The 53,700-nt window shown below is 65.3% G+C and carries 57 protein-coding genes (2 of these 57 cut by a window edge); 27 read left to right on the top strand and 30 right to left on the bottom strand.

Going from position 1 to position 53,700, the window contains the following annotated elements; genetic code table 11:
• The 8 genes from ACNFH5_RS17495 to ACNFH5_RS17460 all read right to left on the bottom strand — a co-directional run.
• Positions 1 to 411 carry the 5' portion of a DMT family transporter gene (locus ACNFH5_RS17495; RefSeq protein ID WP_416748035.1) on the bottom strand. It extends 495 nt beyond the left edge of the window, so only the first 411 of its 906 coding nucleotides appear in the window; the start codon lies at positions 409 to 411; its stop codon lies off the left edge, out of view.
• Between the two features lie 512 nt (positions 412 to 923).
• Positions 924 to 1,247: a Na+/H+ antiporter subunit G gene (locus tag ACNFH5_RS17490; RefSeq protein WP_416748033.1), complete on the bottom strand. Its 324-nt coding sequence runs from the start codon at positions 1,245 to 1,247 to the stop codon at positions 924 to 926.
• Positions 1,244 to 1,513 (bottom strand): K+/H+ antiporter subunit F, encoded by a 270-nt coding sequence (locus ACNFH5_RS17485; protein ID WP_416748031.1) that lies wholly within the window; start codon positions 1,511 to 1,513, stop codon positions 1,244 to 1,246. The genes ACNFH5_RS17490 and ACNFH5_RS17485 overlap by 4 nt, the downstream gene beginning before the upstream one ends.
• A complete protein-coding gene (locus ACNFH5_RS17480; RefSeq protein WP_416748029.1) occupies positions 1,498 to 1,998 on the bottom strand; it encodes a Na+/H+ antiporter subunit E in 501 nt (166 codons plus the stop codon). The genes ACNFH5_RS17485 and ACNFH5_RS17480 overlap by 16 nt, the downstream gene beginning before the upstream one ends.
• Positions 1,995 to 3,491, bottom strand: coding sequence for a monovalent cation/H+ antiporter subunit D (locus ACNFH5_RS17475; RefSeq protein WP_416748027.1), 1,497 nt, complete (start codon positions 3,489 to 3,491; stop codon positions 1,995 to 1,997). Before ACNFH5_RS17475 ends, ACNFH5_RS17480 begins: the two co-directional genes overlap by 4 nt.
• On the bottom strand, positions 3,488 to 3,829 hold the full coding sequence (locus tag ACNFH5_RS17470; RefSeq protein WP_205339531.1) for a Na+/H+ antiporter subunit C: 342 nt from the start codon (positions 3,827 to 3,829) through the stop codon (positions 3,488 to 3,490). Before ACNFH5_RS17470 ends, ACNFH5_RS17475 begins: the two co-directional genes overlap by 4 nt.
• Positions 3,829 to 6,627, bottom strand: coding sequence for a monovalent cation/H+ antiporter subunit A (locus ACNFH5_RS17465; protein ID WP_416748025.1), 2,799 nt, complete (start codon positions 6,625 to 6,627; stop codon positions 3,829 to 3,831). The genes ACNFH5_RS17470 and ACNFH5_RS17465 overlap by 1 nt, the downstream gene beginning before the upstream one ends.
• A 255-nt stretch (positions 6,628 to 6,882) precedes the next feature.
• Entirely contained in the window at positions 6,883 to 7,347 is a 465-nt protein-coding gene (locus tag ACNFH5_RS17460) for a glycine zipper 2TM domain-containing protein (RefSeq protein WP_045209875.1), read from the bottom strand.
• 193 nt (positions 7,348 to 7,540) lie between these two features.
• On the opposite strand from ACNFH5_RS17460, the gene ACNFH5_RS17455 reads away from it, so the two are divergent.
• A complete protein-coding gene (locus ACNFH5_RS17455; protein WP_416748023.1) occupies positions 7,541 to 7,777 on the top strand; it encodes a hypothetical protein in 237 nt (78 codons plus the stop codon).
• Here the strand turns inward: ACNFH5_RS17455 and ACNFH5_RS17450 are convergent.
• The 6 genes from ACNFH5_RS17450 to dinG all read right to left on the bottom strand — a co-directional run bounded on the left by ACNFH5_RS17450 (position 7,762) and on the right by dinG (position 16,637).
• Positions 7,762 to 8,901: a glycerate kinase gene (locus ACNFH5_RS17450; RefSeq protein WP_416748021.1), complete on the bottom strand. Its 1,140-nt coding sequence runs from the start codon at positions 8,899 to 8,901 to the stop codon at positions 7,762 to 7,764. The two genes, ACNFH5_RS17455 and ACNFH5_RS17450, sit on opposite strands and share 16 nt — an antisense overlap.
• A gap of 161 nt (positions 8,902 to 9,062) precedes the next feature.
• Entirely contained in the window at positions 9,063 to 9,710 is a 648-nt protein-coding gene (gene pdxH / locus ACNFH5_RS17445) for a pyridoxamine 5'-phosphate oxidase (RefSeq protein WP_416748019.1), read from the bottom strand.
• Positions 9,711 to 9,818: 108 nt separating this feature from the next.
• On the bottom strand, positions 9,819 to 10,625 hold the full coding sequence (locus ACNFH5_RS17440; RefSeq protein ID WP_416748017.1) for an OmpA family protein: 807 nt from the start codon (positions 10,623 to 10,625) through the stop codon (positions 9,819 to 9,821).
• A 246-nt stretch (positions 10,626 to 10,871) separates the two neighbouring features.
• A complete protein-coding gene (locus ACNFH5_RS17435; protein ID WP_416748014.1) occupies positions 10,872 to 12,017 on the bottom strand; it encodes a serine hydrolase domain-containing protein in 1,146 nt (381 codons plus the stop codon).
• 116 nt (positions 12,018 to 12,133) lie between these two features.
• Positions 12,134 to 14,413: a beta-galactosidase gene (locus tag ACNFH5_RS17430; RefSeq protein WP_416748012.1), complete on the bottom strand. Its 2,280-nt coding sequence runs from the start codon at positions 14,411 to 14,413 to the stop codon at positions 12,134 to 12,136.
• Between the two features lie 79 nt (positions 14,414 to 14,492).
• Complete coding sequence (gene dinG, locus ACNFH5_RS17425) at positions 14,493 to 16,637, bottom strand: ATP-dependent DNA helicase DinG (protein WP_024765223.1); 2,145 nt, start codon at positions 16,635 to 16,637, stop codon at positions 14,493 to 14,495.
• 122 nt (positions 16,638 to 16,759) lie between these two features.
• Between dinG and ACNFH5_RS17420 the strand changes: the two genes are divergently transcribed.
• Complete coding sequence (locus tag ACNFH5_RS17420; RefSeq protein ID WP_416748010.1) at positions 16,760 to 17,224, top strand: CopD family protein; 465 nt, start codon at positions 16,760 to 16,762, stop codon at positions 17,222 to 17,224.
• A gap of 66 nt (positions 17,225 to 17,290) precedes the next feature.
• Here ACNFH5_RS17420 and ACNFH5_RS17415 read toward each other — a convergent pair whose 3' ends face one another.
• From ACNFH5_RS17415 to ACNFH5_RS17405, 3 genes are all read right to left on the bottom strand, one after another.
• Positions 17,291 to 18,055: a collagen-like protein gene (locus ACNFH5_RS17415; protein ID WP_416748008.1), complete on the bottom strand. Its 765-nt coding sequence runs from the start codon at positions 18,053 to 18,055 to the stop codon at positions 17,291 to 17,293.
• Positions 18,048 to 18,350, bottom strand: coding sequence for a DUF1145 domain-containing protein (locus ACNFH5_RS17410; RefSeq protein ID WP_416748006.1), 303 nt, complete (start codon positions 18,348 to 18,350; stop codon positions 18,048 to 18,050). Before ACNFH5_RS17410 ends, ACNFH5_RS17415 begins: the two co-directional genes overlap by 8 nt.
• A 120-nt stretch (positions 18,351 to 18,470) precedes the next feature.
• On the bottom strand, positions 18,471 to 19,103 hold the full coding sequence (locus tag ACNFH5_RS17405; RefSeq protein ID WP_081517735.1) for an OmpA family protein: 633 nt from the start codon (positions 19,101 to 19,103) through the stop codon (positions 18,471 to 18,473).
• 140 nt (positions 19,104 to 19,243) lie between these two features.
• On the opposite strand from ACNFH5_RS17405, the gene ACNFH5_RS17400 reads away from it, so the two are divergent.
• The 3 genes from ACNFH5_RS17400 (at position 19,244) to ACNFH5_RS17390 (ending at position 20,943) form a co-directional block, all read left to right on the top strand.
• On the top strand, positions 19,244 to 19,732 hold the full coding sequence (locus ACNFH5_RS17400) for a DUF6231 family protein (RefSeq protein WP_416748004.1): 489 nt from the start codon (positions 19,244 to 19,246) through the stop codon (positions 19,730 to 19,732).
• Between the two features lie 2 nt (positions 19,733 to 19,734).
• Positions 19,735 to 20,208, top strand: coding sequence for a YchJ family protein (locus ACNFH5_RS17395; protein WP_416748002.1), 474 nt, complete (start codon positions 19,735 to 19,737; stop codon positions 20,206 to 20,208).
• A 108-nt stretch (positions 20,209 to 20,316) separates the two neighbouring features.
• Positions 20,317 to 20,943, top strand: a complete 627-nt coding sequence (locus tag ACNFH5_RS17390; RefSeq protein WP_138212538.1) for a trimeric intracellular cation channel family protein — start codon at positions 20,317 to 20,319, stop codon at positions 20,941 to 20,943.
• Here the strand turns inward: ACNFH5_RS17390 and ACNFH5_RS17385 are convergent, their stop codons facing one another.
• A complete protein-coding gene (locus ACNFH5_RS17385) occupies positions 20,944 to 21,504 on the bottom strand; it encodes a hypothetical protein (RefSeq protein WP_416748000.1) in 561 nt (186 codons plus the stop codon).
• Between the two features lie 122 nt (positions 21,505 to 21,626).
• On the opposite strand from ACNFH5_RS17385, the gene ACNFH5_RS17380 reads away from it, so the two are divergent.
• The 4 genes from ACNFH5_RS17380 (at position 21,627) to ACNFH5_RS17365 (ending at position 25,786) form a co-directional block, all read left to right on the top strand.
• Positions 21,627 to 22,112, top strand: coding sequence for an LEA type 2 family protein (locus ACNFH5_RS17380; RefSeq protein WP_416747998.1), 486 nt, complete (start codon positions 21,627 to 21,629; stop codon positions 22,110 to 22,112).
• Between the two features lie 8 nt (positions 22,113 to 22,120).
• The gene (locus ACNFH5_RS17375; RefSeq protein WP_017521040.1) at positions 22,121 to 22,321 is read left to right on the top strand and encodes an SEC-C metal-binding domain-containing protein; all 201 of its coding nucleotides are present in this window, start codon (positions 22,121 to 22,123) and stop codon (positions 22,319 to 22,321) included.
• Positions 22,322 to 22,505: 184 nt separating this feature from the next.
• Positions 22,506 to 25,046, top strand: a complete 2,541-nt coding sequence (locus ACNFH5_RS17370; protein ID WP_416747995.1) for a penicillin acylase family protein — start codon at positions 22,506 to 22,508, stop codon at positions 25,044 to 25,046.
• 197 nt (positions 25,047 to 25,243) lie between these two features.
• The gene (locus ACNFH5_RS17365) at positions 25,244 to 25,786 is read left to right on the top strand and encodes an AAA family ATPase (RefSeq protein ID WP_416747993.1); all 543 of its coding nucleotides are present in this window, start codon (positions 25,244 to 25,246) and stop codon (positions 25,784 to 25,786) included.
• Between the two features lie 132 nt (positions 25,787 to 25,918).
• On the opposite strand, the gene dcd is transcribed toward ACNFH5_RS17365, so the two are convergent.
• On the bottom strand, positions 25,919 to 26,485 hold the full coding sequence (gene dcd, locus ACNFH5_RS17360) for a dCTP deaminase (RefSeq protein WP_017521037.1): 567 nt from the start codon (positions 26,483 to 26,485) through the stop codon (positions 25,919 to 25,921).
• Positions 26,486 to 26,614: 129 nt separating this feature from the next.
• On the opposite strand from dcd, the gene ACNFH5_RS17355 reads away from it, so the two are divergent.
• A complete protein-coding gene (locus tag ACNFH5_RS17355) occupies positions 26,615 to 27,124 on the top strand; it encodes a hypothetical protein (RefSeq protein ID WP_416747991.1) in 510 nt (169 codons plus the stop codon).
• A gap of 4 nt (positions 27,125 to 27,128) precedes the next feature.
• Here the strand turns inward: ACNFH5_RS17355 and ACNFH5_RS17350 are convergent, their stop codons facing one another.
• Positions 27,129 to 27,743, bottom strand: a complete 615-nt coding sequence (locus ACNFH5_RS17350; protein ID WP_416747989.1) for a hypothetical protein — start codon at positions 27,741 to 27,743, stop codon at positions 27,129 to 27,131.
• A 15-nt stretch (positions 27,744 to 27,758) separates the two neighbouring features.
• Entirely contained in the window at positions 27,759 to 28,853 is a 1,095-nt protein-coding gene (gene apbC, locus ACNFH5_RS17345) for an iron-sulfur cluster carrier protein ApbC (RefSeq protein WP_416747987.1), read from the bottom strand.
• 286 nt (positions 28,854 to 29,139) lie between these two features.
• On the opposite strand from apbC, the gene metG reads away from it, so the two are divergent.
• Genes metG through ACNFH5_RS17320 form a run of 5 tightly spaced genes read left to right on the top strand, consistent with a single transcriptional unit; the run spans position 29,140 to position 33,845 of the window.
• Positions 29,140 to 31,176, top strand: a complete 2,037-nt coding sequence (metG, locus tag ACNFH5_RS17340; RefSeq protein ID WP_416747985.1) for a methionine--tRNA ligase — start codon at positions 29,140 to 29,142, stop codon at positions 31,174 to 31,176.
• A gap of 25 nt (positions 31,177 to 31,201) precedes the next feature.
• The gene (locus ACNFH5_RS17335; RefSeq protein ID WP_416747983.1) at positions 31,202 to 32,005 is read left to right on the top strand and encodes a DUF4349 domain-containing protein; all 804 of its coding nucleotides are present in this window, start codon (positions 31,202 to 31,204) and stop codon (positions 32,003 to 32,005) included.
• Positions 32,002 to 32,322, top strand: coding sequence for a hypothetical protein (locus ACNFH5_RS17330; protein WP_416747981.1), 321 nt, complete (start codon positions 32,002 to 32,004; stop codon positions 32,320 to 32,322). The genes ACNFH5_RS17335 and ACNFH5_RS17330 overlap by 4 nt, the downstream gene beginning before the upstream one ends.
• Complete coding sequence (locus tag ACNFH5_RS17325; RefSeq protein ID WP_416747979.1) at positions 32,322 to 33,437, top strand: glutathionylspermidine synthase family protein; 1,116 nt, start codon at positions 32,322 to 32,324, stop codon at positions 33,435 to 33,437. The genes ACNFH5_RS17330 and ACNFH5_RS17325 overlap by 1 nt, the downstream gene beginning before the upstream one ends.
• A gap of 9 nt (positions 33,438 to 33,446) precedes the next feature.
• Positions 33,447 to 33,845 (top strand): DUF350 domain-containing protein, encoded by a 399-nt coding sequence (locus tag ACNFH5_RS17320; protein WP_416747977.1) that lies wholly within the window; start codon positions 33,447 to 33,449, stop codon positions 33,843 to 33,845.
• On the opposite strand, the gene ACNFH5_RS17315 is transcribed toward ACNFH5_RS17320, so the two are convergent.
• On the bottom strand, positions 33,839 to 34,369 hold the full coding sequence (locus ACNFH5_RS17315) for a hypothetical protein (RefSeq protein WP_416747975.1): 531 nt from the start codon (positions 34,367 to 34,369) through the stop codon (positions 33,839 to 33,841). The genes ACNFH5_RS17320 and ACNFH5_RS17315 overlap by 7 nt on opposite strands.
• A gap of 207 nt (positions 34,370 to 34,576) precedes the next feature.
• Between ACNFH5_RS17315 and rsxA the strand changes: the two genes are divergently transcribed.
• From rsxA to ACNFH5_RS17275, 8 genes are all read left to right on the top strand, one after another.
• Positions 34,577 to 35,161, top strand: a complete 585-nt coding sequence (gene rsxA / locus ACNFH5_RS17310) for an electron transport complex subunit RsxA (RefSeq protein ID WP_416747973.1) — start codon at positions 34,577 to 34,579, stop codon at positions 35,159 to 35,161.
• Positions 35,158 to 35,712, top strand: a complete 555-nt coding sequence (gene rsxB / locus ACNFH5_RS17305) for an electron transport complex subunit RsxB (RefSeq protein WP_416747971.1) — start codon at positions 35,158 to 35,160, stop codon at positions 35,710 to 35,712. The genes rsxA and rsxB overlap by 4 nt, the downstream gene beginning before the upstream one ends.
• Positions 35,709 to 38,042 (top strand): electron transport complex subunit RsxC, encoded by a 2,334-nt coding sequence (rsxC, locus tag ACNFH5_RS17300; RefSeq protein ID WP_416747969.1) that lies wholly within the window; start codon positions 35,709 to 35,711, stop codon positions 38,040 to 38,042. Before rsxB ends, rsxC begins: the two co-directional genes overlap by 4 nt.
• On the top strand, positions 38,042 to 39,082 hold the full coding sequence (locus ACNFH5_RS17295) for an RnfABCDGE type electron transport complex subunit D (protein ID WP_416747967.1): 1,041 nt from the start codon (positions 38,042 to 38,044) through the stop codon (positions 39,080 to 39,082). The genes rsxC and ACNFH5_RS17295 overlap by 1 nt, the downstream gene beginning before the upstream one ends.
• Positions 39,079 to 39,714 carry an electron transport complex subunit RsxG gene (gene rsxG / locus ACNFH5_RS17290; RefSeq protein WP_416747965.1) on the top strand — a complete coding sequence of 212 codons (636 nt, stop codon included), beginning with the start codon at positions 39,079 to 39,081 and terminating at the stop codon, positions 39,712 to 39,714. The genes ACNFH5_RS17295 and rsxG overlap by 4 nt, the downstream gene beginning before the upstream one ends.
• Positions 39,707 to 40,420, top strand: a complete 714-nt coding sequence (locus ACNFH5_RS17285; protein ID WP_416747963.1) for an electron transport complex subunit E — start codon at positions 39,707 to 39,709, stop codon at positions 40,418 to 40,420. Before rsxG ends, ACNFH5_RS17285 begins: the two co-directional genes overlap by 8 nt.
• Positions 40,417 to 41,055, top strand: a complete 639-nt coding sequence (gene nth / locus ACNFH5_RS17280) for an endonuclease III (RefSeq protein WP_416747961.1) — start codon at positions 40,417 to 40,419, stop codon at positions 41,053 to 41,055. Before ACNFH5_RS17285 ends, nth begins: the two co-directional genes overlap by 4 nt.
• A gap of 107 nt (positions 41,056 to 41,162) precedes the next feature.
• Positions 41,163 to 41,345, top strand: coding sequence for a PA3496 family putative envelope integrity protein (locus tag ACNFH5_RS17275; protein WP_017521020.1), 183 nt, complete (start codon positions 41,163 to 41,165; stop codon positions 41,343 to 41,345).
• A gap of 168 nt (positions 41,346 to 41,513) precedes the next feature.
• Here the strand turns inward: ACNFH5_RS17275 and ppnN are convergent, their stop codons facing one another.
• From ppnN to ACNFH5_RS17255, 4 genes are all read right to left on the bottom strand, one after another.
• Complete coding sequence (ppnN, locus tag ACNFH5_RS17270; protein ID WP_416747958.1) at positions 41,514 to 42,905, bottom strand: nucleotide 5'-monophosphate nucleosidase PpnN; 1,392 nt, start codon at positions 42,903 to 42,905, stop codon at positions 41,514 to 41,516.
• Positions 42,906 to 43,202: 297 nt separating this feature from the next.
• On the bottom strand, positions 43,203 to 43,595 hold the full coding sequence (gloA, locus tag ACNFH5_RS17265) for a lactoylglutathione lyase (protein ID WP_017521018.1): 393 nt from the start codon (positions 43,593 to 43,595) through the stop codon (positions 43,203 to 43,205).
• A gap of 156 nt (positions 43,596 to 43,751) precedes the next feature.
• Entirely contained in the window at positions 43,752 to 44,969 is a 1,218-nt protein-coding gene (locus tag ACNFH5_RS17260) for an argininosuccinate synthase (protein ID WP_045209837.1), read from the bottom strand.
• Between the two features lie 132 nt (positions 44,970 to 45,101).
• Positions 45,102 to 46,112 (bottom strand): flagellar protein MotY, encoded by a 1,011-nt coding sequence (locus ACNFH5_RS17255; RefSeq protein ID WP_416747955.1) that lies wholly within the window; start codon positions 46,110 to 46,112, stop codon positions 45,102 to 45,104.
• Positions 46,113 to 46,250: 138 nt separating this feature from the next.
• On the opposite strand from ACNFH5_RS17255, the gene pyrC reads away from it, so the two are divergent.
• Both pyrC and rnt read left to right on the top strand, forming a co-directional pair.
• Entirely contained in the window at positions 46,251 to 47,297 is a 1,047-nt protein-coding gene (gene pyrC / locus ACNFH5_RS17250; protein ID WP_416747953.1) for a dihydroorotase, read from the top strand.
• Positions 47,294 to 47,974 carry a ribonuclease T gene (gene rnt / locus ACNFH5_RS17245; RefSeq protein ID WP_416747951.1) on the top strand — a complete coding sequence of 227 codons (681 nt, stop codon included), beginning with the start codon at positions 47,294 to 47,296 and terminating at the stop codon, positions 47,972 to 47,974. Before pyrC ends, rnt begins: the two co-directional genes overlap by 4 nt.
• A 244-nt stretch (positions 47,975 to 48,218) precedes the next feature.
• Here the strand turns inward: rnt and ACNFH5_RS17240 are convergent, their stop codons facing one another.
• Positions 48,219 to 48,821 carry a peroxiredoxin gene (locus tag ACNFH5_RS17240; RefSeq protein ID WP_416747949.1) on the bottom strand — a complete coding sequence of 201 codons (603 nt, stop codon included), beginning with the start codon at positions 48,819 to 48,821 and terminating at the stop codon, positions 48,219 to 48,221.
• 261 nt (positions 48,822 to 49,082) lie between these two features.
• Here ACNFH5_RS17240 and ACNFH5_RS17235 point away from each other — a divergent pair, with 261 nt between their 5' ends.
• Together ACNFH5_RS17235 and bfrB are read left to right on the top strand one after the other, a co-directional pair.
• Positions 49,083 to 49,298 carry a bacterioferritin-associated ferredoxin gene (locus ACNFH5_RS17235; protein ID WP_081517708.1) on the top strand — a complete coding sequence of 72 codons (216 nt, stop codon included), beginning with the start codon at positions 49,083 to 49,085 and terminating at the stop codon, positions 49,296 to 49,298.
• Positions 49,299 to 49,517: 219 nt separating this feature from the next.
• The gene (bfrB, locus tag ACNFH5_RS17230; RefSeq protein WP_017521012.1) at positions 49,518 to 49,994 is read left to right on the top strand and encodes a bacterioferritin BfrB; all 477 of its coding nucleotides are present in this window, start codon (positions 49,518 to 49,520) and stop codon (positions 49,992 to 49,994) included.
• Between the two features lie 48 nt (positions 49,995 to 50,042).
• Here bfrB and ACNFH5_RS17225 read toward each other — a convergent pair whose 3' ends face one another.
• From ACNFH5_RS17225 to ACNFH5_RS17215, 3 genes are all read right to left on the bottom strand, one after another.
• A complete protein-coding gene (locus tag ACNFH5_RS17225) occupies positions 50,043 to 51,206 on the bottom strand; it encodes an MFS transporter (RefSeq protein ID WP_416747947.1) in 1,164 nt (387 codons plus the stop codon).
• A 64-nt stretch (positions 51,207 to 51,270) separates the two neighbouring features.
• Positions 51,271 to 51,597 carry a Grx4 family monothiol glutaredoxin gene (gene grxD, locus ACNFH5_RS17220; protein ID WP_017521010.1) on the bottom strand — a complete coding sequence of 109 codons (327 nt, stop codon included), beginning with the start codon at positions 51,595 to 51,597 and terminating at the stop codon, positions 51,271 to 51,273.
• 132 nt (positions 51,598 to 51,729) lie between these two features.
• A protein-coding gene (locus ACNFH5_RS17215; RefSeq protein WP_416747944.1) for a molybdopterin oxidoreductase family protein crosses the window boundary here: on the bottom strand, positions 51,730 to 53,700 show its 3' portion. Its footprint extends 123 nt past the window's final position; the window shows 1,971 of its 2,094 coding nt (coding positions 124-2,094); the start codon falls outside the window, past its right edge — the gene reads right to left on this strand; its stop codon occupies positions 51,730 to 51,732.

Below are 53,700 nucleotides of genomic sequence, written 5' to 3'. Positions count from 1 at the left end.
CCAGAGCGAGCCGAGCACCGCCAGGGCGAAACCCAGCCAGGTGTTGCGGGCGATTTTCTCATGCAGCAGGAAGAAGGCTCCGACCGCCACCAGCAGGGGCAGCAGCGCGGTGATCATTCCCGCCTGCGCCGCGCTGGTCTGCTGCAGCGCCAGCGACTCGAAGATGAAGTACAGGCAGGGCTCGCAGGCGGCCAGCGCCAGTAGCCACTTCCAGTCGCCGGGTCGGTAGTCGATGCGCCCGCGCCAGCGCCAGGCGGCGAGGAAGATCAGGCTGCCCAGCGCCATACGGGCGAAGATCACCCACATCGCCGGCATTTCCTGAAAGGCGAATTTCAACGCGATGAACGAACTGCCCCAGAGCGCCATGGCCAGCACCAGGCACGCGAGGGCGAACGGCCGGGATTGCTGCACGGGACGCTCCAGTCAAAAGGTCCCCGGAGTATAGGAGGCGCGCCCCGGCGGCCGACAGGTACAGAATCACAGGGAAACTGTATGGGCTTGTGGCTTTTGTGTAGGAGCGAGCTTGCTCGCGAACAAACTCACCGGCGGCTCCTGCGCTGGTGCGGTTCGCGAGCAAGCTCGCTCCTACGAAGAGCCAATGTCTCGCCCGCCCCTGGCTTTTAAAGACTTTTGGAGTTTCAGGGGTTGAGCAACATGGATGTCGCGAGAGCCCCGATGGGCCAGGGATGGCCCGTCGGGGCGTGCCCCAGAAACTTCGATTCAACGAGGGAATTTTTCGCCTAAGCGAAAAACCGGATGATTGGGGCAAGACCTTTGCCTACTTTGCGTGGGGCGGCCATCCGTCGTTTGGCAAAGTAGGTCGCCCGAGGGGGCGAAACCCAATACCTCCACGCACGCCGAAGCGGCGCAGAACTCCTAACCCAAATGCATCGCGAACAAGGTCCGCTACAGCCAGGCAGGGATCAGTCCCAGGGCTTGCCCTTGGTCCCCCGCTCCACCGGCACACGCTGCTGCATCGCCGCCTTGGCCAGCAGGTGCGCGCTCACCGGCGCGGTGATGAAGAGAAACACGGTGATCAGGATTTCATGCAGGCTGACGCCTTCGCCACGCGTGCTGAAATACAGCAGCGAAGCCAGGACGATTCCGCCCACGCCGAGGGTCGAGGCCTTGGTCGGCGCATGCAGACGCGTGTAGAAGTCCGGCAACCGGTACAGGCCGATGGCGCCAAGCAGGGCGAACAGGCTGCCGGCCAGCAACAGCAGGCACACCAACGCTTCAATGATCATTCGATGATGTCTCCCCGCAGGAGGAACTTGCACAGCGCCACGGTGCTGACGAAGCCCATCACCGCGATCAGCAGCGCCGCCTCGAAGTACAGGCCGCTGCCCTTCCAGATGCCGAACAGCACGATCAACGCGATGGCTTTGATCGACAGGGTATCCAGCGCGAGGATGCGGTCCGCCACCGACGGCCCGCGGATCAGCCGCGCCACGGTGAGCAGCACGGCGATGCCCAGCAGCGCCAGGCAGATCGGGATCACGATGCCGAGCACGGGAACACCTCCTTCAGCGGCGCCTCATAGCGAGCCTTGATGTCCGCCACCAGCGCCTGTGGATCGGGTACGTCGATGCCGTGGACCAGCAGCGTGCGACGGTCGGCGGACAGGTCAGCGGAACAGGTGCCCGGGGTCAGGGTGATGACGCTGGCAAGGATGCTGATGGCCAGATCATCGGTCAGCTCCAGCGGTATTTCCACGAAGCCCGGGCGCAGATTCGCCTTCGGCCCCAGCACCAGTTTCGCCACCTGCAGGTTGGCCACGACTATGTCGTAGAGCACCAGGCCGATAAAACGCACCAGCAAGCCCGGCCGCTGGATGCGCGGCGCGGCCAGCAGCAGATTGCGGCACAGCAGCGGAATGCTCAGGCAGAGGAAAGCGCCGAGCAGCCAGTGGCCGAGGGAGAAATCGTTGACCAGCAGCAGCCAGCTCAGCAGCAGCATGCCGCTGAGCAGCGGGTGTGGTAGGACGCGCCGGATCATGCGCCACCTCCCAGCAGGATCGCCTGGCGGTAGAGCCCGGCGTCCAGCAACTGCGCGGCCGTGGCCTGTGCATAAGTGATCAGCGGCCGCGCGGCGACCACCATCAGTGGTGCGCTGGCCAGCAGGCCGAAGGTCGCCAGCATCTTCACCGGCTCACGATCGGCACTGCCCAGCACGCTCAGCCCGGTGCGCCAGAACAGCGTGCTGCCGGCGCGGCTCAGGGCGATAATGGTCACCAGCCCGCTGACCAGCACCACGCTCCAGAGCACGATGGCTTCGCTGCCACCGCTCACCGAGCGCAGCAGCATCAGCTTGCCGAGGAAACCAGACAGCGGCGGCAAGCCGGCGACGGCAATGGCGCCGAAGAAGAAAGCCCCGCCCAGCAGGTGCGGCTGCAACAGGGCCGGCCCTCGGACCAGCTGGCCGCCTTTGTCGCCGCGCTGGCGTGCGATCAGGTCGGCGAGCAGGAACAGGCCGCCCGCCACCCAGATGCTGTGCAGCAGGTAATAGAGTGCGGCAGAGAGTGCCTCCGGCGTGCCCAGCGCGATGGCCGCCAGCAGCGTGCCGGCGGAGACCACCACGAGGTACGAAAGCAGCCCCTGCAACGTGGTCGCCGCCAGCGCACCCAGCGCACCGGCCGCGATACCGGCCAGCGCCAGCGGCCACAGCCAGGCCTGCGCCAGATTCGCCAGCTCGCCGGCCTGGTCGCCGAAGATCAGCGTGTACACGCGCAGGATCGAATAGATGCCCACCTTGGTCATGATCGAGAACAGCGCCGCCACCGGCGCGCTGGCCTCGGCATAGGCTTTGGGCAACCAGAAGTACAGTGGCAGCAGCGCCGCCTTGAGGCCGAACACCACCAGCAGCAACAGTGCAGCCGCCCGCACCAGCGGCGCCTGCTCGGCGCTCAGTTGCGCCACGCGCTCGGCCATGTGCGCCATGTTCAGCGTGCCGGTGATGCCGTAGAGCGTGCCCACGGCGATGAGAAAGAACGCCGAGCCGACCAGGTTGAGCACCACGTAATGCACACCCGCGCGCACCCGCCCTGCCCCGCCACCATGCAACAGCAGTGCATAGGAGGCGATCAGCAGGATTTCGAAGAACACGAAGAGGTTGAACAGGTCGCCGGTGAGGAAGGCGCCATTCAATCCGAGCAACTGGAACTGGAACAGTGCGTGGAAACGTTTGCCGCGCCGGTCATCCCCGCGCACCGCGTAGATCAGCGCGAGGCTGGCAAGCAGCGCGGTGGCAGCGATCATCAGCGCGCTGAGGCGGTCCAGCACCAGGATGATGCCGAACGGCGGCTGCCAGTTGCCCAGCGCATAGAACTGCACAACGCCGCTGTCGGCCTGTTGCAGCAATACGGCGGAAAGCGGCAGCAACGCCAGGGTCGCGAGCAGCGACAGCCCACGCTGCGCGCGCTCACCCATGAGCAGCAGCGCGCAGCCGGCGAACAGCGGCAGCAGGACGGGCAGTATCAGCCAGTGGTTCATCGGCTCTGCTCTCCTTCGTGGCCATCACCGCCATCCACATGATCGCCGCCGGTATCCGCCAGCCCGCGCAGGGCCAGCACGATGACGAAGGCGGTCATGGCGAAACCGATGACGATGGCGGTCAACACCAACGCCTGGGGGATCGGGTCACCGGCATTGGCGACCTTGCCGATCACCGCCGGGTCGCCGGCCAGCCGGCCCATGGCGAAGAGGAACAGGTTCACCGCGTAGGACAACAGGGTCAGCCCGAGTACGACAGGAAAAGTGCGCGCCCGCAGCAGCAGGTAGACGCCGCTGGCGGTCAGCAGGCCGAGGGCGATGGCGAACAGCGCTTCCATCAGGGCGCCTCCTTGGACAACAGCGGCTCCGGTGGTGCAGTGACCGAACCAAGGCCCGAGAGGATCAATAGCGTCGCACCGACCACGGTGAAGTACACGCCCAGGTCGAACAGCATGGCAGTGGCCAGTTCGATCTCACCCACCAGCGGGATATGGAAATGGCCGAACGCCGAGGTGAGGAACGGGAAGCCGAAGAACCAGGCGCCCAACCCGGTGAGCCCGGCGATCAGCACACCGAGGCCAGCGAGACGGCCGTAGTCCAGCGGCAGGCGCGTGCTCACCCAGCGGCTGCCGCAGGCGATGTACTGGAGGATCAGCGCGACCGACGTGATCAGCCCGGCGATGAAGCCGCCGCCGGGCAGGTTGTGCCCGCGCAGGAAGATGAATACCGAGACCAGCAGCGCCAACGGCAACAGCAGGCGCGATAGCGTGGCAAGGATCGGCGGGAAGCGGTCCTTCGCCCAGGCGCGGCCATCTTCATCGCCGTCGCGGCGCAGCAGGCGCAGGCCGTCGAGCAGTGCGAAGATGCCAACCGCGGCAATCGCCAGCACGGTGATCTCGCCGAGGGTATCAAAACCGCGGAAGTCGACCAGGATCACGTTCACCACGTTGTGCCCGCCGCCACCCGAAACGCTGTTCTCCAAGTAGTAGCCGGCAATACTGTCGTACGGCCGAGTCAGCACGGCGTAGGTCAGCAGCGTGACCATCAGGCCGGCGCCCAGGGCGATCAGGAAATCGCGCAAGCGGCGCAGGCTGCTGGAAGTCTTCGGCGTGCGTGCCGGCAGGTAGTAGAGCGCCAGCATCAGCAGGACCATGGTCACCACTTCCACCGACAGCTGCGTGAGCGCCAGGTCCGGCGCGGCGAAGCGGGCGAAGGCCAGCGCCACCAGCAGGCCGGCGATGCTGAGGATGACCAGCGCAGTCAGGCGCTGACGGTGGAACCAGACGGTGAGCGGCCCGGCGATCGCCAGCAGCACCAGGCCCAGCGCAGTAATGCCGTCCAGCGGCGTCTGTGCAAGGTCGCCCTGGATGCCGGGCAACGGCGCAAGACCTGCGAACACGACGACCACGGCGGCCAGTACCAGCAGCATCGAATAACGTTGCAGCGAGCCGTTCTCCAGGTAACCGGTGATGCGCGCGGCGAAGCGCACCACACGCTGTACCTGCTGCTCGAATACCAGCTTGGCATCCATCGCCGGCAGCCCGGCGTACCAGTCGAACAGCGGCTTGCGCAGCACATAGAGCAACACGCCGCCGGCGGTGGCGACGAAGCTCATGGCCAGCGGCGCGTTGAAGCCGTGCCAGATCGCCAGGCTGTACTCGGGCAGCGCGCCGTTCAGGCTCGACGCGGCGGCTCCCGCCAGCAGCGGGCCGACGATGATGCCCGGCATGATGCCGACCAGCAGGCAGATCAGCACGAGGATTTCCACCGGCACCTTCATGTAGCGCGGCGGCTCGTGGGGGTGCGGGTTGGGCAGATTGATCGGCTCGCCGTTGAAGAACACGTCGTGGATAAAGCGCACCGAATAGCTCACCGAGAACAGCGCGCCGACGGTGGCCAGCGCCGGGATCAGCCAGTTGAAGCTGCCCATCATGTTCTGCGCCAGGGTCTCGCCGAAGAACATTTCCTTGCTGAGGAAACCGTTGAGCAGCGGCACGCCCGCCATCGACGCCGACGCCACCATCGCCAGCACGGCGGTGTGCGGCATGTACTTCCACATGCCGTTGATACGACGCATGTCGCGGCTGCCGGTCTCGTGGTCGATGATCCCGGCGGCCATGAACAGCGAGGCCTTGAAGGTGGCGTGGTTGATGATGTGGAAGATCGCCGCGACATTGGCCATGGGCGAATCCAGGCCGAACAGCAAAGTGATCAAGCCCAGGTGGCTGATGGTGGAATACGCCAGCAGGCCCTTGAGGTCATTCTGGAACAGCGCGATGAAGGCGCCCATCAGCAGGGTCGCCAGGCCGGTAAGGCTGACCAGGTAGAACCACAGGTCATTGCCCGACAGCAGCGGATACAGGCGCGCCAGCAGGAAGACGCCGGCCTTCACCATGGTCGCCGAGTGCAGGTAAGCCGACACCGGCGTCGGCGCCGCCATCGCATGGGGCAGCCAGAAATGGAACGGGAACTGTGCGGATTTGGTGAACACGCCCAGCAGCACCAGGCACAACGCCAGCGGGAACAGCGGGCTGGCCTGCAGCACCTCGCGGGCGCCGAGCACGGTGGAGAGTTCGAAGCTGCCAACCACATGGCCGATCAGCAGGATACCGGCCAGCAGCGCGAGGCCGCCGCCACCGGTCACCGCGAGCGCCATCCGCGCGCCCTTGCGCGCATCCGAGCGATGGCCCCAGAAGCCGATCAGCAGGAACGACGACAGGCTGGTCAGTTCCCAGAACACCAGCATCAGCAGCAGGTTTTCGCTGAGCACCACACCAAGCATGGCGCCCATGAACAGCAGCAGGAAGGCGAAGAAGCGCCCGGCGGGCTCCTTCTCCGACAGGTAATAGCGGGCGTAGAGGATCACCAGCAGGCCGATGCCGAGGATCAGCAGGGCGAACAGGAAACCCAGGCCGTCCAGACGCAGGCTGAGGTTCAGGCCCAGCTCCGGCAACCAGTCCACGCGCTGGATGTGCGGATCGCCACTCAGCACCGAGCGCTGGCCCAGCAGCAGGATCAACCCCGCGAGCGGCACCAGCCCAGTGGCGGCAGCGCAGGCGGTACGGCCGAAACGCTCAGCCAGCAGCGGCAGCAATACCCCGAAGAAAGGCAGCGCGATGATCAGCGCCAACGTCATGACCCACTCCTTTTCACCGCCGGGCGGCGTCCAGACAAACAACACCGCGCGAAGGCGGCCGGCTTGCAACGGCGACGATTATCCATATCTATCGATTACACGTCATGGATTGAAGTATTACGAAAATACAAGTCTGAGCCGCGCCCGCATTGAGCTGCGCCGGAATTCCGATCTCCCAAACGATAGCGCGCGACAGTCGAAACGACTGTCGCGCGCTGGGTTTCGCTGGCTGCCAGGGTGGGCAGCCGTTGCCGGTCAGTGGGCGACGCGGCTGGTACCGTTGACGGTCAGGATGCGCACGCGCTCGCCAACGCGGAACACGGCGCCTTCGTCGACCTGCTGGACGTAGGCGCGGGTGCTGCCGTCGTCTTCACGAACGGTGATTTCCACGCCCTGGGTGCGGGTCAGGCCTTCTTCGGTGGCTGCACCGAGCAGGCCGCCGGCCACGGCACCGATGATCGCGGTGACATAGCTACCCTTTCCGCCACCGATGGCGCTGCCGCCGATACCGCCGACCGCGGCGCCGGCAACGGAGCCGATCGGAGTCTTGGTGCCTTCGATCTTCACGGGGCGCAGGGCCTGGATGGTACCCATGCGAACATTCTGCACGGTGCGTGCTTCTTCACGGGTATAGGTGTCGCCGGTCAGGCTGGACTGGCAACCGCCGAGGGTCATGGCCAGGGCAGCGAAAGTCACGGCGATCAGGGCAGTTTTACGCATTAGGGAACCTCCGAGTAGGGCTACGACTATTAGACTCCGACGACAGCCCGCCTGTCACGCCAGGTCATGAAACAGCTGATCTCGATTCAGCTTTTGTACAGTTTGTGCCACTTCGACGGAAAACGCCTGCTTTGGCTCAGTTTTTCGTACACCCGGATGCGCTAGCCTGGCATCCGCAGAAGGAGCATCCCGCTTGGACTATTTCATCATCGTCGTCACCACCGCCGCCGGCCTGTATTTCCACTGGTGGATTTACTGGCGCATCCGTCGCTGGATGGATCGCGACCTGGCGCTGTCGCTGGCCGGCGATGATCCGCAGAAGCGTGTCTATCTGTTGCAACGCCTGGCCGATGCCAAGCGCGAGAAGGTAAAGCGCCGCGACCTGCCCGACTGGCTGCAGCGCGCCGCAGACGATTACCGCGCGGCCTGAGCCAGCGACCAGAAGCGCGCCAGGGCTTCGGCGCGGTTTTCCAATTCCTGCGCCGCCCGCGCGCAGGCATCAGCGAGAGTGATCGGCCCCGGCGCCAGGCTGAACGCTGCTTCGATTCCGACTTCGCGCAATTCGGCCAGCCCTTCGCCCACACTGCCCGCCAGCGCGATCACCGGCACACCCGCACGCCGCGCCACATGAGCCACGCCCACCGGCGTCTTGCCGTGCAGGCTCTGGCCATCCAGCCGCCCTTCCCCGGTGATGACCAGCGAGGCGCCGGCCAACGCCGACTCCAGCTCCGACAACTCGGCGATCAGCTCGATGCCCGGACGGAAGCGCGCCTTGAGGAAGGCCCGGCAAGCGAAGCCCAGACCACCCGCTGCACCGACGCCGGGGAACAGGCTGTGATCCTGCCCGAGGGCCAGCGCCGCGACTTCGGCGAAGCGCTTGAGCGCGCCGTCCAGCTGCTGCACCTGCGCCGGGTTCGCGCCCTTTTGCGGGCCGAATACCGCAGAGGCGCCATGCGGGCCACAGAGCGGATTGTTCACGTCGGCGGCCACTTCGACCTCGACATCGCCCAGTCGCGGGTCGAGGTTCGACAGGTCGATGCGCTCCAGGTCCGCGAGCCGAGCGCCGCCGGCGCCCAACTCATTGCCCTGGCCATCACGGAAACTCACACCGAGCGCCTGCAGCAAACCCAGTCCACCGTCGTTGGTGGCGCTGCCGCCCAGGCCGATGATGATCTTCTTCGCACCAGCATCCAGCGCCTCGCGAATCAACTCTCCCGTGCCACGACTGGTGGTACGGGTGGCATCGCGCTGACCTTCCGGCACCCAGTGCAGGCCGCTGGCGGCGGCCATCTCGATGACTGCAGTGGCGTCCTCCAGCCAGCCCCAGTGGGCTCTCACCGGCTGCTCCAGCGGGCCGCAGACTTCCAACTCGCGGCGCTCCCCCGGCCGCGCCGCCAACACCGCGTCCACCGTACCCTCACCGCCGTCAGCCATCGGTCGCAGCAGGGTTTCGTCGCCGGGCCGTGCGCGCAGCCAGCCGCGAGAAATGGCCTCGGCGACCCCGGGGGCGGAGAGGCTTTCCTTGAAGGAGTCGGGGGCGATAACGACTTTCATGGGGACGGTCCGTTGTGCGGGAGGATGGAGGGCATCCTACACCGCCGCACGGTTTTCCCGAGGTGCGTAGGAGCGGACTTTGTCCGCGATGGGTCCGATTCGCGCCGGAAATCATCGCGGACAAAGTCCGCTCCTACACCCTGCTCATCTTCGGAAGAGGTTCAGGGAGCGAGGCGCTCGCGCACCCAGGTGCCGTTCTCGACGCGGTAGTTGAGGCGATCATGCAGGCGGCTCGGACGGCCCTGCCAGAACTCGATACGACTCGGCAACAGGCGGTAGCCACCCCAGAAATCCGGGCAACTCGGCGCACTGTCGGCGAAGCGTTGCTCAGTCTCGGCCAGCAGGTGCTCCAGTTCGCCACGGCCGTCGATCACCCGGCTCTGCGGCGAGGCCCAGGCACCCAGGCGACTGCCCAATGGGCGCACGCGGTAGTAGGCGGCGGATTCTTCGGCGGAGACTTTCTCGACCCGCCCCTCGATGCGCACCTGGCGCTCCAGCGCCGGCCAGAAGAAGGTCATGGCTGCGCGCGGGTTTTCTCCGAGTTGCTGGCCCTTGGCGCTTTCGTAGTTGCTGAAGAAGGTGAAACCGCGCTCGTCCAAGCCCTTGAGCAGGAGCACACGGCAGTGTGGCTGGCCGTCGGCGTCCACGGTGGCAAGCATCATCGCGTTGGGTTCGACCGGCAGTTGCTCGGTCTTCACCGCGTCTTCGAACCACTGATTGAACAGGGTGAAGGGTTCGGCGGGGGCCTGGGTCTCGGTCAGTCCGTCACGGGTGTATTCGCGGCGCATATCGGCCAGGGTCTGGGCCATCGGAAATCTCCTGCAGAAGAAGTCCTTAAGCTTATCCAGAGTTACGCCTTCGCGCTTGATCCACGACAAGCGTCATTCCGCCCGGAATGACGCTTTGCGTGTTGAGGATCAGTTGGCCTGGGCGAGCGCCAGCAGGCTGGTGCGCTGGGTCACCAGCACTTCGACACGGCGGTTCAGCGCACGGCCTTCGGCGCTGGCGTTGTCGGCGCGCGGCAGGCTGGAGCCAACGCCCTTCAGGCGCAGGCGGTCGGCGCCCAAGCCGCTCAGGCGGAAGATCGAGGAGACCGCCTGGGCGCGCTGCAGGCTGACCTTGTCGTTGGTCAGCTTGTCGCCCGAGCTGTCGCTGTGGCCGAGCACCAGCACGCCGCTTTCCGGATCGTTCTGCAGCATCTTCGCCACGTTGCCCAGCGGTGCCAGGGTAATCGGCAGCAGCAGCTCAGGACGCTTGGGGTTGAAGGAACCTTCCACTGGGGCGATCAGCACCAGGGCGTCCTCACGGCGCTCGACGGTGAACTTGCTGCCGGCTACTGCTGCACGCAGGGACTTCTCGTGCTGATCCAGCCACTCCTTGGTGACCTTGGTGTCCTGCGGCTTGGCGGCATTCCCGGCGCCCGGTGCACTGTCGCTCACTCCGAACGGCCACCACCAGTGGCCACCGGGCTGCTTGCTGCCAGCCTCGGCGACCTTGGGCGCCACTACCGGCTTCTTCTCCGGAGCGGGCGCTGCGGCGGTCACTTCCTCATCACCGCCGAAGGGCCACCACCAGTGTCCGCTACCGGCAGCGGGCTTGGCTGCAGCCGCGGTGCTTTCCGGGGCATTGGCCGGGGCCTGGGACTGGAACTGGCTGCAGGCGGAAAGGCCGACGCACAGGGCAAGGGTGGAGACTTTCAGCGAATTCGAGAACAGCAGGTTCATGGGGGCGATTCCATAAGTCGGAACATGAAGAGAGGCCGGGCGCGGCCGACAGGCGGCAGCCCCTGACTTCAGCAATCAGCTTAAGAGTTGTACATAACTTACTCAGTTGGAACGAGATTTTAATCCCGAACTGACGAGCGGCGCATGTCTGCGCCCAGGAGAACGCCGTCACACCTCGCAAGCGCGACGGCAAAAGCGGACGACCTTAAGAAGGTGCGGCGGGAGGAAGGTTCCTCCCGCTCGTCGCTACAGGCAGTCGCCGGCGAGGCGCGCCAGGCGCTGGGCGCGCGGGTCCATCAGCACGTAGGGGCCAAGGGTGTTGACGACGAAGCCGAAAGCCAGCTGGCGGTCCGGATCGGCGAAGCCGATGGAGCCACCGGCCCCCGGATGACCAAAGGCCTGCGGGCCGAGGCCGTAGGTGGCGTTGGCCACGCTTGGCTGGTCAAGCATGCAACCCAGACCGAAGCGCGTACAGGTCAACAACGTTCGATCCTCGCCAACGGCATGCTCGCGGGTGAGCTCGGCCAGCAGCGCGTCATCCAGCAGTTTGCCCTGCAGCAAACCGTTGTAGAAACCGGCCAGCGAGCACGCATTGCCGTGGCCATTGGCCGCGGGTTGCGACATGCGCCGCCATTCCGGCTTATTGGTGCTGGTGAGCACCGAGGGCGGATTGGTGAAGGCGCGGGTGGAGAGTGCGGCGGCGTCGGTCATCATGGTGCGCAGCAGGCGTTGCGCCGCGGCATCGCCCAGGTTGCCCTTGCCACGAGCAATGTGTGCCACGCGGTGGAACTCGGTGTCATCCAGGCCGATGTGGAAATCCAGCCCCAGCGGCCGCGCCGTACGTTCGACGATGGCGGCGCCCGGCTCGCGGCCGTCTACACGGCGGATCACTTCGCCGATCAGCCAGCCGTAGGTGATGGGTGCATAGCCGTGTTCGGCACCGGGCTTCCACCAGGGCGTTTCGGCGGCCAGCGCGGCCGTCATGGTCGACCAGTCATACAGTGCCTCAGGCGCCAGCGGCTCACGGATCGCCGGCAGGCCAGCGCGATGGCAGAGGAGTTGGCGCACGGTGAGACCCTGCTTGCCGGCCTGCTCGAATTCCGGCCAGTAGCGCGCCACCGGCGCGTCCAGATCCAGCCGTCCCTCCCCCACCAGTTGCAATGCGGCGACAGCCGCGAAGGTCTTGGTGCAGGAGAACAGGTTGAGCAGCGTATCGGCCTGCCAATCCTGACCCGGCTCCTTGCCCGCGCTGCCGGCCCAGAGATCGACCACCGTCTCGCCGCCGACCTGGATGCACAGCGCCGCGCCGCGCTCCTGCGGGTCTTCGAACAGCGCGCTGAAGGCATCGGCAACGGGAGTGAAGCGCGGATCACAGTGGCCGTTCAGGGTCATCTCAAACTCCGGAAATGAGCAGGGGCGAAGACGCCATTCTTTCAGCGCGCTCCGCCCCTGGGAACCCTGCCGAAGGCAGGGTGTGGTCTCACGAATGTCGGATCATCGCCGCACCCTCACTGCGATGCTTCTTCCTCATCGTCGCTGTCGTCGTCAGCCGGCTCGGCTTTGGGCGCGGGTTCCGGCGCCACCTTGGCGGCGGCGCGGGCCTGCTCGTCGATGCCTTTCAACGTCTGCTGGTTGGCCTTGCGCACGGCGTCGACGAAGCCGGTGAACGGCAGGTCGGTGATGCCGACCAGGCCGATATGGCCGTTCTCGCCGTCGAGCAGGCGGCCGGTCACCGGCTGGTCGAGGTACTGGAACCAGTGCGCACCGACGATGTTCGGCTCCTTCGCCGCCTCGGCGAGGAAGCGCTGGTACGCCTCGCCGCGCTGCTGTTCGTTGTACACCTCGGCGACGCCGCCCCAGAACGGCCCGCGATCGCGGGAGCCGAAATGGAATTCGGTGATCAGCACCGGCTTGTCCAGGCTGCGCACGTAGTTGCTGTCGAAGCCCTGCTGCGGCAGCGGCACGTAGAGGTTGAAGCTGAGGATGTCGCAGTACTTCGCGCAGGAGGCCAGCGCCTCCGGCGTGCTGACGGCGAAGCGCGGGCCGAGCAGCAGGTGGTTCGGCGCATGCCACTGCAGCGAGTCTTTCAGGGTCTTGAAGTACTGGTCGGCGTAAAGGCGCAGGAAGGCGCTGTAGTCCTGAGCGATGGCCGGGTGTGCCTCGCTCGGCATCGGCGCCTGGTAGCCCGGCGCATCGAGGTCTTCCCAGGAGCCCAGCTGCACGCCCCAGGCCTCGACGAGCTGCTCGTGGTCCTCGTACTTGTCTTTGAGCTGCTTGATGAAGGCACGCTTGGCCGGGCTGTCGGTGGACAGCTTGAGTGTGCCGAAGGCCAGCGCGAAGTGCGCCACGTCGTCGTCACCCCGGCCGGCCCAGGCCAGTTCGTTGTCGGCGTAGTAGCCCAGCAGCCAGGCGTCCTCGCGGTGATCGCGTGCGGCGATGGCGATGGCGCGTTCGGCGGCCATGGCGAAGCGCGGGTCGAACGGGTCGGGCATGGCGCCCCACCAGTCGTAGCCGGTGCTGACCGTGGCGTAGTCGCCGCTGATGGACAGCGGCACGCTGTAGGGCATGCGCGGATCATCGGCGAAGGCCGGATCGCTCCAGTCGCCCAGGGTGTTGAAGCCCCAGGAAGCGAGGCGCTGCACGGTGCGCTCACGCCAGGCGGCTGCCGCGGCGTCGCCGGTCAGTCCACCGTCGGCGCGGAAGCGGTTGGCGGCATAGAAATCGAACCAGCGGCCATTGCCGAAGGCACGGCCCTGCTGGGCGCCAACGCCACTGCGATCGTCGCGCTGACCGTAGAAGGCGGCCAACGGCTCGTCTTCCTTCGGCAGGCTGGCGAACATGTATTCGCGGCCTTCAACGTAGGTCTGACTGCTGTCGGCGTTCACCGCGTTGACACCCATGGACCAGAACGAATGTCCTTCCGGCGTCACCAGCCACCAGCGGCCATTGCGCTTCTCGGTGCGGAAGAAACCAGTGCCTTCGAAGGCCGGGCCATCGAGCAGGCCGCCAAAGGCATCGCGGCCGGCCCCCGGTTTCCACTTGCTCAGTTGCTCGCCTTCGGCTTTCCAGGCGCTGGCCAGTTGCTCAGGACTCTTCACCTTTTCCGGCCAGTCGCTGCGGGTGGACTGGCCGAAGCTGTCGACGATGCCGGCGTAGGCCTTGTGGTATTCGTCGTTGCCGGCACGGGTACCGAAGCGGCCGACGAGAATGTCCTGCGCCGCCTTGGGCGAAGTCAGGAACAGCTTCACCGCGCCGACCTGGCTGCGATTCAGCTCGCCAGTGACCTTGCTCGCCAGCAGCAGGCGCTGGCCATCCTGGGTGACCGGCATCGGCGCGCCGGCGCGCATGCCGAAATCTTCCGGGGCGATGGCGTGCAGCGGGATCACCAGCGTCTGCGCCGGCCCCGGCGGCAGGGCAATGCTGGCGCGCAGGCCGGGAGCGCCGGCGACGCCTTCGATTTCCACTTCCAGGGTGATGGCCCAGTCCATGGCGTTCTGGATACGGAGGCTGACGCTGTCGGCCTGGGACCAGTCCCAACTGCCGTTCGAGGGTGCCAGGCGCAGGGTCGGCTGCGGCGCGGGGTTGAAGTTCACCCGGCGCAGGATCTCGCCTTCGGGCGTGGCCTCGGCGGTGGAACTGGGCAAATCGGCGTTCTGCGTGGTGACCGTGACCACGGCCATGGGCTTGACGAAGTTGAACAGGGTTTCATTGCCGCCGGCCGACCAGGCCGGGGCGCTGGCGATGGCCAGGCTGAGCAGCAGAGGCAGATGCCAACGCATCGAGGTCATGGATTCGAGTCCTTGCAACACGCCCGCCGGCTGGCGGGCGTTCGTTTGACAGCAAGCGCGGGAGCTCGCTCCCGCACACTCAGGCTATTTCGCGGCGGAAAGGCGGCAGTGCGTTAAGAATGGCCTTGCCGTAGCGTTGCGTCACGACGCGACGATCCAGCAGCGTGATGGTGCCGCGATCCTGCTCGGTCCGCAGCAGTCGGCCGCAGGCCTGCACCAGGCGCAGCGAGGCGTCGGGCACGGCGATCTCCATGAAGGGATTGCCGCCGCGCGCCTCGATCCATTCCGAGAGCGCCGCTTCCACCGGGTCATCCGGCACGGCGAAGGGAATCTTGGCGATCACTACGTGCTCGCAGTAGGCGCCGGGCAGGTCCACCCCTTCGGAAAAGCTCGCCAGACCGAACAGCACGCTCGGTTCGCCATCATCCACTCGCGAACGGTGCTTGTTCAGGGTTTCCTGCTTGGACAGGTTGCCCTGGATCAGCACACGCTTGCGCCAGTCGCGGTCCAGGCCGTCGAAGACTTCCTGCATCTGTTTGCGCGACGAGAACAGGATCAGCGAACCACGCGAACCTTCGACTATCTCCGGCAACTCGCGAATGATCGCGCCGGTATGCGCGGCGGCATCGCGCGGGTCGGCCTTGAGGTCAGGCACGCGCAGCACGCCGGCATCGGCGTGGTGGAATGGGCTCGGCACCACAGCCGTGACAGCCGCGCGCGGCAGGCCGGCGCGCATGCGATAGCGGTCGAAGGTGCCCAGCGCGGTGAGGGTCGCGGAGGTCACCAGCACGCCGTAAGCCACGTTCCACAGGTTGCGGCGCAGGGTCTCGGCGGCGAGGATCGGGCTGGCGTTGGCCTCGATGTCGTAGAAGGTGCCGCTCTCGGCGAGGGTCAGCCAGCGCGCCATGGGCGGGCTGTCTTCGGGGTCCTCGCTGGTGAAGGCAGTCCACAGTTCCCAGTTGCCCTGGGCGCGGGACAGCAGGCTGCCGAACAGCGGGTACCACTCCTCGGCCTGGTGGCTGGCGATGCCGACACTGCCCTCTCCGTCCATGGCTTCCTTGAGCAGTTCGGTCAGACGGGTGAAGAGGTCGGTGAGCTTGGAGAAGCCCTTCTTCAGCTCGATGCCCATCTCGCGGATGTGCTCGGGGATCACCCCGCCCTCGAAGCGATGGCGGGGCCGCTCGCGGCCTTCCATATCTTCGCCGGCGCGGAAGTCGCCGACTTCCTCACAGGCGGTGAACATGAATTGCTGGTGCGTACGCAGCTCGCGAGCCAGTTCCGGCACCTGCTCGATCAGGCGGCCGAGGTCGCCCGGCAGCGGGTTCTGCGCCAGCAGCTTGGTCAGGTTCTTCTCCACCTGGCCCAGCCAGTCAGCGGTGGCGCGCAGACGGGTGAAGTGGGCGAAGTGGCCGATGGCCTTGTCCGGCAGGTGGTGGCCTTCGTCGAACACGTAAAGGGTGTCGCGCGGGTCCGGCAGGATCGCGCCGCCACCGAGGGCGAGGTCAGCCAGCACCAGGTCATGGTTGGTGACGATCACGTCGACCTTGGTCATGCCTTCGCGCGCCTTGTAGAAGGCGCACTGCTGGAAGTTCGGACAATGGCGGTTGGTGCACTGGCTGTGGTCGGTGGTGACCTGCGCCCACTGTGCGTCCTCGATGGCCTCGGGCCAGGAGTCGCGGTCGCCGTCCCAGCGATTGCCCGCCAGGCGCTCGATCATCTGGTTGAACAGCTTGGTCGAGGTCTCGTCCACGTCGATGCGGAAGCCTTCCTCCTCGAACAGCTGGGCGGTGGCGCTCTGCGCCTGGCCTTCCTGCAGCAGATGGTCGAGCTTGGACAGGCACATGTAGCGCCCGCGCCCCTTGGCCAGGGCAAAGCTGAACGACAGGCCGGAGTTGCGCAGCAGGTCGGGCAGGTCCTTGTGAACGATCTGCTCCTGCAGGGCGACGGTGGCGGTGGCGACTACAAGGCGCTTGCCGGCGGCCTTGGCGCAGGCAATGGCGGCGAGGCTGTAGGCGACGGTCTTGCCGGTGCCGGTGCCGGCTTCCACGGCGACCACGGCGGCATCGCCCAGGCGATGGCCCTCCTCGTCGCTGGCGATGGTCCCCAGGACCTTGGCGACTTCGGCGATCATCAGGCGCTGACCGTAGCGCGGCTTGAGTTCCTTGGCCTCGAGGAAGCGCGAGTAGGCGCCCTGGATCGTGGCCTTGAGTTCGGTGCTGAGCATGGACTTCCCGGGCCCCGGATAAGCCTGGATGGACACATCCGGATGCTGGATAAATTTTCAGTGGTTCGATGGGGCGGCTATGATAGCGCGACTGACCACAACCGCCAGCGGAGATCGTCCGAATGACACCCTTTGCCTTCGTCTATGCCCTGCACCTCCTGGCCGCCCTGGTCTGGGTCGGCGGCATGTTCTTCGCCTGGATGGTGCTGCGCCCGGCCGCCGTCGCCGCGCTGGAGGCACCCGCCCGGTTGAAGCTGTGGCTGGAGGTGTTCCCGCGCTTCTTCCGCTGGGTGTGGGCCGCGGTGATCCTGCTGCCGGTGACTGGCGTGGGCATGCTGCACCTGAGCTTCAACGGCATGGCCGGCGCGCCGCGCTACGTGCAGGTCATGATGGGACTGTATGTCGCAATGCTCGCGCTGTTCCTGCGCATCCAGACGCTGCAGCTGCCGGAACTGCGCCGCGCCGTGGGCGCCGAGGACTGGCCGGCCGGCGGCGCCGCGCTGGGCAAGATCCGCAAGACCGTGGGCCTGAACCTGCTGATCGGCATGGCACTGGTGGCTTTCGTCGCCGCTCGCCCGCACTGGTAAGCCTGCGCACTGCCAAGAAAAAAGCCCGCGCGGTAACCGGGCGGGCTTTTTCTCGAGGACATCGATTCAGAAGCGTTTCACGTCCAGGCGGCCTTCGCTGCCCTTCGCCCCTTCCGCACCGCCCTGCCCTTGCGCACCGGGCTTCTCGCCCGCCACCGAATAGAACCAGCAGCCCTTCTCGCTGCTGCGCGGTCCGGCCTTGCCGGGCTTGCCGCCTGCTCCGCCAGCGCCGCCTTCCAGACGCACCTTGACCTTGGCAACATCGAACTGCTCCGGCACTTCCAGGCGCACCACGCCGCCGGGCGCGCCTGTCTGGCCATCGGCGCCGTTCTGGCCGTCGCCGGCGGATTTCCCACTACCCCACAGGCAACCGGAGGTCTGCGCGCTGCCGCCATCCAGGCCGTCATAGCCCGGTGCGCCAACGCCGCCACGAACGTCGATCAGCAGGTTTTCCACCGCCACATCCTGCAGCCGCAACACCAGGTTCCGACCGCCGCTGGCGGGCTTCTCGAAGCTGCCTGAACTGCCCTGCGCGGCGATCACACTGCCATCGGCGAGTGTGCCGTGCTGCACATCGATCTGCAGCGCATCGCTGCCGGGGAACACGCCGATCCGCGCATTCTTCGCCAGATCCAGCTCGCCAATCCTCAGCTCCTTGACCCGCGACGGAATCAACAGCGCGCCTTCCGGGCCGACGCTGATGCGATCCAGGCTCAGGCTGTCGCCTTTGACCGGCAGGCGCAGCACGGTGTTGGCTTCCACCGAGACGGTGCCGGCAGCCGAACAGGCCAGCGGGGCGCACAGCGCCAGGCCCAGCAGCGACTTACGCATGGGTATCTCCTTCTACTTTTGCGGGTGCCGGTTGCTCCGCTGCCGACTGCGGCAGGGTAGCGAAGTGGAAGACGCCGAACAGCAGGATCTGCAAGCGGTCCATGCCTGGATGCGGGCGGCCCTGCAGACGCTTGCGCAGCGCCAGGACTTCCAGAATGTGGATCAGCAGGATCAGCGCACCTGCCGCATTGAGCAGCAGAGCAAAGGGATGTGCGAAGGGTTGGATCAGATTGGCCAGCACCGCCAGCCAGAACAACAGGGCAATCAGCTTGCCCAGCCCCAACAACGCTTTCATGAGGTGCCCCCGTGTTTTTCTTTGCCGGGGAACATACGCCTCTGCCCCGACCGATGCCAGTGGCAACCGGGAATGACAAAGGGGGCCACGAAGGCCCCCTCTGCGCACATCACGCCAAAGTTACTGGCGGGTGATCTTGATTTCCACGCGACGGTTCTCGGCGCGGCCTTCCTTGGTCTTGTTGTCCGCGACCGGCTGGCTTTCGCCATAGCCGACGACAGACTTGATGCTGCTGGCAGGTACGCCAGAGTCGACCAGGTAGTTGGACACGGCGTTGGCGCGGCGCTCGGACAGTTTCTGGTTATAGGCGTCGGTACCGATGCTGTCGGTGTGACCGCCAATGTTCAGCTCGGTGCTCGCGGCCTCACCTTTGAGGCGGGTAGCGATGGTGTCGAGCTTGTCCTTGTCCTGTGCATCGATCTTCGACGAGTCGAAGGCGAAGTGCAGGTCACGCACCACGATGGTCTCTTCCTTGGGCAGCGGAGCCGGTGCAGGCTCAGGAGCCGGTGCAGGCGGCGGAACCTCGGCCACTTGCTCTTCGGCGCCATGTACCCAGCAGTAGGACGCACCCAGCACGCCACCAATCAGGGCCCCCCAACCTGCCCAGGCGCTGCTTTCAATGGAACCCAGACCGGCGCCGCCGACACCGCCAACCACGGCACAGGTTGGCCAGTCGGACTTCTGCAACCCTGCGCAACCGGTGAGCAACGTGCTTACCAGCAGCAGGGGTAAAGCGGTCCTTGTGATGCTCATAAAGTTATGTCTCCTCTAATGATCGGGTCTTGACCGACAATTACCGAGTAAAGACGTGACTGACAGAATGCGCCAGCACTAGGCCATATGGGTGTCACACGCTAGTCTTCGTTCATTATTTTTCGCCTTCGACGAGCCCCATGATTTCGACACGCACGCCGCAACAAGCCCTTGCCGCCCTGCTCGATCGCTACGCACCGCAGCGTCTGCTGCTGGTGGGCGCCAGCCAGATTCCGGCGGTGGACGCCTTTCTCGCGGCGCATCCGGATTGCGAACTGTTTCACGCCGACGCCGGCACTCTGCCAGCGGGACTGGCCAGCCAGCGCTACGACCTCGCGCTGTTGGCCGACTGCCTGGAGCACCTGCCGCGCCGCGATGCACAGCAATTGGTGGGCGGCATTCGCAACCTCAACAGCAGCCGCGTGGCCGTGCTGGTCGACCTCGACGCCGCCCAGGCGCAGGACGCGGACTTCTATGCGCTGGCCATGCAGGCCAGCGAGCGCTTCCAGCGCGACGCCCAGGTGATCACCCTGTTCACCTACGATCTGCACGAATACAAACAGGTCCCGGACTGGCTCAACGCGAAGTTCTGGGCCAACCCGGAAAACTTCGGCAAGTACTGGTGGTGACCATGATCGAACCGACCTGCCCCTGCGGCAGCGGCCGCCCGCTGCCTGATTGCTGTGGACGCTTCCACGCCGGCGTCGCCGCCCCCACCGCCGAGGCCCTGATGCGCTCGCGCTACAGCGCCTACGCGCTGGGCCTGGTGGATTACCTGCGCGACACCACGCTGCCGGCCCAGCAACAGGGCCTGGACCTGGACGCCATCCGCACCTGGAGCCTGGGCAGCACCTGGCTGGGCCTGGAAGTGGTCAGTCATGAGGTGCTCGGTGGTCAGCCGGAGCACGCGCGGGTGACCTTCATCGCCCGCTGGCACGATGCCAGCGGCGAACACAGCCACCGCGAATGCTCGGGATTCGTCCAGCGCGAAGGCCGCTGGTACTTCCTCGACCCCACCGTGCCGATGAAGCTGGGGCGCAACGATCCGTGTCCGTGCGGCGCGGGCGGCAAGTTGAAGAAGTGCTGCGGCCCGTGGATCGAGTAAGACGCCAACTCGCACCACTTGGGGGCAAACAGTGACTCGGCTAGAATCCGCGCTTTTTTCCGGGGCGGCGGTGATTCGCCGCACCGGCTACCCCTGCCGGACCTCGCCATGCTGCTGACCGTTCTCTACATCATCGCCATCACCGCCGAAGCCATGACCGGCGCCCTCTCCGCCGGCCGGCGGAGCATGGACTTGTTCGGCGTGGTGCTGGTGGCCTGCGTCACCGCGCTCGGCGGCGGCTCCGTTCGCGACATGCTGCTGGGCCATTACCCGCTGACCTGGGTGCGTCACCCGGAGTACCTGGCGCTGACCGCTGGCGCGGCGCTGTTCACCGTATTCATTGCACCGCTGATGCGCCATCTGCGCTCGATGTTCCTCGCGCTGGACGCCGTGGGCCTGGTGGCCTTCACCCTGATCGGCTGCCAGGTCAGCCTGGAGATGGGCCACAGCCTGCTGATCGCCGCCGTGAGCGGGGTGATCACCGGAGTGTTCGGCGGCATCCTGCGGGACATCTTCTGCAATGACGTGCCGCTGATCTTCCGTCGCGAGCTGTACGCCAGCGTTTCCTTCGCCAGCGCCTGGTGCTACCTGATCTGCCTGCAGATCGACCTGCCCAAGGAGCAGGCCATGCTGATCACACTGTTCTCCGGCTTCCTGTTCCGCATGCTGGCGATCCGTTTCCGCTGGGAAATGCCCAAGTTCGTCTACAAGGACGACCCGCACCAGGGCGATTGATCAGTCCTGCAGCTTGAGATGGCTGGTGTCCGGTGCAGGGCCAGCGGGAGCCGGTTTGGCCTGGCCCATGTCGCTGCCCACCGGAGCGACGCTGAACTGGCTGAGGTCCACGCGCGGCGCCTGGGCCTCGGGCTTCTCGTCCTGAAGGTCGGCGCCCACCGGGGCAAGGCCAAAGTCCGGCGCTTCCACATCGGCGAAGGCGGCCATGTACTCGTCACGCGGCGCCACTTTCAAGCGGCCCTGCGGTGCAGCGGCGGACGCCGCCGACTGGCCCGGTGCGCTGGCGGGCTCGGCGGGCGGTGGCGGCGCCAGTTCGATTTCCTCGATCTGCGCATCCATGTCGACCACTTCCACGACGGCGCCAGCGCGCTCGATCACACTGCGATACTTTTCCGCGGCCTCGGCGTCGAGGTTGTTCTTGATCACCATGCGGCGGCCGGAAAACAGCAGCTCGATGCGCTGGGCGTCGGCCTGGAACAATCTGGCCAGGTTGGCCTTCACCGTATCGAGCTGAGCACCCGGAACGGTCTGTCCGGAAAACGCGATTTCATAACGGCTCATCTTCACTCTCCTGTGTTAACCCGCCGGTTACATTCGGCCAGTATGGTGCAGCTTCTTTTAACGTAACAACAACTTGCGGCCGAGCAGGTGCTTGGTACACTGGGGCGTCTTGAGGGGTAGACATGAATTATCAGGCGCAAATGATAAGAATTCTCAGCCTGTTCTGGCTGTTCAGCCTTGTTTCGGGCTGCGGCTGGATGACGGGCAATTTCGAGCAACCCGACGTGAAACTGCAGAAAGTAGACGTCGTGAAAGCTCGTTTGCTGGAGCAGGAGTTCGTCCTGCATTTCCGCATCGACAATCCGAATGACTTCAGCCTTCCGGTTCGCGGTCTGGCCTATAAGGTCAAGCTGAACGATATCGACCTGGCCGAAGGTGAGTCGAATAACTGGTTCACAGTGCCGGCCAACGGCCATGAAACCTTCGAAGTACCGGTGACCACCAACCTGTGGCGGCACATGAAGTACATCGTCAAGCTGCTGGAGGACCCGGACAAGCCGATTCGCTATCGCCTCGACGGTGAAGTGAAGACCGGCCTGCTCTTCGGACAGAGCGTGCACATCGCCCGCAATGGCGAGATAATTCCCGGCGATTTCATCCCCGAGTGAGCGTCACCATGAGCCAGGAACCCCACGTACACGGTCCGAACTGCAACCACGACCATGATCATGACCACCACCATGACCACGGTCACGTGCACGGCCCGCACTGCAACCACAGCCACGAGCCGGTCCGTAACCCGCTCAAGGACGTGGGTCGCAACGATCCTTGCCCCTGCGGCAGCGGCAGCAAGTACAAGAAGTGCCACGGAGCCTGACCCAGGCCCCGAGCACTGCGAAGAAGGCCCGCCCAGCGCGGGCCTTCTGCTGTCTGGCGCAACTAATCGTCGGCTGCTGAAAATCCCGCCGCGCGTGGCTTGCACAGCTATCCTCGGCTCACTAACGTAGCGCGCTTCAAGCGTCCCATTTCAAGCGACCTCTTTTGTGCAGGAGCACATCCCCATGGCCCCGCGTGCCTTCCGCCGGCTCCCCAGCTTCGGCCTTGCAGCCACCATCACTGCCGCTGTCAGCCTCACCGGCTGCCAGGGCTGGCTGAATGACCGCTATTCCGACAGCCTGCCGCCGACCTACGGCGTACAGCCGATCAAGGGCCTGGCGGACAACGTATCGATCCGCCGCAACAGCCTGGGAATGCCGCTGATCGAGACCAGCACCTTCCACGATGCGCTGTTCACCCTGGGCTATGTGCATGCCAGCGATCGCCTCAGCCAGATGGTCGGCCTGCGCCTGATGGCCCAGGGACGCCTGTCGGAAATGGTCGGCCCCGGCGCGCTGGAAACCGACCGCTTCATGCGCACGGTGAACCTGAAGAAGGCTGCCGACGCCCTGTATGCCGGCGCTTCGCCGCGTCTCAAGCGTTTCTTCGAGACCTATGCCCGCGGCGTCAACGCCTATATGTACCGCTACCGCGACAAGCTGCCGATGGACCTGGCCGAGTCCGGCTATCGCGCCGAATACTGGAAGCCGGAAGACTCCGCACTGGTCTTCAGTCTGCTGAACTTCGGCCTGGCGGTGAACCTGCAGGAAGAGATCGCTTCCCTGGTGCTCGCGCAGAAGGTCGGCGCCGACAAGCTGCCCTGGCTGACACCGATCTACCCGGACGAGCCGCTGCCTTTCGAGGAAGCCGAGAAGCTCAAGGGCCTGCGTCTGGACGGCAGGATCGCGGGCCTGGAACAACTGGACAAGGCCGCCGGCCAGATCGCCGCCCTGCAGATGATGGGCGTCGCCGCCTCCAACAACTGGGCCATCGCCCCGCAGCGCACGCGCAGCGGCAAGAGCATCCTGGCCAACGACACGCATCTGCCGCTGTCCATGCCTTCGGTGTGGAACTACGTGCAGATCCGCTCGCCGAAATACAACGCCGCGGGCGTCTCCATCGCTGGCGTGCCGGGCGTAGTCGCCGGCTTCAACGGCAAGCTGGCCTGGGGCATGACCATGGTCATGGGCGACAACCAGGACCTCTTCCTCGAACAGGTGAAGCGCCAGGGCAGCAAGCTCTACTACCTTGCCGATGGCCAGTGGAAGCCGGCCATCGAGCGCAACGAAACCTTCTTCATCAAGGGCCAGAGCCCGGTCCGCGAAGTCATCTACGAAACCCGCCACGGCCCGCTGCTCAACAGTGCACTGGGCGAGCGCAAGCACGAGCTGCAACCGCTGGAGCTATCCAGCGGCTACGGCATCGCCTACCAGAGCATCCAGGGTGAAACCGACCGCACCCTCGACGCGTTCTTCGACCTGTCCCGCGCGAAGAACGTCGAGCAGGCCTTCGATGCCACCCGCGACGTGCGCGCCATGGCCCTGAATATCGTGTTCGCCGACGAGAAGCACATCGGCTGGCAGGTCACCGGTCGCTTCCCCAACCGCAAGGAAGGCCGCGGCCTGCTGCCCTCCCCCGGCTGGGATGGCCGATACGACTGGGACGGCTTTGCCGACCCGATCCTGCACCCGTCCGACCAGGACCCGCAGCAAGGCTGGCTGGGCACCGCCAACCACCGCAGCGTGCAGCCGGGCTACGGCGCGCAGCTGTCCAACTCCTGGTACTACCCGGAGCGCTATGAGCGCATCGCGCAGCTCGCCGGCGGCAGCAAGAGCCACGACTACCGCAGCATGATCGCCATGCAGTACGACCAGACCACGCCGTTCGCCGGCAAGCTGCAATCGATGCTGGATGCGCCGGGCATGGCCCAACCGCTGAAAAAGGCCATCGACGCCCTGCCCGCCGACCAGCGCGCCCGTGCCCGCGAAGCGCTGGACCGGATCATGGCGTTCGACGGCAAGCTATCGGCTACCTCTGGCGACGCAGCGCTCTACGAAGCCTTCCTGCAGGAAAGCAGCAAGCAGATCTTCCTCGACGAACTCGGCCCGGAAGACAGCTCCTCCTGGAAGGCCTTCGTGGAGAACGCCAACCTCTCCTATTCGGCCCAGGCCGACCACCTGCTGGGCCGCGACGACAGCCCGTTCTGGGACGACACTCGCACCCCGCAGAAGGAAGACAAGCCGGCGATCCTCGCCCGCAGCCTGGCCGCTGCCACCGCCTTCTGCGAGCAGAAGCTGGGCAGCGACCGCCGTGCCTGGCAGTGGGGCAAGCTGCACACCTACGAATGGGTCAGCGACAGCACCAAGATGGCGCCCAACCTCAGTGCCGGCGAACGCGCCAGCCTCAGTGCGATCAAGGGCTACCTGGACCGCGGCCCCTACCCGGCCGGCGGCGACCACAGCACGCTGAACGTCTCCGCCTACCACTGGGGCCAGGACTTCAACACCTGGCTGATCCCGGCCATGCGCATCGTCGTCGACTTCGGCCAGAGCGAGCCGATGATCGGACTCAACAGCAGCGGCCAGTCCGGCAACCCGGCCAGCCCGCACTACGCCGATGGCATCGATGCCTGGCTGAAGGGCAACTACATGAGCTTCCCCTTCCAGTCGCAGAACCTGGAGAAGGTCTACGGCGTGAAACGCCTGACGCTGGTGCCGGAGAAGTGATGATCTGAAAAATATTTCCGGGCGCCGGGAACTTGCTTCCCGCCCCGGAATCAGAATTGTCGACTTACTCCATGATCATATTCAGGCACCCCTTGGGTGCCTTTCTTTTTTCCCCGCTCCGATTCCGCCGCACTTCCCTTCGCAACACCCTTCCCCGGCCGGTACTCCCTTGCATCCTTCCTACAGGAGTCATCGCCATGTCCGAATCCCTTATCGTCATCACCGGCGGCCCTGGCGCCGGCAAGAGCACGCTGCTCGACCACCTGCACCAGCATCACGGCCTGAACGTCGTCGAAGAAGGCGGCCGCGCCATCATCCGCGACCAGATGGCCCGCCATGGCGATGCATTGCCCTGGGCGAACCGCGAAGCGTTCTGCCAGGCGATGTTCGAGCATGCACTGGCGACCCGCTACCGAGCGCTCGACGCGGGAGGGCTGTGGCTTTTCGATCGCGGCCTGCCGGATGTGCTGGGGTATGCGAGGCTCTGCGGCCTGCCGATCCCCAAAGCGCTGTTAACCGCTGCACAGGAGCTGCGCTACGCGCGGACCGTGTTTCTCGCGCCCGCGTGGGAAGCCATTTACCGCAACGACGCCGAACGCCGGCAGGACTTCATGGAAGCGCAGCGAACGGCGGCGACGATAGCCGAGGTTTACGAAGATCTGGGCTATCGAGTGCTGGAACTGCCCCTATGCAGCCTGCAGAAACGTGCGAAATTCGTCCTGGCACACTGCCCCTTGTAGGAGCGAGCTTACTCGCGAACCCTTCTTCCTGTGGGAGTCGAGTCGGGCGTTCGCGAGCAAGCTCGCTCCTACAGGTTTTCGACCGCAACAAAAAACCGGGCCAAGGCCCGGTTTTCGTCAAGCGCAGGGCCATCAGGCCTTGGGCAGGGTCACACCAGTCTGACCCTGGTATTTGCCGCCACGATCGCGGTACGACACTTCGCAGGCCTCGTCGGACTGCAGGAACAGCATCTGCGCCACGCCTTCGTGGGCGTAGATCTTCGCCGGCAGGTTGGTGGTGTTGGAGAACTCCAGGGTCACGTGGCCTTCCCACTCCGGCTCCAGCGGGGTCACGTTGACGATGATGCCGCAGCGGGCGTAGGTGCTCTTGCCCAGGCAAATAGTCAGCACGTCGCGCGGAATGCGGAAGTACTCGACGGTGCGGGCCAGGGCGAAGGAGTTCGGCGGAATGATGCACACATCGCTGTTGATGTCGACGAAGCTCTTTTCGTCGAAGTTCTTCGGGTCGACCACAGCGGAGTGGATGTTGGTGAACACCTTGAATTCGGCGGCGCAGCGTACGTCGTAGCCGTAACTGGAAACGCCGTAGGAAATCACCCGGCTGTCATCGGCACCACGAATCTGGCGCTCGACGAACGGCTCGATCATGCCGTGTTCCTGAGCCATGCGGCGAATCCACTTGTCCGATTTGATGCTCATGGCGGGTGTCCTGTGCGGCGGTTGAAAAAAGAAGGCGAATCTTACCGGGCGTCACAATTTCCGGCAAAGGGTGCGGCCGGATGGTCGACGGTTCCGGGTGGGTTTACGTAACCTGCATCGCATCGACTCATGGAAGAGAGCGCTATGTTTGATCATTTTTCGTCCACCCTGTACCTGAAACTCTCCCGCCAGTGGATCAGCGGCGTGGCGCTTCCTTCCGGCGAAGCATTCGGCGAATCGCCGCTGCTGGCCTTGCGCTACGAGGATGGCAAGCCCAGGGTGCTGGCGGCCGGCGAGGCCGCCCAGCAACTGCAGGGCCGGGAGGGCGTCGAAATCGTCAACGGTTTCGACCATCCCCGCTCCTTGCTGGCCAATTTCTCCTTCGCCGAAATGACCCTGAAGCTGCTGGTCGGACGACTCGCCCCCAAATCTCTGCTCAAGGCCGCGCCGGTAATGATCCTGCCCCCCCAGGAGCTCCTCGAAGGCGGGCTGACGCAGGTGGAGGTTCGCGGGCTTTACGAACTCTGCCGTGGTGCTGGCGCCCGCAAGGTGCGGCTCTGGACCGGGCGCGAGCTCACCCTGGACGAACTACGCTCCGGTCAATTTCCCGTGGGCGCCGGTACTGAGTGGCTTCCGTGAGGCTTCAGGGCCGCCAGTTCGTGCGCAGCCTGCGCTGCTCCAGCGAAAAACGCAGCCAGTCTTCGGCATAGGCGTCGGCGCAATCGCACTCGGCGCCAGGCACAGCCTCGCGCACCAGACGCAGGTCGACACCCTGTGGTGACTGGCGCAACACCAGGCTGGCGGTCTTCAGCAAGCCTTCCAGCGCACCGGGGTCGCCCAGGCGCTTATCCACAACCTGCAAAGTGGCCAGATCGAGCAGCAGCGCATCCACCACTGGCAGGCCGGGGCGGTTGTCGCGCACCACGAGCAGCAGGCCGAGGCCGTTACCCATGTCCAGCAGCGGCGTTGGGTCGCAGGCACTGATCGGACTGCCGAGCAGGCCGGTGGCGTGGTAGAGGGCGGGCGGCAGTGGCAGGGTCTGGCTGGAGCCGTCGGCCCGGCGCACCTGCACGGCCATGTCATCCTCGAAGGCATCGCCCGAGGCAGAACGGAAGTCCAGGGTCACCGGCTGCCCGTCTATCACGCACTGGGCCTGCCAGTTGGCGGAATCCTCGTCGGCGCCCCAGGCCACTGAGCCACCGAGGCCCAGGCACGCCGCCAGCAGCCAGCCGGCGGCGCGTTTCGCATCCTTGCGCATGGCAGTCCCTGCGTATCAGTCGTCGCTGATGGAGATGTTCGGCATGTCCGGCGCGGCCTTCTCGCTCAGGGCGATGCGGGCGCCGACGCAGCGGGCCATTTCCTGGTAGATCATCGCCAGTTGGCTTTCCGGGTCGGCAATCACGGTGGGCTTGCCGCCGTCGGCCTGCATGCGGATGGCCATGGACAGCGGCAGCGATGCCAGCAGTTCGACGCCGTACTGCGCGGCCAGCTTCTCGCCGCCGCCTTCACCGAACAGGTGCTCGGCGTGGCCGCAGTTGGAGCAGATGTGCACGGCCATGTTCTCGACCACGCCCAGCACCGGAATGTTGACCTTGCGGAACATTTCCACGCCTTTCTTCGCATCGAGCAGGGCCAGGTCCTGCGGGGTGGTGACGATCACCGAGCCGGCCACCGGGACTTTCTGCGCCAGGGTCAGCTGGATATCGCCGGTGCCCGGCGGCATGTCGATGACCAGGTAATCCAGGTCGTTCCAGGCGGTCTGGGTGATCAGTTGCAGCAGCGCGCCGGAAACCATCGGGCCGCGCCACACTACCGGGGTGTTGTCGTCGGTGAGGAAGGCCATGGACATGACTTCCACGCCGTGGGCTTCCAGCGGGATGAACCACTTCTGGTCGCGGATCTTCGGCCGGGTGCCTTCGGGGATGCCGAACATGATGCCCTGGCTCGGGCCATAGATATCGGCGTCGAGAATGCCCACCTTGGCACCTTCGCGGGCCAGCGCCAGCGCGAGGTTCGCAGCGGTGGTGGACTTGCCCACGCCGCCCTTGCCGGAGGCCACGGCGATGATGTTCTTCACGTTGCTCATGCCCGGCACCTGGGCCTGAGCCTTGTGCGCGGCAATGTGGGTTTCCACCTTGACCTGGGCCGAATCGACGCCGTCCAGCGCTTCCAGGGCCATCTGCACGGTCTGCGCGAGACCGTTCCTGAACAGGCCGGCGGCATAGCCCAGCTCCAGGGTCAGCGCGACGCGCCCGCCCTGGATGTCCAGCTCGCGCAGGTAACCGGCGTCCAGCAGGTTCTGGCCGGTGTGTGGGTCGTTGATCTGGCGGAGGACGGCCTCCACAGTGGCACGGGTAACGGCGCTCATGGGTACTCCCGATGAAAGACTGAGCAGAATAGGCGGGCATCTTACGCCTGTCATCGCGGCCTTGCTCGGGATCATCGGTGGTAGGCCGGGTTCGCGAGCAAGCTCGCTCCTACATTCCAGGGCTGCGCAATCATGCTCTTCGTAGGAGCGAGCTTGCTCGCGAACAGTCCAAGCGCCCATGGTTCAAGGACGAACGCCCCTACAGCCAAGCGCCCACGGATGAAAATTTCGCCCCGCCCCTATATAGTTGCCGATTCCCTCGTTTTAACCGGAACGGCCGATCATCATGTCCGAAGCCCGCAAGATCCTCGTCACCAGCGCCCTGCCCTACGCCAATGGTTCGATCCACCTCGGTCACATGCTGGAGTACATCCAGACCGACATCTGGGTTCGCTTCCAGAAGATGCGTGGCAACCAGGCGGTGTACGTGTGCGCGGACGATGCCCACGGCTCGGCCATCATGCTGCGCGCCGAGCGCGAAGGCATCACCTCCGAGCAACTGATCGACGGCGTGCGCGCCGAGCACATGGGCGACTTCGCCGACTTCCTGGTGGAATTCGACAATTATCACTCGACCCACTCGGAAGAGAACCGCGAGCTGTCCTCGGCCATCTACCTGAAGCTGCGCGACGCCGGCCACATCGCCACTCGTCCGGTGACCCAGTATTTCGACCCGGAAAAGCAGATGTTCCTGGCCGACCGCTTCATCAAGGGCACCTGCCCCAAGTGCGGCACCGCCGACCAGTACGGCGACAACTGCGAAGCCTGCGGCGCGACCTACGCGCCCACCGAGCTGAAGGACCCGAAATCGGCGATCTCCGGTGCCACTCCGGTGCTCAAGGAATCGCTGCACTACTTCTTCAAGCTGCCTGACTTCCAGGCCATGCTGCAGCAGTGGACCCGCAGCGGCGCCCTGCAGGAGTCGGTGGCCAACAAGCTCGCCGAGTGGCTGGATTCCGGCCTGCAGGAGTGGGACATCTCCCGCGACGCGCCGTATTTCGGCTTCGAGATTCCCGATGCGCCGGGCAAGTACTTCTACGTCTGGCTGGACGCGCCGATCGGCTACATGGCCAGCTTCAAGAACCTCTGCGCGCGCCGTCCGGAGCTGGACTTCGACGCCTACTGGAAGCAGGGCTCCGACGCCGAGCTGTACCACTTCATCGGCAAGGACATCGTCAACTTCCACGCGCTGTTCTGGCCGGCCATGCTCGAAGGCGCCGGCTACCGCAAGCCGACCGCGCTGAACGTGCACGGCTACCTGACCGTCAACGGCCAGAAGATGTCCAAGTCGCGCGGCACCTTCGTCAAGGCGCGCACCTACCTGGACCACCTGGACCCGGAATACCTGCGCTACTACTACGCCTCCAAGCTGGGCCGCGGCGTGGACGACCTCGACCTGAACCTCGAGGACTTCGTGCAGAAGGTCAACTCCGACCTGGTCGGCAAGGTGGTCAACATCGCCAGCCGTTGCGCCGGTTTCATCCACAAGGGCAACAACGGCCTGCTGGTGGACGCCAACCCGGCGCCGGAACTGGCCCAGGCCTTCCAAGCCGCCGCCCCGAGCATCGCCGCCGCCTACGAAGCCCGTGACTTCGGCCGTGCCATGCGCGAAATCATGGCCCTGGCCGACCAGGCCAACGCCTGGATCGCCGACAAGGCGCCGTGGGCCCTGAACAAGCAGGAAGGCAAGCAGGACGAAGTCCAGGCCATCTGCGCACTGGGCGTCAACCTGTTCCGCCAGTTGGTGATCTTCCTGAAACCGGTGCTGCCGAAGCTGGCTGTTGCCGCGGAAGCCTTCCTCAATGTCGCCCCGCTGAAATGGGCCGACCACGAGCAACTGCTGGCCAATCACCAACTGAACCCGTTCAACCCGCTGATGACCCGTATCGAGCCTGCGAAAATCGAAGCCATGATCGAAGCCTCCAAGGAAGACCTCCTCGCCAGCACCCCGAAACCCACCGGCAACGGCGAGCTGACCAAGGACCCGCTGGCCGCGGAAATCAACTTCGACGCCTTCGCCGCCGTCGACCTGCGCATCGCGCTGATCGAGAAATGCGAATTCGTCGAGGGTGCCGACAAGCTGCTGCGCCTGTCCCTCGACATCGGCGACGAGAAGCGCAACGTGTTCTCCGGCATCAAGAGCGCCTACCCGGACCCGAGCAAGCTCGAAGGCCGCCTGACCCTGTACGTGGCGAACCTGGCCCCGCGCAAGATGAAGTTCGGCGTCTCCGAAGGCATGGTCCTGGCGGCCGGCCCCGGCGGTGAGGAGATCCACCTGCTGAGCCCCGACAGCGGCGCCAAGCCGGGCCAGCGCGTCAAGTAAGCATCGGACGGCAAGGAGGCCATCGATGAAACTGCACCACCTGGCAGCGCTCGCCCTGAGCGCCGCCCTTGCCGGCTGTGGCGCTTCTTCGGAACACACAGCCAACTCCGGCGCCGCTTTCCAGGGGGAAGCGGCGAAAGCCGGTTCCTTCCTCGCCTATGAACACCAGGTCGGCATCCGCCTGGCCAGCGAGCGCATCGACGCGCAACTGGCTGCCTCCCGCGATGCCTGCACCCAGGAGCGCTTCGGCCCCTGCGAGCTGATCGCCATCGAGCAGAGCGGCGACAGTCAGATGCGCAATGCGCACCTCGTGGTGCGCATCGTCCCCGAAGGCGTGGAGAAACTCGTTACCCTCGCCGCAGAAGGCGGGCAGCTGCAAAGCCGCCGCACCCAGGCCGAAGACCTCGCCCAGGCGGTGAGCGACAACCAGCAGTTGCGCGAGCGCCTGGAGCGTGAGTACCAGACACTGCAAGGTTTCCAGGGCCGCAAGGACATGAGCGTCAGCGACCTGCTGGCGCTGGCCAAGGCCACTGCCGAGGTCGAGCAGCAGTTGCATGCCGCTCGCCAGGACTCCGCCCAGCAGCAACGGCGCATCTCCACCAACCTGCTGACCCTGGACTTCTCCAGCGAGTACCAGCCCAGCGGACGCTGGTCGCGCATTGGCAAAGCCTTCGGCAACTCGCTGGACGAACTCACCGACGGTACCGTAAACGCCATCCAGGTAGCCGCCTTCGGTTTGCCGCTGCTGGTCGTGCTGTTCATCGCCGGCCTGATCCTGCGCTGGCTGTGGCGCAAACTCGGAACCCGGCGCGCCGCGAAACCCGCATGAAGAAATCCAACATCGTCTTCACTACCCTGCTCACCGGCGGGGTGCTCTACAGCGTGCTGCACCACAACCCGGTGTACCGCGACCTCTACGCCAACCGCGAAGACTGCCTGAAGGACTGGGGCGCGACGCCCAACGCCTGCGAGCCGGAATCCACCAGCAGTAGTGGCGGCGGCAGCAGCTCCGGACGCTATCGCGGGCCGAGCTACGAGGACGGCTCGCGACCGAAGACCGCGCAAACCTACCAGGTGCAATCGCGCCAACTGGTCACCCGCGGTGGCTTCGGCCACTCCGGCGCACGTTTCTCCGGAGGCGGCTGATGCGTCGCCTGGCCATGACGCCGCGCGCTGACTGGCGCGAGCGCTGCGAGTCGGTCGGCTTCACCTTCCACAGCATCGACGGCCTGTACTGGGACGAATCGGTGGCCTACGAATTCAGCCTCGAACAGATCGAGACGCTGGAAGCCGCCAGCGAAGACCTGCACCTGCGCTACCTGGAATGCGTGGAATGGGTGATCCGCACCGGCCACTTCGAGCCCTTCCAACTGCCGCCGGGCGCCCGCGAGGAAATTATCCGCTCCTGGCAGCGCCAGGACCCGAGCCTCTATGGTCGCTTCGATTTCGCCTGGAATGGCGAGGGCCAGCCGAAGATGCTCGAGTACAACGCCGACACCCCCACCGGCCTGCTGGAAGCCAGTGTGGTGCAGTGGCAGTGGCTGAACGACGTGAACCCGTCCGCCGACCAGTTCAACTCCCTGCACGAGAAGCTGATCGCGCGCTGGAAGGCCATCGCCCCGGACGGCCTGTTGCACTTCACCGCCATCGACGGCCACGAGGAAGACACCGGCAATACTCTCTACCTGCTCGACACCGCACACCAGGCCGGGCTGCCCACGCGCTACCTGCCGCTGGAATTCATAGGCCACCACGCCGGGCGCGGCACCTTCATCGACCAGTACGAACAGGACATCCGCCACTGCTTCAAGCTCTACCCCTGGGAATGGCTGTTGCAGGACAGCTTTGCCGAGCACCTGGAGCGCAGCGCCATCCGCTTCCTGGAGCCGGCGTGGAAACTGCTGATGTCGAGCAAGGCCATGCTGCCGATCCTCTGGAAGCTCAACCCGGACCACCCCAACCTGCTGCCGGCCAGCTACCGCCAGGACATCCCCGGCGCCTACGTGCGCAAGCCCTTGTACTCCCGCGAGGGCGAGAACATCCGCATTGTCGCCGGCGACCTGCAACTGGAAAGCGACGGCCCTCACGCCGACGCGCCCTGCATCTACCAGGGCTATGCGCCGCTGGCCAACCACGCCGGCAACTACGCCGTGCTCGGTTGCTGGGTGATCGACGGCCAGGCCGCCGGCCTGGGCATCCGTGAGGACGCCAGCGCCATCACCCGCGACAGCAGCCGCTTCGTTCCCCACTATTTCGTCTAAGGATTGGCCATGAACCTGTTGCAGACCCTGCCCAACTTCCTCGCCTACTTCGCCTCGGCCATCGGCCTGTTCGGCCTGTTCACCAGCCTCTACATCCGCCTGACGCCCTACGCGGAAATCCAGCTGATCCGCCAGGGCAACATCAGCGCCGCCGTGGCCCTGGTCGGCACCCTGCTGGGCTTCGCCCTGCCACTGGCCAGCGCCATCGCCCACAGCGTCAGCATCATCGACATGCTGATCTGGGGCGTGATCGCCATGCTGGTGCAGGTGCTGGTGTTTGTCGGCCTGTCACGCCTGGTGCCGGAGCTCAAGAGCGGCATCGAAGGCAACACCCTGGCCCACGGCGTATTCCTCGGTGGCGCCTCGCTGTGCATCGGGCTGCTCAACGCCGCCTGCATGACCTACTGAGCATCGGTGCACTCCACATCCGCTGCGCCCAGGTGCTCGAAGCCTTCCAGGTAGAGGCAGGAGGCATTCTCGGCGCAGTCCTGCAGGGAGGCGTTGCTGAGGTTGTCCCGTGAAGTCGGGTCATCCAGGTTCACGTCCGGGAAGATGTCCGCCACCTCCTCCGCCGTCATGATCTTGTCGAAGGTGACGTTGACCGACTGCAAGCGACCGTATTCCCAGTCCAGGTCCACCGCCACGATGCGCGGATCGAGCTGATGCACCAGCGCCTCGGGGAGCTGCGGGCCGGCGTAGCTGAGTTCGGTGTCGTGGCAGGCGTCGCCCCAGTTGCTCAGTTTCTTGCTGGCGGCGCAGCTGAACTGCGCATCGGCATGGCCAGTGCGCTGCTCCAGCAGGCAGGCAAAGTCGGCGACACTCATGCGCGGCCAACTGACCAGATCAGCCGTGGTGAAAGGCACGGCCGAAGCCAGGCCACTGGAGAACAACAGGCAAAGGGCGGTGAGGCGTCCGGACAGCGTTTTGCGCATCGCGACTTCCATAAGGGGACCGATCGGGTTCGGCAGCCGCCGATGTTCCTCCCGCCGCCCCCGGCACCGCAACTGATTTCGGGGAGGTACAATTGCCTACTTCGCACCGTGTATTCGAGCCATGTCCTCTCACCGTCATCAACCCGCTGACCACCGGTCTGCGAGCATGATCAGCCTCTCCTCGCGCCCGGCTGCGAGTGCCCGGCCATGACCGAACTCGCCCTGATCCTGGTCAGCGCCATCCTGGTCAACAACTTCGTGCTCGTGCAGTTCCTCGGCATCTGCCCGTTCATGGGCGTGTCGCGCAAGATCGAAACCGCGCTGGCCCTGGCCCTGGCGACCACCTTCGTGCTTACCCTCGCCTCGGCGTTGAGCTACATCCTGCAACGCTACGTGCTGCAACCGCTGGACGTGGAGTTCCTGCGCACCATCGGCTTCATCCTGGTAATCGCACTGGTGGTGCAATTCACTGAACTGCTGGTCAGGAAGACCAGCCCGCTGCTGGCCCGCACACTCGGTATCTTCCTGCCGCTGATCACGACCAACTGCATCGTGCTGGGCGTGGCGCTGCTCAATGCGCGCAAGGCCGAATTCGGCTTCCTGCAATCCACCTTCCAGGGCTTCGGCGCCGGGCTGGGCTTCACCCTCGTGCTGGTGCTGTTCGCCGCCCTGCGCGAGCGCATCGCCATCGCCGACGTACCCAAGCCGTTCAAGGGCGCCGCCATCGGCATGATTACCGCTGGGCTGATGTCACTGGCGTTCATGGGCTTCAGCGGGTTGCTCAAGCCATGATCGCGGCGCTGCTGATCATCCTGGCCGGCCTCGCTGGTACCGTGGTGCTGCGCCTGGCTTCTGCGCGAGTGAAGGTCGCAGACGCGCCCATCGCCGGGCAGATCAACGACCTCCTGCCGCAGACCCAGTGCGGCCAGTGCGGCTACGCCGGCTGCAAGCCCTACGCCCAGGCCATCGCCGAGGGTGACGCAATCAACAAGTGCCCGCCCGGCGGCGCCGCGACCATCGCCGCCCTCGCTGAGTTGCTGGACGTCGAACCGCTGCCACTGGACGCCATCGAGGAAACGCCCCTGCGTGTCGCCTACATCCGCGAGGCCGAGTGCATCGGCTGCACCAAGTGCATCCGCGCCTGCCCGGTGGACGCTATCGTCGGCGCGGCCAAGCTGATGCACACGGTGATAGTCGACGAATGCACCGGCTGCGACCTGTGCCTGGAACCCTGCCCGGTGGACTGCATCGAGATGCGCGACCTGCCGGTGCGCGTCGCCGACTGGAGCTGGCCGCTGCCGCAGAACCGGCTGATCCAGACCGACCGGGAGCAGGCGGCATGAACGCAGAGGTCTGGCGTTTCCCCGGCGGCCTGACGCTGCCAGCCAACAAGCAGCAATCCACCGCCACGCCGATCCAGCACCCACCGCTGCCGCGCCGACTGGTGCTGCCGCTGCAGCAGCACATCGGCGAGCCCGCCGTGCCTTGTGTTGAAGTCGGCCAGCATGTGCTCAAGGGCCAAATGATCGCGCAGGCCGGCAGCGCCATCAGCGCCGCGCTGCATGCGCCGACTTCCGGCACCGTGGCCGAGATCAGCGAACAACCTTATCCACACAGCTCCGGTCTTTCGCTGCCCGCGATCGTCATCGACAGTGACGGCGCGGAGCAATGGACGACGCTGGAACCCATTTCCGCATATGTGTCCCTCTCCGGGACCGAACTGCTGCAGCGCATTCGCCAGGCGGGCATCGCCGGCCTCGGCGGCGCCGGCTTCCCCACCGCCGCCAAGTTGGCCTCGCGCGCCCAGGACGACCTGCACACCCTGATCATCAACGGCGCCGAGTGCGAGCCCTACATCAGCGCCGACGACCTGCTGATGCGTGAGCGCGCCGTCGAGCTGGTGGAAGGCATCGAGGTGCTGATGCACATCCTCCAGCCGCAGCAGGTGCTGCTCGGCATCGAGGACGACAAGCCGCAGGCCATTGCTGCCGTGCAGGCCGCCATCGGCGAACGGCCGATCCGCCTGCAATCGATCCCGACCCGTTACCCGTCCGGCGGCGAGCGTCAGCTGATCCAGATTCTCACCGGCCGCGAAGTGCCCTCCGGCGGGTTGCCGGCGGACATCGGCATGCTCTGCGTGAATGTCGGCACCGCCGTCGCCGTGGCCGACGCGGTACTGCGCGGGCGCCCGCTGATCTCGCGCATCACCACCCTGACGGGCGCTGCATTGGCGCGCCCGTGCAACGTCGAAGCGCTGATCGGCACGCCCGTGGGCGAGTTGCTGGACTTTGCCGGCCTCGACGCCGCAAAACTGGACCGCCTGCTCCTTGGTGGCCCACTGATGGGCGACAGCCTGCCGTCAACGGACGCACCGCTGATCAAGACGACCAACTGCCTCCTGGCCGCCTCTCGCGAGGAGCTACCGGCACCGGAAGCGGCCATGCCGTGCATCCGCTGTGGCGACTGCGCACAGGTCTGCCCCGCCAGCCTCCTACCGCAGCAACTGCACTTTTTCGCCCTCGGCGAAGATCACGACCAGTTGATGGCCCACAACCTGTTCGACTGCATCGAGTGCGGCGCCTGCGCCTACGTCTGCCCGTCGAGCATTCCGCTGGTGCAGTACTACCGCGCGTCCAAGGGCGAGATCCGCGAACTGGAACAGCGCCAGCTGAAGGCCGAGCAGTGGCGCCTGCGCTTCGAGCAACGCCAGGAGCGCCTTAGCCGCGAGGAAGAACGCCGCACCGCCGACCGCCTGGCTCGCCAGGAGCGAGCAGCGCGCGCGCAGGCGGACCAACCCGAGGTCGCAACACCCGCCGCGCCGGCCGCGCAAGCGGTGATCGAGCGGGTCAAGGCCGAGAAGTCCGTGGGCAATGCGCCCGACCAGCTCAAGCGCCTGAAGATCGAAGCGAGCATGGCCCAGGTCGCGCTGAAGAAAGCCGAGAAGCAACTGGCCGCCCACGACACCGATCAACTGCGCAGCCAGGTCGCCGAGTTGCGCGGCGCCGCCGAAGAAGCGAAAGCTGCGCTGGCGGCTGCCGAAGCGCAAAGCACCAACTCGGCACCGGCGCCCGCTCCGGCTAAAGCTCCCGCCCCGCACGAAGCCGCACTGAAACAGGCGAAGATCGACGCCGCCATGGCCCGTGCCCAGTTGAAGAAGTCCGAGAAGGCCTTCGGCGAATCGCCCAGCGACGAGCAACGCGCCACCCTCGCCTCCTTGCGCGGAGATGTCGAACGCATCGAGTGCCAACTCACCGAACTGCAGGGGGCCGCCATGCCGACCGAACCAAAAACCGAGCAGCCCGTTGACGGCGTGCTTGCCCTGCGTCAGGCCAAGCTGGCCTATATCGCGCAGCGCGATGCCCTGCGCGCCGCTGAGCGTGAAGGCGCCTCCGCCGAGGAGCTGGACGCGATCCACCGGACGCTTGCCGCCGCCGAAGCCGCGCTGCACGCCGCAGAGGACGCCAGCGGCAAGGCGCCGCCGGACCTCGTGCGCACCGACAAGCGCCCGGTAACGGCCGCCCTGCGCGCCGCCAAGACCGAACTGACCTATGCCCGCGCCGACCTGAAGAAGCTCGAACGCGAGGGTGCCAGCGACTCGCTCCTGGCCGCTGCCCGCGAGCGCCTGCAAGCGGCAGAGCGCGCCGTCGCCGATGCCAATGGCGAGGCTCCCTGATGAAACTGCTGCGCATCAGCTCGCCCCACACCACCGGCACGAACCGCACACAGAAGGTCATGCTGACGCTGCTGGCTGCCTGCGCTCCCGGCGCGCTGGTACTGATCGGCCTGTACGGCGTCGGAACCCTGTTCAACCTGCTCTGGTGCAGCCTGCTCGCGCTCGCCACCGAGGCGCTCATGCTCAAGCTGCGCGACCGCCCGGTGACGTTCTTTCTCAAGGACGGCAGCGCCCTGGTTACCGCCGTGCTACTCGCCCTCGCCCTGCCTCCCTACTCGCCCTGGTGGCTGAGCGCGGTCGCTACGGTATTCGCGATGATCTTCGGCAAGCACCTGTACGGCGGCCTCGGGCAGAACCCCTTCAACCCGGCAATGGTCGGCTACGCGGTGGTGCTGGTATCCCTCCCGCAGCAGATGAGCCAGTGGCCGGCGCCGGACAGCGCACTCGGATTCACCGATGGCCTGCGGCAGATCTTCGGCTTCGCCAGCCAGGGGCCCGACGCCTGGGTCGGCGCCACGGCGCTGGACGTGGTGCGCAACAACCACAGCCTGACCATGGAGGAATTGCTGGCGCAGTCTCCCGCTTTCGGAAACATCGGCGGGCGCGGCGTGGAGCTGGTCAACCTGGCCTTCCTCGCCGGCGGGCTGTTCCTGCTCTGGCGCAAGCTGTTCACCTGGCACGCGCCGGTAGGCATGCTCGGCGGCCTGTTCGTCATGAGCCTGCTGTTCTGGAACGGCACCGGTTCCGACTCCCACGGCTCGCCGCTGCTGCACCTGTTCAGCGGAGCGACCATGCTCGGCGCATTTTTCATTGTCACCGACCCGGTATCCGGCGCCACCAGCAACCGTGGCAGGCTGCTGTTCGGCATCGGAGTCGGCGTGCTCACCTATGTGATCCGCGCCTGGGGTGGCTACCCGGACGGGCTGGCCTTCGCCGTGCTGCTGATGAACCTTGCCGCGCCCACCCTCGATTACTTCACCCGGCCGCGCACTTACGGGCACAAGAAGCCAGAACGTGGCTTCAAGGCAGGTGATCGATGAACCGCGAGTTGCTCAAGAGCATCCTGGCGCTGGGTCTGGTCGCGCTGATCGCCGCTGGCGTGGTGGCCACCGTTCACCAGTTCACCGCCCAGCGCATCGACACCGCCCAGCGCGACGCGCGGGGCCGCACGTTGCTGGAGTTGCTGCCCAGGGGCAGTTACGACAACCATCCGCTGGAGAGCGAAGTCAGCACTTTCGATCCCAAGCTGCTGGGTCGCGAGGAACCGGCGCCCGCCTACATCGCGCGCCTCCAGGGCCAGGCTACGGCGGTCGTGCTGCAGCCAGTTGCCCGTGACGGCTATGGCGGCTCGATCCAACTGCTGGTGGGCGTGACCGCACAAGGCCGGCTGCTTGGTGTGCGAGTCGTGGCGCACCACGAGACACCCGGCCAGGGCGACCGTATCGAACTGGGCAAGAGCGACTGGCTGCACGGCTTCGACGGCCGCTCACTGATCGACCCGGCCGATGCCGGGTGGAAGGTGAAGAAGGACGGCGGCCAGTTCGACCAGTTTGCCGGCGCCACCGTCACCCCGCGCGCCGTGGTCAAGGCCACGCACCTGGCGCTGCAGTACTTCGATGCTCACAAGGCGGAGCTGCTCGCCCCGGCTGCCTCGGGAGAACAGCATGAATAATCCCGGCTACCGCGAAATCGCCCTGCAGGGCCTGTGGAAGAACAACCCCGGCCTGGTGCAGTTGCTCGGTCTCTGCCCGCTGCTGGGCACCAGCAGCTCCATGGTCAATGCCCTCGGCCTGGGGCTGGCGACTCTCCTCGTACTGGTCTGCTCCAGCGTCAGCGTATCGCTGATCCGTGGCACGCTGAGCGAAGCCGTGCGCCTCCCCGCCTTCCTGCTGATCATCGCCACCCTGACCACCTGCGTCGAACTGCTGATGCAGGCCTGGCGTTATGAGCTGTATGAGGTGCTGGGCATCTTCGTACCGCTGATCACCACCAACTGCGTGATCCTCGGCCGCGCGGAATCCTTCGCCGTGAACAACAGCATCGCGCGCTCAGCCTTCGACGGACTGATGATGGGCCTGGGCTTCGCCCTGGTCCTGCTGACCATCGGCACCCTGCGCGAACTGCTTGGCCACGGCACCCTGCTGGCCGGCATGGACCTGCTGTTCGGCCCCGCCGCCGCCGACTGGAAAGTGCAGATTCCTGGCTACCAGGGTTTGCTGCTGGCGGTGCTGCCGCCCGGCGCCTTCCTGGTGCTGGGCCTGCTGATCGCACTGAAGAACCGTATTGATGAAAGCCTGGCGGACCGCGCCAAGGCGCAGGCGGGCGACGTACCCGCGACCGAGCGCCAACGCGTCCGCGTGACCGGAGTGATCGAATGAATGCTGCCAAGCGTGCGGAGATTTTCCGCCGACTCAAAGAAGACAACCCCAACCCCGAAACCGAACTGGCCTACAGCACGCCCTTCGAACTGCTCATTGCGGTGCTGCTCTCCGCCCAGGCCACCGACGTGGGCGTGAACAAGGCCACGGCCAAGCTCTATCCGGTGGCCAATACCCCGGAAGCGATCTTCGCCCTCGGCGTGGAGGGCCTGTCGGAGTACATCAAGACCATCGGCCTGTACAACAGCAAGGCGAAGAACACCATCGAGACCTGCCGCATCCTCATCGAGAAGCACGGCGGCCAGGTGCCGGAGAACCGCGAGGACCTGGAAGCCCTGCCGGGCGTGGGCCGCAAGACCGCCAACGTAGTGCTCAATACGGCATTCCGGCAGCCGGCGATGGCGGTGGACACGCACATCTTCCGCGTCTCCAACCGAACCAACATCGCGCCAGGGCGCAACGTGCTCGAAGTGGAGCGCAAGCTGCTCAAGTTCGTGCCCAAGGAATACCTGCTGGATGCGCACCACTGGCTGATCCTGCATGGGCGCTACGTTTGCAAGGCGCGCAAACCGCAGTGCGGCAGCTGCCGAATCGAGGACCTGTGCGAGTACAAGCACAAGACTTCGGACGATTGAGCGTTATGGGAAAATTCCTTCAGGCCGATTGAAAAAATCTTTTTTACCGCCCACGCCTTTGTCGATATAAGGGGCGCCAACACACCCCGTGTTGTGGAGTGCACCGAATGGCAAACGACAAAGAAGACCTCGAACTCGAGGACGATGTCAGCACAGACGACAGCGATGACGGCGCAGAAGCCACGGCAGAGGTCGCCAAGACCAACCTGACCAAGCGCCGCATCATCGATAATTACCTGGAAGAGCGTCGCCTGCAGCGCCAACTGTCCGACTACGATTTCGATCTGTAAGCCTTCTCCTTAATGTAAGTCCCACATGAAAAAGCCCCGCATCCTGGCGGGGCTTTTTGTTTTGCGCTCTTCGTAGGACCGAGGGGGGGGGGGCCTAGCCCTTGCTCACGAACCACCCAGCATCAGAGTCGCCGGGAAGTGTTCGCGAGCAAGCTCGCTCCTACAGGTTCACACCGCCACTGCGGAGCGCTGCACCACCCGGTAACAAGGCTCGTACGCCGCGCCGCCCGGCAACTTCATCCGGTGCTGCTCGACGAAGGCCTGCAGCAGCGCATCCAGCGGCTCCATGATGGCCGCGTCGCCGTGGATTTCGTAGGGGCCAAACTCCTCGATCATACGGATGCCGCGATCCTTCACGTTGCCGGCAACGATGCCGGAGAACGCCCGCCGCAGGTTCGCCGCCAGTTCATGAGGCGGTACGTCGCGCCCCAGGTCGAGGCCGGCCATGTTCTCGTGGGTCGGCTCGAACGGGCGCTGGAAGCCCTCGTCGATCTTCAGCAGCCAGTTGAAGTGGTAGGCGTCGTTGCGCTCGCGGCGGAACTGCTTGACTCGCTTGAGGCCAGTGCTCATTTCCCGCGCCACTTCCGCCGGGTCGTCAATGATGATGCGGTAGCGTTTCTGCGCCGCCTCGCCCAGGGTCGCACCGACGAAGGCGTGCAGTTGCTCGATGTACGCCGCCGCGCTGCGCGGGCCGGTGAGCACCAGGGGGAACGGCATGTCCTGGTTATCCGGGTGCATGAGGATGCCCAGCAGGTAGAGGAACTCCTCCGCCGTGCCGACGCCGCCGGGGAACACGATGATGCCGTGGCCGACACGGACGAAAGCCTCCAGGCGCTTCTCGATGTCCGGCAGGATCACCAGTTCGTTGACGATCGGGTTCGGCGCCTCGGCGGCGATGATGCCCGGCTCGGTCAGGCCCAGGTAGCGGCCGTCGGTGATGCGCTGCTTGGCGTGGCCGATGGTGGCGCCCTTCATCGGGCCCTTCATCACGCCCGGGCCGCAGCCAGTGCAGACATCCAGGCTGCGCAGGCCCAGTTCGTGGCCGACTTTCTTGGTGTACTTGTACTCGTTGGTGCTGATGGAGTGGCCACCCCAGCAGACGACAATCTTCGGCTCCACACCGGCATGCAGCGCGCGGGCGTTGCGCAGCAGGTGGAAGACGTAGTCGGTGATGCCGGCCGAGCTGTCCAGGCCGAAGCGCCGGCTGTTCAGGGCATTCTGGGTGTAGACGATGTCGCGCAGGGCACTGAACAGCATTTCGCGGGTGCTGGCGATCATCTCGCCGTCGACGAAGGCGTCGGCCGGCGCGTTGAACAGTTCCAGGCGCACGCCGCGGTCCTGCTGGTGGATTTCCAGCTCGAAGTCGCGGTAGGCGTCGAGGATGTGCTTGGCGTTGTCGATCTGCGTGCCGGTGTTGAGGATGGCCAGGGCACACTGGCGGAAGAGCTTGTAGGTACTGCCGGAGCCCGCTTCGCTGAGCTGGTGGACTTCACGTTGGGAGAGGGTTTCGAGGCTGCCCTTGGGGCTGACCGAGGCATTGTTTACCGGTCTTGGGGACATGCTGTATTCCTTGACGATGGAAGCCGGGCGCCGTGGCGCGGGCCTTCCGATAAATCGATGCGGCCGTCCATTCGGCCGTCATTGCCGGGAGCGTCGCGGCGGGGATTCTCCGGCCCGCAGCGCGCTCCTTCTGACTGTGACAAGCGAATGGCGGAAACTGCTTCCGCAATCGACGCGTCCGACGTCGATGCCTCTTGAGTATGAACGCTGCAGTGACTTTCTGATGACAGCCGGAAAAGAAAAACCCCGCCGGTGTGGGCGGGGTTTTCCAAGGACGCTTCGACGACGGTCGACGGATCAGTCCTTGCGCTGCGGACTCAGCAGCTCGATCTTGTAGCCGTCCGGGTCTTCGACGAAGGCCAGGATGCTGGTGCCGTGCTTCATCGGGCCCGGCTCGCGGGTGATCTTGCCGCCGCGCGAACGGATGTCCTCGCAGGCCTTGTAGACGTCGGCCACTTCCAGGGCGATGTGGCCGTAGCCGGTGCCCAGCTCGTATTTGTCCACACCCCAGTTGTAGGTCAGCTCGATGACGCTATTGTCGTCCTCGTTGCCGTAGCCAACGAACGCCAGGGTGAACTGGCCGTCCGGATAATCCTTGCGGCGCAGCAAGGTCATGCCCAGGACTTCGGTATAGAAGGCGATGGATTTGTCCATGTCGCCGACGCGCAGCATGGTATGCAGCAGTCTCATCGATTCTTTCCTCATCAGGTGCCCGGAGTGCGGGCTTATAAACACAAACCCCGGCTCGTGGCCGGGGATTGTTGTTCTTTTCGTAGGAGCGAGCTTGCTCGCGAACCGCGCAAAAAGCAAAAGCTTCGCGAGCAAGCTTGCTCCTGCAAGGTCCGCTTAGAACAGCTTGCGGCCCTTGTTCGCGGCGATACGCATGCGCAGCGCGTTGAGCTTGATGAAGCCAGCGGCATCGGCCTGGTTGTAGGCGCCGCCGTCTTCCTCGAAGGTCGCGATGTTGGCATCGAACAGCGAGTCGTCGGACTTGCGGCCGACCACGATGACGTTGCCCTTGTACAGTTTCAGGCGCACGACGCCATTCACGTGTTCCTGGGAGGCATCGATCATCTGCTGGAGCATCTCGCGCTCCGGGCTCCACCAGTAGCCGGTGTAGATCAGCTTGGCGTAGCGCGGCATCAGCTCGTCCTTCAGGTGAGCGACTTCGCGGTCCAGGGTGATCGACTCGATGGCACGGTGCGCCTTGAGCATGATGGTGCCGCCGGGGGTCTCGTAGCAGCCGCGGGACTTCATGCCGACATAACGGTTCTCGACGATGTCGAGACGGCCGATGCCGTTGGCGCCGCCGATGCGGTTCAGCTCGGTCAGGACCTGGGCCGGACTCATGTCCTTGCCGTCGATGGCGACGATGTCACCCTTGCGGTAGGTCAGCTCGATGTAGGTCGCGGTGTCAGGGGCCTTCTCCGGGGAGACGGTCCACTTCCACATGTCCTCTTCGTGCTCGGTCCAGGTGTCTTCCAGCACGCCGCCTTCATAGGAGATGTGCAGCAGGTTGGCATCCATGGAGTACGGCGATTTCTTCTTGCCGTGGCGCTCGATCGGGATGTTGTGGGCTTCGGCGTAGTCCATCAGCTTCTCGCGGGACAGCAGGTCCCACTCGCGCCAGGGAGCAATCACTTTCACGCCCGGCTTGAGCGCATAGGCGCCCAGTTCGAAGCGAACCTGGTCGTTGCCCTTGCCGGTGGCGCCGTGGGAGATGGCATCAGCGCCAGTGGCGTTGGCAATCTCGATCAGGCGCTTGGCGATCAGCGGACGGGCGATGGAAGTACCCAGCAGGTACTCGCCTTCGTAGACAGTGTTGGCGCGGAACATCGGGAACACGAAGTCGCGGACGAACTCTTCTCGCAGGTCCTCGATGAAGACCTCTTTCACGCCCATCTGCTTGGCCTTGGCGCGGGCCGGTTCGACCTCCTCGCCCTGACCCAGGTCGGCGGTGAAGGTCACCACTTCACAGTTATAGGTATCCTGCAGCCACTTCAGAATTACGGAGGTGTCCAGGCCACCGGAATACGCCAGGACTACCTTCTTCACGTCCGCCATGCCACTCAACTCCACGGGGGTTGTCACGAAAGGGACCGATTCTACTGTCCGCTCGGAATAATTTACAGAGGGGCGACAGCTTTTGACGACAAAGCGACAAATACTATCGTCGGTGCGACCCGACGCCGCGGCTTAACCCTTGGGTACTGCGGGCGGCGTGGCAGGCGGATTGGAGGCGCTGGCGGCAGGCGTCGCGGGCGCGCCCTGCGCAGGAGCGTTGGCGGCGGGAGTCGGTGCGGTGGGAGCGGTTGCGGCAGGTGCAGGCGGAGCCTCAACAGCCGGCTGCTCAGCCACCGCCTCGCGGGACAGGTTCACCGTCACCCGGCGGTTCTTCGCGCGGTTGGCGGCGGAGTTGTTCTTCACCAAGGGGTAACGCTCGCCATAGAAACGCACGGTGATCTGCGCTTCCGCCACGCCGTTGGCCTTGAGGTACTCCATCACGGCGATGGCGCGTCGGCGCGAGGCTTCACGGTTGGCCAGGCGGTTGCCGGTGTTGTCGGAGTGACCGTCCAGTTCGATGCGATTCACCGTCGGGTCGGCCTTCATGTACTGCAGGATGATGTCCAGTTTGGCGCGGCCCAACGGGTCGACCTCGGTGCCGCCGTCCGGGAAGCCGACCTGGCTCTGGCGCACCTGGTCGAAGTTGACCGGAAGCATCTTCGTCGAACAGTCCTGGAACTTCGTGTAACCATCCGCGAAACGCGTCGGCATCAGCCGCACCAGCAGGGTCTCGCCGGTGCGCGTGCGGTGGCGCACTTCCGGCGCGCGGCCCTCCAGCAGACCGCCGAGCAAGCGCCCGGCCTGCTGCTGCGTACTGTTGAACGGAACATCGCCCGCACCCACCTGCACAGACCCCAGGTTCAGGTCACCCTGCCCCGGCCGCCACGGTGGCGCGGCCGCCAGCAAGGTCGCCGAGCCACTGCCCAGCCAGCCCGTCTGCGGTTTGAGGCGGAAGGTTGGCTGCTCACCGGCGCGCCAGACGAACTCGCCCAGGCCAAAACCGGCCACACTCTGCGACAACCGGCACTCGAACTGGTCGCCCTCTACCGTCCATTGCGCACTTTCCATGCGCGTCTGAAAGGTCAGCGCCCAGGCCGGAAGGCTCGCACAAAGAGTGAGGAGAAGTAGAGATGGCTGGCGCACGGTGGCATCCACACAGGTAAATAGGCGTCCCAGATTCTATCGGTCGGCCTCGGCAAAACTTGATAGCGAGTGCCGGCGGCGGGCTTTTCCGGTAGCATTTCACCCTCTTCCCGCTGCAACCGCACCCCTGGAATCCGCATGTCCGACCGCCTGACACTCCTGCGCCCCGACGACTGGCACATCCACCTGCGCGACGGCGCCGCACTCGCGCAAACCGTCGGCGACGCCGCCCGCACCTTCGGCCGCGCCATCATCATGCCGAACCTGGTTCCGCCGGTACGCAACGCCGCCGAAGCCGACGCCTACCGCCAGCGCATCCTGGCTGCCCGTCCGGCCGGCAGCCGCTTCGAGCCGCTGATGGTGCTGTACCTCACCGACCGCACCAGCGCAGAGGAAGTCCGCGCTGCCAAGGCCTCGGGCTTCGTGCACGCCGCCAAGCTGTACCCGGCCGGCGCCACCACCAACTCCGATTCTGGCGTGACCAGCGTCGACAACATCTTCCACGTGCTTGAAGCCATGGCCGAAGTCGGCCTGCCGCTGCTGGTGCACGGCGAGGTGACCCGTGCCGAAGTCGACGTGTTCGACCGCGAGAAGCGCTTCATCGATGAGCACCTGACCCGCGTGGTCGAGCGTTTCCCGACCCTCAAGGTGGTCTTCGAGCACATCACCACCGGCGATGCCGCCGCCTTCGTCAAGGCCGCCCCGGCTAACGTCGGCGCCACCATCACCGCCCACCACCTGCTCTACAACCGCAACCACATGCTGGTCGGCGGCATCCGCCCGCACTTCTATTGCCTGCCGATCCTCAAGCGCAATACCCACCAGGAAGCCCTGCTGGATGCAGCAGTGAGCGGCAGCCCGAAGTTCTTCCTCGGCACCGACTCGGCCCCCCACGCGCGCCACGCCAAGGAAGCGGCCTGCGGCTGCGCCGGCTGCTACACCGCCTACGCCGCCATCGAGCTGTACGCCGAAGCCTTCGAGCAGCGCAAGGCGCTGGACAAGCTGGAAGGCTTCGCCAGCCTGCACGGCCCCGACTTCTATGGCCTGCCGCGCAACAGCGACCGCATCACCCTGGTCCGCGAAGAATGGGAAGCACCGGCATCCCTGCCCTTCGGCGACTTCGACGTGGTCCCGCTGCGCGCCGGTGAAAAACTGCGCTGGCGCCTGCTGGAGACCGAGGCATGAGTGACGAGAACGAAATCTTCGAAGGAGAACTCGACGGTTCCTTCCCGCCCGGCCCGCGCCACCCGATGGCGCGCCGTTTCCGTGGCTACCTGCCGGTCGTGGTGGACGTTGAGACCGGCGGTTTCAACGCCGGCACCGACGCCCTGCTGGAAATCGCCGCCGTCACTATCGGCATGGATGAGAGCGGCTACCTGTTCCCCGAGCACACCTACTTCTTCCGCGTGGAGCCTTTCGAAGGCGCCAACATCGAGCAGGCTGCGCTGGAGTTCACCGGCATCAAGCTGGACCATCCGCTGCGCATGGCGGTACCGGAAGAACAGGCGCTGACCGAGATCTTCCGCGGCATTCGCAAGTCGCTGAAGTCCAATGGCTGCAAGCGGGCGATCCTGGTCGGGCACAACAGCAGCTTCGACCTCGGCTTCCTCAACGCGGCGGTCAACCGCAGCGGCGTGAAGCGCAACCCGTTCCACCCGTTCTCCAGTTTCGACACCGCGACCCTTGCCGGCCTCGCCTACGGTCAGACCGTACTGGCCAAGGCCTGCCAGACCGCCGGCATCGAATTCGACAACCGCGAGGCCCACTCGGCGCGCTACGACACCGAGAAGACCGCGGAGCTGTTCTGCGGCATCGTCAACCGCTGGAAGGAATTCGGCGGCTGGATGGAAGACGAGGACTGATCCTCTCTTCCTGATCCCATGACAAAGCCCCGCTCAGGCGGGGCTTTTTCTTTCCTGCACGCAGGGCTTGCCGGCTTCCTGTAGGAGCGAGCTTGCTCGCGAACCACCGCCCGGTGAACGTCAGACCTGGCCGCTATGCACACCTGATCCCTTGTTCGCGAGCAAGCTCGCTCCTACGAAAAGCAATCCTGCGCGCCCATGAAAAAGCCCCGCCGAAGCGGGGCTCTTTCATCACCGGACAGCCTTACAGCTTGCCGGCGTGCTCGGCCAGATAGGCGGCGACGCCTTCAGGCGAGGCGGCCATGCCCTTGTCGCCCTTCTTCCAGTTGGCCGGGCAGACTTCGCCGTGCTCCTCGGTGAACTGCAGGGCATCGACCAGACGCAGCAGCTCGTCCATGTTGCGGCCCAGCGGCAGGTCGTTGACGATCTGCGAGCGCACCACGCCGTTCTTGTCGATCAGGAATGCACCGCGGAAAGCCACGCCGCCTTCGGACTCCACGTCATAGGCCTTGCAGATCTCGTGGGTGATGTCGGCCGCCAGAGTGTACTTGACCGGACCGATGCCGCCCTTGTCCACCGGGGTATTGCGCCAGGCGTTGTGGGTGAAGTGGGAGTCGATGGAAACGCCGATCACCTCGACGTTGCGCGCCTGGAAGTCGGGGATGCGGTGGTCCAGGGCGATCAGCTCGGAGGGGCAGACGAAGGTGAAGTCCAGCGGGTAGAAGAACACCAGCCCGTACTTGCCCTTGATGGCTTCGGACAACACGAAGCTGTCGACGATCTCGCCAGTGCCCAGTACGGCGGCCACGTTGAAATCGGGAGCTTTCTTACCTACGAGTACGCTCATTTGATTCTCCTTAATGGTGAGGCGCTGGGAGTGGCGGCTGCGCCCGGTCGAAACTGCCGTGCTTGAGGGCCCGTCACTCCAGTGGGGCAGCCATCATACACCCCACCCGCAACACCTACATCTGCGCGGACTCGGGGCTAACTCACTGAACCGATTGACCATTTATCGGACCGTCGAAATGAGACCCCGGCAACTTTTGACAATCATTCTCATTATTATTAGTATCGCTTCCAACAACCCCACAGCGACTGTAGTGCAACCATGTACGTCTGCCTCTGCAACGGTGTTACCGATACCCAGATCCGCGATGCGATCTACGACGGCGCCTGCAACTATCGCGAAGTGCGCGAGTGCACCGGTGTCGGCACTCAATGTGGCAAGTGCGCCTGCCTGGCCAAACAGGTGGTTCGCGATACCCTCGGCGAGCTGCAAAGCGCCCAGGCGATGAACTACAACCTGGCCTATGCGGCAGGCTGAGAAAAATACCGCTGATCAGTTCAGCAGCAATTCCGAAGAAACCGGGCCATGGCCCGGTTTTTTTATGCCCGCAATTCAGTGATTTAGCGCCCAGTTGCGGAATGAAAACATTCGCATTCATATTCCTTTTTATAACAAATTCAAGGACTTATGTTTGACAGATGGTTATAAGGGCGCGAGAATTTCAATCTCTCCCACTCCACACGGCAGGACCCCGGCATGAAAGGCGACAAGAAAGTCATCCAGCATCTGAACAAGATCCTCGGCAACGAGCTGATCGCCATCAACCAGTATTTCCTGCACTCGCGCATGTGGAACGACTGGGGCCTGAAGCGCCTCGGCGCGCACGAGTACCACGAGTCCATCGATGAGATGAAGCACGCCGACAAGCTCATCGAACGCATCCTGTTCCTCGAAGGCCTGCCCAACCTGCAGGACCTGGGCAAGCTGCTGATTGGCGAGAACACCCAGGAAATGCTGCAGTGCGACCTGAACCTGGAGCTCAAGGCCTGCAAGGACCTGCGCGACGCCATCGTGCATTGCGAAAGCGTGCATGACTACGTCAGCCGCGACCTGCTCAAGGACATCCTCGAGTCCGAGGAAGAGCATATCGACTACCTGGAAACCCAGCTGGGCCTGATCCAGAAAGTCGGCCTGGAGAACTACCTGCAGTCGCACATGCACGAAGACGACTGATCAGAAACAAGGCACCGGCGCAGTTGTGGACGCCGGTGCCCTTCCCTTCTAGACATTCGCCTTGGGCGGACGACGCACCAGCCCGGCCTTGAACACCAGGCCCGCGCACAACCCGATCACCACCAGCAGCGACAGGCGCAAGCCCACGTGTTCGGCGAGGAAGCCGATCAACGGCGGGCCCATCAGCAAGCCGCCATAGCCGAACGACGCCACTGCCGCCACGCCGCGCGAAGGCTCGACACCCGGCCGGTTACCCGCCGCGCCGATCAGGATCGGCACCACCACCGACAGTCCGGCGCCCACTAGCGCAAAACCAGCGATCGACCCGCCTATCCACGGGCTGAACAACGCCAACAGCATGCCCGCAATGGCCAGCAGCGCCAGGCTGCGCACTAGCGCCTCGTCAGCGAAGCGCACGCGCAGGCGATCACCGAACAACCGGCCCAGCACCATGGTCGCGGAGAATGCCGCGAAGCCCAGTGCTGCCAGGCGTTCGGACGCGCCCAATACCTGGTGCAACAGCAAAGCCCCCCAGTCGGCGACCGCTCCTTCGGAAACGAACGCACAGAGCGTCAGCAGACCCAGGCCGATCAGTGCCGGTGGCGGCAGGCGCCAGCCACGCTGGGCTGGCGCCTCCTCCTCCATGGGCTCCGGACGGCCCTCGAACAGATGACGGGCAAACAGCGGCAGGATCGCCACGGCGATCAGCGCCAGCAGGCTGAAGTGCCAGATCGGCGCCAGGTCGGCGAAAGCCGCTGCTCCGACAGCACCGACCAACCCGCCCAGGCTGTACATGCCGTGCAGGCTGGAGATGCACGGGCGGCCGAGGCGCCGTTCGACTTCAACCGCCTGGGTGTTCATCGCCACATCCATGGTCGCGAAGGTCAGGCCGACAGCGAGGAAGCCCGCTGCCAGGACCCAGACGTCCTGCGCCAGCCCGAGCAGGGGAAAGGTCGCCATCAGCGCCAGCCCCGAAAGCACGGTGATCGCCCGGCTGCCGTAGCGGCGCACCAGCGCGCCGGCAAAAGCGAACGCCAGCAGCGCGCCAAAGCCCGCGCCCAGCAGGGCCTGGCCCAGTTGCTGCTCGTCCACCCCGGTCATGCTCTTGAGGGCAGGCACCCGCCCCATCACGCTGCCATGGACCATCCCGCCCATGGCGAAGCAGTATCCGCACGCCCAGCGCGCGGCGTTGGCCCGCGTCTGTTCAGTCATCTTTTATTTCTTCCCAAAAACAAAGCCCCGCCAAGGCGGGGCTTTGTGCAACAGCACGAAAGACTCAGGCGTTGGCCTTGCTCACGGCGTCCTTGATCAGCGGTTGCAGCTCACCCTTCTCGAACATCTCGGCCAGGATATCGCTGCCGCCGACCAGTTCACCACCGACCCACAGTTGCGGGAAGGTCGGCCAGTTGGCGTACTTGGGCAGGTTGGCGCGGATTTCCGGGTTCTGCAGGATGTCGACATAGGCGAATTTTTCGCCGCAAGCCATCAGCACCTGCGCGGCGCGGGACGAGAAACCGCACTGGGGAGCGTTCGGCGAACCCTTCATGTACAGCAGAACAGGGTTGCTGGAGATCTGCTCTTTGATGGTATCGATGATATCCATGAACTTCCTCGGCTTAACTATCAGACACTGACCCGGCAGTCGCCTCTCGGGGCATAGGCCGGCACGGTACGGCGCATTGTACTGCAAAGCCGAGTGCAACGCTCGGCTTTGCAAATACCCTGCGACAGCCTGTCAGGCCGCCTCGACCTCCACCGGCACGCCGTTGAGCGCGGTGTTGCCGGAGAGCGCATCGAGATGGCGCTCGTCGGTCAGGTCGTTGGCACTGGCGCCACCCTGCTCGCGGGCGATGGACAGTTGCACACCCGGCCGCCCGTGGCCCCAGCCGTGGGGCAGGCTGACCACACCGGCCATGACTTCATCACTGGCCGCCACCTCGATTTCGATGCTGCCGACTCGCGAACGCACCCGCACCTTCTGCCCGTCCGCCAACCCGCGCGAGGCCAGGTCCTGCGGGTGCATGAGCAGCTGATGGCGCGGCTTGCCCTTCACCAGGCGGTGATAGTTGTGCATCCACGAGTTGTTGCTGCGCACGTGGCGACGCCCGATCAGCAGCAGTTGGTCAACCGCCGGCGATTGGGTATCGGCGAAGCGACGCAGATCATTCAGGAATATCTCCGGCGCCGCCTCGATACTGCGGCTGGCGGTCTTCAGGCGCGGCGCCAGGTTCGGCTGCAGCGGGCCCAGGTCCAGCCCGTGCGGGTATTCGCGCAGCCGCGCCAGATTGAGCTTGTGCTCGCTGGCATCACCGTAGGGGCCGAAGCGCAGGCCCATCTCGATCATCTGCTCCGGCGCCATAGTCGGCTTGAGCTCGGCGCCCTGGCGCGCGGCGTAGGCCTTGGCGAGGCCGACGAAGATTTCCCAGTCGTGCAGCGCGCCCTCGGGCTTGGGCAGGATCGCCTCGTTGAAACGGGTGACATTGCGCACCGCGAAGACGTTGAAGGTCGTGTCGTAGTGGTCGTGCTCCAGCGGTGCGGTGGGCGGCAGGATCAGATCGGCGTAGCGGGTGGTTTCGTTGATGTACAGATCGACGCTGAGCATGAACTCCAGGCCGTCCAGCGCCTGTTCCAGGCGCCGGCCGTTGGGCGTGGACAGCACGGGGTTGCCGGCCACCGTCACCAACGCGCGCACCTGCCCTTCGCCTTCGGTCAGCATCTCTTCGGCCAGCGCCGCCACGGGCAGCTCGCCGCCGTACTCGGGCAGGCCGGACACGCGACTCTGCCAGCGATTGAACGCGCCACCCGCGGTGGTCGCTACCAGGTCAACGGCCGGCGTGGTGCACAGCGTGCCGCCGACACGATCGAGGTTGCCGGTGACCAGGTTGATCAGTTGCACCAGCCACTGGCACAGGCTGCCGAAGACCTGCGTCGAAACGCCCATGCGTCCGTAGCAGACGGCCTTGTCGGCGGCGGCGAACGCCCGTGCCAGCTGGCGGATTTCATCAGCCGGCACGCCACAGCGCGCGGCCATGGCGTCAACCTTGAACGGCGCCAGTGCTTCGCGCACTGCATCCAGGCCACTCACCGGCAGGGACGTTTCACGGGTCAGCCCTTCGCTGAGCAACGTATCGAGAATGCCCAGCAGCAACGCGGCGTCCTCACCAGGGCGGACGAACAGATGCTGGTCTGCAATTGCCGCCGTCTCGGTACGGCGTGGGTCAACCACCACCAGCTTGCCGCCGCGAGCCTTCAGCGCCTTCAGACGTTTCTCCACATCCGGCACGGTCATGATGCTGCCGTTGGAGGCCAGCGGGTTGCCGCCCAGGATCAGCATGAAGTCGGTGTGGTCGATGTCGGGAATCGGAATCAGCAGGCCATGGCCGAACATCTGCTGGCTGACCAGGTGATGCGGCAGCTGGTCCACCGAGGTCGCCGAGTAGCGATTACGGGTCTTCAACTGGCCGAGGAAGTAGTTGCTATGGGTCATCAGGCCATAGTTGTGCACGCTGGGATTGCCCTGGTACACCGCCACCGCGTTGTTGCCGTGGCGCTCACGAATCTCCGCCAGGCGGGTGGCGACCAGCTCGAAAGCCTCATCCCAACCGATCGGCTGCCATTCGCTGCCGACGCGGCGCACCGGCTGGCGCAGGCGGTCGGGGTCGTTCTGGATGTCCTGCAGCGCTACTGCCTTGGGACAGACGTGGCC

Origin of the sequence: Pseudomonas sp. NY15435, from assembly GCF_048068295.1 — a bacterium.
Taxonomy (GTDB): domain Bacteria; phylum Pseudomonadota; class Gammaproteobacteria; order Pseudomonadales; family Pseudomonadaceae; genus Pseudomonas.
The sequence above is the reverse complement of the archived record's forward strand: the minus strand, read 5'-3'. Positions and strand labels throughout refer to the sequence as shown.

Coding starts and splice junctions, on each gene's coding strand:
- bfrB (WP_017521012.1), top strand. CDS start 49,518: ATGAAAGGCGACAAGAAAGTCATCCAGCATCTGAACAAGATCCTCGGC.
- ACNFH5_RS17350 (WP_416747989.1), bottom strand. CDS start 27,743: ATGCGCAAGGATGCGAAACGCGCCGCCGGCTGGCTGCTGGCGGCGTGC.
- ACNFH5_RS17395 (WP_416748002.1), top strand. CDS start 19,735: ATGATCGAACCGACCTGCCCCTGCGGCAGCGGCCGCCCGCTGCCTGAT.
- ACNFH5_RS17325 (WP_416747979.1), top strand. CDS start 32,322: ATGCGTCGCCTGGCCATGACGCCGCGCGCTGACTGGCGCGAGCGCTGC.
- ACNFH5_RS17460 (WP_045209875.1), bottom strand. CDS start 7,347: ATGCGTAAAACTGCCCTGATCGCCGTGACTTTCGCTGCCCTGGCCATG.
- ACNFH5_RS17260 (WP_045209837.1), bottom strand. CDS start 44,969: ATGGCGGACGTGAAGAAGGTAGTCCTGGCGTATTCCGGTGGCCTGGAC.
- dinG (WP_024765223.1), bottom strand. CDS start 16,637: ATGCTCAGCACCGAACTCAAGGCCACGATCCAGGGCGCCTACTCGCGC.
- ACNFH5_RS17320 (WP_416747977.1), top strand. CDS start 33,447: ATGAACCTGTTGCAGACCCTGCCCAACTTCCTCGCCTACTTCGCCTCG.
- metG (WP_416747985.1), top strand. CDS start 29,140: ATGTCCGAAGCCCGCAAGATCCTCGTCACCAGCGCCCTGCCCTACGCC.
- ACNFH5_RS17240 (WP_416747949.1), bottom strand. CDS start 48,821: ATGAGCGTACTCGTAGGTAAGAAAGCTCCCGATTTCAACGTGGCCGCC.
- dcd (WP_017521037.1), bottom strand. CDS start 26,485: ATGAGCATCAAATCGGACAAGTGGATTCGCCGCATGGCTCAGGAACAC.
- ACNFH5_RS17465 (WP_416748025.1), bottom strand. CDS start 6,627: ATGACGTTGGCGCTGATCATCGCGCTGCCTTTCTTCGGGGTATTGCTG.
- ACNFH5_RS17435 (WP_416748014.1), bottom strand. CDS start 12,017: ATGACCCTGAACGGCCACTGTGATCCGCGCTTCACTCCCGTTGCCGAT.
- ACNFH5_RS17480 (WP_416748029.1), bottom strand. CDS start 1,998: ATGATCCGGCGCGTCCTACCACACCCGCTGCTCAGCGGCATGCTGCTG.
- ACNFH5_RS17370 (WP_416747995.1), top strand. CDS start 22,506: ATGGCCCCGCGTGCCTTCCGCCGGCTCCCCAGCTTCGGCCTTGCAGCC.
- ACNFH5_RS17405 (WP_081517735.1), bottom strand. CDS start 19,103: ATGAGCATCACAAGGACCGCTTTACCCCTGCTGCTGGTAAGCACGTTG.
- apbC (WP_416747987.1), bottom strand. CDS start 28,853: ATGAGCGCCGTTACCCGTGCCACTGTGGAGGCCGTCCTCCGCCAGATC.
- ACNFH5_RS17335 (WP_416747983.1), top strand. CDS start 31,202: ATGAAACTGCACCACCTGGCAGCGCTCGCCCTGAGCGCCGCCCTTGCC.
- ACNFH5_RS17315 (WP_416747975.1), bottom strand. CDS start 34,369: ATGCGCAAAACGCTGTCCGGACGCCTCACCGCCCTTTGCCTGTTGTTC.
- ACNFH5_RS17390 (WP_138212538.1), top strand. CDS start 20,317: ATGCTGCTGACCGTTCTCTACATCATCGCCATCACCGCCGAAGCCATG.
- ACNFH5_RS17285 (WP_416747963.1), top strand. CDS start 39,707: ATGAATAATCCCGGCTACCGCGAAATCGCCCTGCAGGGCCTGTGGAAG.
- ACNFH5_RS17380 (WP_416747998.1), top strand. CDS start 21,627: ATGAATTATCAGGCGCAAATGATAAGAATTCTCAGCCTGTTCTGGCTG.
- rsxC (WP_416747969.1), top strand. CDS start 35,709: ATGAACGCAGAGGTCTGGCGTTTCCCCGGCGGCCTGACGCTGCCAGCC.
- ACNFH5_RS17450 (WP_416748021.1), bottom strand. CDS start 8,901: ATGAAAGTCGTTATCGCCCCCGACTCCTTCAAGGAAAGCCTCTCCGCC.
- rsxB (WP_416747971.1), top strand. CDS start 35,158: ATGATCGCGGCGCTGCTGATCATCCTGGCCGGCCTCGCTGGTACCGTG.
- ACNFH5_RS17410 (WP_416748006.1), bottom strand. CDS start 18,350: ATGAAAGCGTTGTTGGGGCTGGGCAAGCTGATTGCCCTGTTGTTCTGG.
- ACNFH5_RS17330 (WP_416747981.1), top strand. CDS start 32,002: ATGAAGAAATCCAACATCGTCTTCACTACCCTGCTCACCGGCGGGGTG.
- rnt (WP_416747951.1), top strand. CDS start 47,294: ATGAGTGACGAGAACGAAATCTTCGAAGGAGAACTCGACGGTTCCTTC.
- ACNFH5_RS17225 (WP_416747947.1), bottom strand. CDS start 51,206: ATGACTGAACAGACGCGGGCCAACGCCGCGCGCTGGGCGTGCGGATAC.
- grxD (WP_017521010.1), bottom strand. CDS start 51,597: ATGGATATCATCGATACCATCAAAGAGCAGATCTCCAGCAACCCTGTT.
- rsxA (WP_416747973.1), top strand. CDS start 34,577: ATGACCGAACTCGCCCTGATCCTGGTCAGCGCCATCCTGGTCAACAAC.
- ACNFH5_RS17235 (WP_081517708.1), top strand. CDS start 49,083: ATGTACGTCTGCCTCTGCAACGGTGTTACCGATACCCAGATCCGCGAT.
- ACNFH5_RS17375 (WP_017521040.1), top strand. CDS start 22,121: ATGAGCCAGGAACCCCACGTACACGGTCCGAACTGCAACCACGACCAT.
- ACNFH5_RS17295 (WP_416747967.1), top strand. CDS start 38,042: ATGAAACTGCTGCGCATCAGCTCGCCCCACACCACCGGCACGAACCGC.
- ACNFH5_RS17490 (WP_416748033.1), bottom strand. CDS start 1,247: ATGATCATTGAAGCGTTGGTGTGCCTGCTGTTGCTGGCCGGCAGCCTG.
- ACNFH5_RS17420 (WP_416748010.1), top strand. CDS start 16,760: ATGACACCCTTTGCCTTCGTCTATGCCCTGCACCTCCTGGCCGCCCTG.
- pdxH (WP_416748019.1), bottom strand. CDS start 9,710: ATGGCCCAGACCCTGGCCGATATGCGCCGCGAATACACCCGTGACGGA.
- ACNFH5_RS17275 (WP_017521020.1), top strand. CDS start 41,163: ATGGCAAACGACAAAGAAGACCTCGAACTCGAGGACGATGTCAGCACA.
- ACNFH5_RS17440 (WP_416748017.1), bottom strand. CDS start 10,625: ATGAACCTGCTGTTCTCGAATTCGCTGAAAGTCTCCACCCTTGCCCTG.
- gloA (WP_017521018.1), bottom strand. CDS start 43,595: ATGAGACTGCTGCATACCATGCTGCGCGTCGGCGACATGGACAAATCC.
- pyrC (WP_416747953.1), top strand. CDS start 46,251: ATGTCCGACCGCCTGACACTCCTGCGCCCCGACGACTGGCACATCCAC.
- ACNFH5_RS17400 (WP_416748004.1), top strand. CDS start 19,244: ATGATTTCGACACGCACGCCGCAACAAGCCCTTGCCGCCCTGCTCGAT.
- ACNFH5_RS17415 (WP_416748008.1), bottom strand. CDS start 18,055: ATGCGTAAGTCGCTGCTGGGCCTGGCGCTGTGCGCCCCGCTGGCCTGT.
- ACNFH5_RS17430 (WP_416748012.1), bottom strand. CDS start 14,413: ATGACCTCGATGCGTTGGCATCTGCCTCTGCTGCTCAGCCTGGCCATC.
- ACNFH5_RS17365 (WP_416747993.1), top strand. CDS start 25,244: ATGTCCGAATCCCTTATCGTCATCACCGGCGGCCCTGGCGCCGGCAAG.
- rsxG (WP_416747965.1), top strand. CDS start 39,079: ATGAACCGCGAGTTGCTCAAGAGCATCCTGGCGCTGGGTCTGGTCGCG.
- nth (WP_416747961.1), top strand. CDS start 40,417: ATGAATGCTGCCAAGCGTGCGGAGATTTTCCGCCGACTCAAAGAAGAC.
- ppnN (WP_416747958.1), bottom strand. CDS start 42,905: ATGTCCCCAAGACCGGTAAACAATGCCTCGGTCAGCCCCAAGGGCAGC.
- ACNFH5_RS17475 (WP_416748027.1), bottom strand. CDS start 3,491: ATGAACCACTGGCTGATACTGCCCGTCCTGCTGCCGCTGTTCGCCGGC.
- ACNFH5_RS17355 (WP_416747991.1), top strand. CDS start 26,615: ATGGAAGAGAGCGCTATGTTTGATCATTTTTCGTCCACCCTGTACCTG.
- ACNFH5_RS17385 (WP_416748000.1), bottom strand. CDS start 21,504: ATGAGCCGTTATGAAATCGCGTTTTCCGGACAGACCGTTCCGGGTGCT.
- ACNFH5_RS17470 (WP_205339531.1), bottom strand. CDS start 3,829: ATGGAAGCGCTGTTCGCCATCGCCCTCGGCCTGCTGACCGCCAGCGGC.